The organism is Streptomyces polyasparticus (genome assembly GCF_014493765.1).
Classification (GTDB): Bacteria; Actinomycetota; Actinomycetes; order Streptomycetales; family Streptomycetaceae; genus Streptomyces; species Streptomyces polyasparticus.
The window spans coordinates 169,937-225,850 of record NZ_JACTVJ010000019.1; the positions used below are offsets into that span (position 1 = coordinate 169,937).

Annotated in this window: 54 protein-coding genes and 1 pseudogene (1 of these 55 running past the window's edge); 26 read left to right on the forward strand and 29 right to left on the reverse strand. The window is 71.4% G+C overall.

Features of this window, described 5'->3' with window-relative positions:
- From H9Y04_RS33640 to H9Y04_RS33650, 3 genes are all read right to left on the reverse strand, one after another.
- A protein-coding gene (locus H9Y04_RS33640; protein ID WP_187817925.1) for a Gfo/Idh/MocA family protein crosses the window boundary here: on the reverse strand, positions 1–326 show its 5' portion. The gene continues 1,111 nt to the left of window position 1, outside the view; 326 of the gene's 1,437 nt are visible here — the first part of the coding sequence; the start codon lies at positions 324–326; its stop codon lies beyond the left edge, outside the window.
- Between the two features lie 414 nt (positions 327–740).
- Entirely contained in the window at positions 741–3,674 is a 2,934-nt protein-coding gene (locus H9Y04_RS33645; RefSeq protein WP_187817926.1) for an FAD-binding and (Fe-S)-binding domain-containing protein, read from the reverse strand.
- Positions 3,675–3,694: 20 nt separating this feature from the next.
- On the reverse strand, positions 3,695–4,186 hold the full coding sequence (locus tag H9Y04_RS33650; RefSeq protein WP_187817927.1) for a MarR family winged helix-turn-helix transcriptional regulator: 492 nt from the start codon (positions 4,184–4,186) through the stop codon (positions 3,695–3,697).
- A 129-nt stretch (positions 4,187–4,315) separates the two neighbouring features.
- On the opposite strand from H9Y04_RS33650, the gene H9Y04_RS33655 reads away from it, so the two are divergent.
- Positions 4,316–6,181 (forward strand): ABC transporter ATP-binding protein, encoded by a 1,866-nt coding sequence (locus H9Y04_RS33655; protein WP_187817928.1) that lies wholly within the window; start codon positions 4,316–4,318, stop codon positions 6,179–6,181.
- A gap of 94 nt (positions 6,182–6,275) precedes the next feature.
- Positions 6,276–7,145, forward strand: a complete 870-nt coding sequence (gene mltG / locus H9Y04_RS33660; RefSeq protein ID WP_187817929.1) for an endolytic transglycosylase MltG — start codon at positions 6,276–6,278, stop codon at positions 7,143–7,145.
- Positions 7,146–7,151: 6 nt separating this feature from the next.
- Here the strand turns inward: mltG and H9Y04_RS33665 are convergent, their stop codons facing one another.
- Complete coding sequence (locus tag H9Y04_RS33665) at positions 7,152–8,246, reverse strand: NAD(P)-binding domain-containing protein (protein ID WP_187817930.1); 1,095 nt, start codon at positions 8,244–8,246, stop codon at positions 7,152–7,154.
- Positions 8,247–8,311: 65 nt separating this feature from the next.
- Between H9Y04_RS33665 and H9Y04_RS33670 the strand changes: the two genes are divergently transcribed.
- Both H9Y04_RS33670 and H9Y04_RS33675 read left to right on the forward strand, forming a co-directional pair.
- On the forward strand, positions 8,312–8,734 hold the full coding sequence (locus H9Y04_RS33670) for a secondary thiamine-phosphate synthase enzyme YjbQ (protein ID WP_187817931.1): 423 nt from the start codon (positions 8,312–8,314) through the stop codon (positions 8,732–8,734).
- 236 nt (positions 8,735–8,970) lie between these two features.
- Positions 8,971–9,249, forward strand: a complete 279-nt coding sequence (locus H9Y04_RS33675) for a hypothetical protein (protein ID WP_187817932.1) — start codon at positions 8,971–8,973, stop codon at positions 9,247–9,249.
- Positions 9,250–9,471: 222 nt separating this feature from the next.
- On the opposite strand, the gene H9Y04_RS33680 is transcribed toward H9Y04_RS33675, so the two are convergent.
- Complete coding sequence (locus tag H9Y04_RS33680; RefSeq protein WP_187817933.1) at positions 9,472–10,095, reverse strand: TetR/AcrR family transcriptional regulator; 624 nt, start codon at positions 10,093–10,095, stop codon at positions 9,472–9,474.
- 86 nt (positions 10,096–10,181) lie between these two features.
- Between H9Y04_RS33680 and H9Y04_RS33685 the strand changes: the two genes are divergently transcribed.
- Positions 10,182–10,625 carry a DUF4345 domain-containing protein gene (locus tag H9Y04_RS33685; RefSeq protein WP_187817934.1) on the forward strand — a complete coding sequence of 148 codons (444 nt, stop codon included), beginning with the start codon at positions 10,182–10,184 and terminating at the stop codon, positions 10,623–10,625.
- A complete protein-coding gene (locus H9Y04_RS33690) occupies positions 10,622–12,607 on the forward strand; it encodes an ABC1 kinase family protein (RefSeq protein WP_187817935.1) in 1,986 nt (661 codons plus the stop codon). Before H9Y04_RS33685 ends, H9Y04_RS33690 begins: the two co-directional genes overlap by 4 nt.
- A gap of 57 nt (positions 12,608–12,664) precedes the next feature.
- Here H9Y04_RS33690 and H9Y04_RS33695 read toward each other — a convergent pair whose 3' ends face one another.
- On the reverse strand, positions 12,665–13,555 hold the full coding sequence (locus H9Y04_RS33695) for a LysR family transcriptional regulator (RefSeq protein ID WP_187817936.1): 891 nt from the start codon (positions 13,553–13,555) through the stop codon (positions 12,665–12,667).
- Between the two features lie 106 nt (positions 13,556–13,661).
- Between H9Y04_RS33695 and H9Y04_RS33700 the strand changes: the two genes are divergently transcribed.
- The 4 genes from H9Y04_RS33700 to H9Y04_RS33715 all read left to right on the forward strand — a co-directional run bounded on the left by H9Y04_RS33700 (position 13,662) and on the right by H9Y04_RS33715 (position 18,113).
- On the forward strand, positions 13,662–14,039 hold the full coding sequence (locus tag H9Y04_RS33700) for a YybH family protein (protein ID WP_187817937.1): 378 nt from the start codon (positions 13,662–13,664) through the stop codon (positions 14,037–14,039).
- A 151-nt stretch (positions 14,040–14,190) separates the two neighbouring features.
- Positions 14,191–15,051: an ABC transporter ATP-binding protein gene (locus H9Y04_RS33705; RefSeq protein ID WP_187817938.1), complete on the forward strand. Its 861-nt coding sequence runs from the start codon at positions 14,191–14,193 to the stop codon at positions 15,049–15,051.
- Positions 15,048–16,040 (forward strand): iron-siderophore ABC transporter substrate-binding protein, encoded by a 993-nt coding sequence (locus tag H9Y04_RS33710; RefSeq protein WP_187817939.1) that lies wholly within the window; start codon positions 15,048–15,050, stop codon positions 16,038–16,040. The genes H9Y04_RS33705 and H9Y04_RS33710 overlap by 4 nt, the downstream gene beginning before the upstream one ends.
- Positions 16,041–16,043: 3 nt before the next feature.
- A complete protein-coding gene (locus H9Y04_RS33715; RefSeq protein ID WP_187817940.1) occupies positions 16,044–18,113 on the forward strand; it encodes an iron ABC transporter permease in 2,070 nt (689 codons plus the stop codon).
- Positions 18,114–18,383: 270 nt separating this feature from the next.
- Here H9Y04_RS33715 and H9Y04_RS33720 read toward each other — a convergent pair whose 3' ends face one another.
- On the reverse strand, positions 18,384–19,547 hold the full coding sequence (locus H9Y04_RS33720; RefSeq protein ID WP_187817941.1) for an agmatine deiminase family protein: 1,164 nt from the start codon (positions 19,545–19,547) through the stop codon (positions 18,384–18,386).
- A gap of 123 nt (positions 19,548–19,670) precedes the next feature.
- Here H9Y04_RS33720 and H9Y04_RS33725 point away from each other — a divergent pair.
- Both H9Y04_RS33725 and H9Y04_RS33730 read left to right on the forward strand, forming a co-directional pair.
- Positions 19,671–20,093: pseudogene (locus H9Y04_RS33725) on the forward strand (TetR family transcriptional regulator C-terminal domain-containing protein); the annotation flags it as partial.
- A 137-nt stretch (positions 20,094–20,230) separates the two neighbouring features.
- Positions 20,231–20,674 (forward strand): MmcQ/YjbR family DNA-binding protein, encoded by a 444-nt coding sequence (locus H9Y04_RS33730; protein WP_187817942.1) that lies wholly within the window; start codon positions 20,231–20,233, stop codon positions 20,672–20,674.
- A 9-nt stretch (positions 20,675–20,683) separates the two neighbouring features.
- Here the strand turns inward: H9Y04_RS33730 and H9Y04_RS33735 are convergent, their stop codons facing one another.
- Positions 20,684–21,382: an HAD family hydrolase gene (locus H9Y04_RS33735; RefSeq protein ID WP_187817943.1), complete on the reverse strand. Its 699-nt coding sequence runs from the start codon at positions 21,380–21,382 to the stop codon at positions 20,684–20,686.
- Positions 21,383–21,385: 3 nt separating this feature from the next.
- A complete protein-coding gene (locus H9Y04_RS33740; protein WP_187817944.1) occupies positions 21,386–21,880 on the reverse strand; it encodes an Lrp/AsnC family transcriptional regulator in 495 nt (164 codons plus the stop codon).
- 235 nt (positions 21,881–22,115) lie between these two features.
- Here H9Y04_RS33740 and H9Y04_RS33745 point away from each other — a divergent pair, with 235 nt between their 5' ends.
- Entirely contained in the window at positions 22,116–23,603 is a 1,488-nt protein-coding gene (locus H9Y04_RS33745) for an FUSC family protein (RefSeq protein ID WP_187817945.1), read from the forward strand.
- 48 nt (positions 23,604–23,651) lie between these two features.
- Here the strand turns inward: H9Y04_RS33745 and H9Y04_RS33750 are convergent, their stop codons facing one another.
- Positions 23,652–24,632, reverse strand: a complete 981-nt coding sequence (locus H9Y04_RS33750; RefSeq protein ID WP_187817946.1) for a phosphatase PAP2 family protein — start codon at positions 24,630–24,632, stop codon at positions 23,652–23,654.
- A gap of 477 nt (positions 24,633–25,109) precedes the next feature.
- Here H9Y04_RS33750 and H9Y04_RS33755 point away from each other — a divergent pair, with 477 nt between their 5' ends.
- Together H9Y04_RS33755 and H9Y04_RS33760 are read left to right on the forward strand one after the other, a co-directional pair.
- A complete protein-coding gene (locus tag H9Y04_RS33755) occupies positions 25,110–26,453 on the forward strand; it encodes a nitric oxide synthase oxygenase (protein ID WP_236071800.1) in 1,344 nt (447 codons plus the stop codon).
- Between the two features lie 49 nt (positions 26,454–26,502).
- The gene (locus H9Y04_RS33760) at positions 26,503–27,501 is read left to right on the forward strand and encodes a lactonase family protein (RefSeq protein WP_308801440.1); all 999 of its coding nucleotides are present in this window, start codon (positions 26,503–26,505) and stop codon (positions 27,499–27,501) included.
- Positions 27,502–27,583: 82 nt separating this feature from the next.
- Here the strand turns inward: H9Y04_RS33760 and H9Y04_RS33765 are convergent, their stop codons facing one another.
- The 5 genes from H9Y04_RS33765 to mmuM all read right to left on the reverse strand — a co-directional run bounded on the left by H9Y04_RS33765 (position 27,584) and on the right by mmuM (position 32,598).
- The gene (locus tag H9Y04_RS33765; protein ID WP_187817948.1) at positions 27,584–28,507 is read right to left on the reverse strand and encodes a sirohydrochlorin chelatase; all 924 of its coding nucleotides are present in this window, start codon (positions 28,505–28,507) and stop codon (positions 27,584–27,586) included.
- 140 nt (positions 28,508–28,647) lie between these two features.
- Complete coding sequence (locus H9Y04_RS33770; RefSeq protein ID WP_308801441.1) at positions 28,648–29,643, reverse strand: N-acetylglucosamine kinase; 996 nt, start codon at positions 29,641–29,643, stop codon at positions 28,648–28,650.
- 29 nt (positions 29,644–29,672) lie between these two features.
- Entirely contained in the window at positions 29,673–30,350 is a 678-nt protein-coding gene (locus tag H9Y04_RS33775; RefSeq protein WP_187817950.1) for a uracil-DNA glycosylase, read from the reverse strand.
- A gap of 106 nt (positions 30,351–30,456) precedes the next feature.
- Entirely contained in the window at positions 30,457–31,539 is a 1,083-nt protein-coding gene (locus H9Y04_RS33780) for a WD40/YVTN/BNR-like repeat-containing protein (RefSeq protein WP_187817951.1), read from the reverse strand.
- A 147-nt stretch (positions 31,540–31,686) separates the two neighbouring features.
- Entirely contained in the window at positions 31,687–32,598 is a 912-nt protein-coding gene (mmuM, locus tag H9Y04_RS33785; protein WP_187817952.1) for a homocysteine S-methyltransferase, read from the reverse strand.
- A 50-nt stretch (positions 32,599–32,648) separates the two neighbouring features.
- Between mmuM and aroQ the strand changes: the two genes are divergently transcribed.
- Positions 32,649–33,107: a type II 3-dehydroquinate dehydratase gene (gene aroQ, locus H9Y04_RS33790; RefSeq protein WP_187817953.1), complete on the forward strand. Its 459-nt coding sequence runs from the start codon at positions 32,649–32,651 to the stop codon at positions 33,105–33,107.
- A gap of 97 nt (positions 33,108–33,204) precedes the next feature.
- Complete coding sequence (locus tag H9Y04_RS33795) at positions 33,205–34,284, forward strand: hypothetical protein (protein ID WP_187817954.1); 1,080 nt, start codon at positions 33,205–33,207, stop codon at positions 34,282–34,284.
- 19 nt (positions 34,285–34,303) lie between these two features.
- On the opposite strand, the gene H9Y04_RS33800 is transcribed toward H9Y04_RS33795, so the two are convergent.
- The 5 genes from H9Y04_RS33800 to dhaL all read right to left on the reverse strand — a co-directional run bounded on the left by H9Y04_RS33800 (position 34,304) and on the right by dhaL (position 39,608).
- Positions 34,304–34,723, reverse strand: a complete 420-nt coding sequence (locus tag H9Y04_RS33800; protein WP_187817955.1) for a nuclear transport factor 2 family protein — start codon at positions 34,721–34,723, stop codon at positions 34,304–34,306.
- Positions 34,724–34,870: 147 nt separating this feature from the next.
- Entirely contained in the window at positions 34,871–35,284 is a 414-nt protein-coding gene (locus tag H9Y04_RS33805; protein WP_187817956.1) for a GlcG/HbpS family heme-binding protein, read from the reverse strand.
- 34 nt (positions 35,285–35,318) lie between these two features.
- Positions 35,319–36,266 (reverse strand): enoyl-CoA hydratase/isomerase family protein, encoded by a 948-nt coding sequence (locus H9Y04_RS33810; protein ID WP_187817957.1) that lies wholly within the window; start codon positions 36,264–36,266, stop codon positions 35,319–35,321.
- Positions 36,267–36,365: 99 nt separating this feature from the next.
- Positions 36,366–37,736, reverse strand: coding sequence for a PTS transporter subunit EIIC (locus H9Y04_RS33815; RefSeq protein WP_187817958.1), 1,371 nt, complete (start codon positions 37,734–37,736; stop codon positions 36,366–36,368).
- A 156-nt stretch (positions 37,737–37,892) separates the two neighbouring features.
- Entirely contained in the window at positions 37,893–39,608 is a 1,716-nt protein-coding gene (gene dhaL, locus H9Y04_RS33820; RefSeq protein WP_187817959.1) for a dihydroxyacetone kinase subunit DhaL, read from the reverse strand.
- Between the two features lie 223 nt (positions 39,609–39,831).
- Here dhaL and arsM point away from each other — a divergent pair, with 223 nt between their 5' ends.
- The gene (gene arsM, locus H9Y04_RS33825) at positions 39,832–40,689 is read left to right on the forward strand and encodes an arsenite methyltransferase (RefSeq protein ID WP_187817960.1); all 858 of its coding nucleotides are present in this window, start codon (positions 39,832–39,834) and stop codon (positions 40,687–40,689) included.
- 59 nt (positions 40,690–40,748) lie between these two features.
- On the opposite strand, the gene trxB is transcribed toward arsM, so the two are convergent.
- Positions 40,749–41,723, reverse strand: a complete 975-nt coding sequence (gene trxB, locus H9Y04_RS33830; RefSeq protein WP_187817961.1) for a thioredoxin-disulfide reductase — start codon at positions 41,721–41,723, stop codon at positions 40,749–40,751.
- Complete coding sequence (locus tag H9Y04_RS33835) at positions 41,720–42,133, reverse strand: arsenate reductase ArsC (protein WP_187817962.1); 414 nt, start codon at positions 42,131–42,133, stop codon at positions 41,720–41,722. The genes trxB and H9Y04_RS33835 overlap by 4 nt, the downstream gene beginning before the upstream one ends.
- Before the next feature lie 176 nt (positions 42,134–42,309).
- On the opposite strand from H9Y04_RS33835, the gene H9Y04_RS33840 reads away from it, so the two are divergent.
- From H9Y04_RS33840 to H9Y04_RS33850, 3 genes are read left to right on the forward strand one after another with little or no spacing between them, the layout of a single operon-like run.
- The gene (locus tag H9Y04_RS33840; RefSeq protein ID WP_187817963.1) at positions 42,310–42,618 is read left to right on the forward strand and encodes an ArsR/SmtB family transcription factor; all 309 of its coding nucleotides are present in this window, start codon (positions 42,310–42,312) and stop codon (positions 42,616–42,618) included.
- Positions 42,615–43,703 (forward strand): ACR3 family arsenite efflux transporter, encoded by a 1,089-nt coding sequence (arsB, locus tag H9Y04_RS33845; protein ID WP_187817964.1) that lies wholly within the window; start codon positions 42,615–42,617, stop codon positions 43,701–43,703. The genes H9Y04_RS33840 and arsB overlap by 4 nt, the downstream gene beginning before the upstream one ends.
- A complete protein-coding gene (locus H9Y04_RS33850) occupies positions 43,700–44,752 on the forward strand; it encodes an ArsO family NAD(P)H-dependent flavin-containing monooxygenase (RefSeq protein ID WP_187817965.1) in 1,053 nt (350 codons plus the stop codon). Before arsB ends, H9Y04_RS33850 begins: the two co-directional genes overlap by 4 nt.
- A 131-nt stretch (positions 44,753–44,883) precedes the next feature.
- Here H9Y04_RS33850 and H9Y04_RS33855 read toward each other — a convergent pair whose 3' ends face one another.
- Together H9Y04_RS33855 and H9Y04_RS33860 are read right to left on the reverse strand one after the other, a co-directional pair.
- Complete coding sequence (locus H9Y04_RS33855) at positions 44,884–45,384, reverse strand: GNAT family N-acetyltransferase (protein WP_187817966.1); 501 nt, start codon at positions 45,382–45,384, stop codon at positions 44,884–44,886.
- 86 nt (positions 45,385–45,470) lie between these two features.
- Positions 45,471–46,076 (reverse strand): TetR/AcrR family transcriptional regulator, encoded by a 606-nt coding sequence (locus tag H9Y04_RS33860; RefSeq protein WP_187817967.1) that lies wholly within the window; start codon positions 46,074–46,076, stop codon positions 45,471–45,473.
- Between the two features lie 113 nt (positions 46,077–46,189).
- Between H9Y04_RS33860 and H9Y04_RS33865 the strand changes: the two genes are divergently transcribed.
- On the forward strand, positions 46,190–47,608 hold the full coding sequence (locus H9Y04_RS33865) for an MFS transporter (RefSeq protein WP_187817968.1): 1,419 nt from the start codon (positions 46,190–46,192) through the stop codon (positions 47,606–47,608).
- A 125-nt stretch (positions 47,609–47,733) separates the two neighbouring features.
- The gene (locus tag H9Y04_RS33870; RefSeq protein ID WP_187817969.1) at positions 47,734–48,156 is read left to right on the forward strand and encodes a GNAT family N-acetyltransferase; all 423 of its coding nucleotides are present in this window, start codon (positions 47,734–47,736) and stop codon (positions 48,154–48,156) included.
- 112 nt (positions 48,157–48,268) lie between these two features.
- On the opposite strand, the gene H9Y04_RS33875 is transcribed toward H9Y04_RS33870, so the two are convergent.
- Positions 48,269–48,625, reverse strand: a complete 357-nt coding sequence (locus H9Y04_RS33875; protein WP_187817970.1) for an ArsR/SmtB family transcription factor — start codon at positions 48,623–48,625, stop codon at positions 48,269–48,271.
- Between the two features lie 250 nt (positions 48,626–48,875).
- Here H9Y04_RS33875 and H9Y04_RS33880 point away from each other — a divergent pair, with 250 nt between their 5' ends.
- The 3 genes from H9Y04_RS33880 to H9Y04_RS33890 all read left to right on the forward strand — a co-directional run bounded on the left by H9Y04_RS33880 (position 48,876) and on the right by H9Y04_RS33890 (position 52,392).
- On the forward strand, positions 48,876–50,237 hold the full coding sequence (locus H9Y04_RS33880) for an FAD-dependent oxidoreductase (protein WP_187817971.1): 1,362 nt from the start codon (positions 48,876–48,878) through the stop codon (positions 50,235–50,237).
- A gap of 5 nt (positions 50,238–50,242) precedes the next feature.
- Positions 50,243–51,481: an MFS transporter gene (locus H9Y04_RS33885; protein WP_438818185.1), complete on the forward strand. Its 1,239-nt coding sequence runs from the start codon at positions 50,243–50,245 to the stop codon at positions 51,479–51,481.
- A gap of 98 nt (positions 51,482–51,579) precedes the next feature.
- Positions 51,580–52,392, forward strand: coding sequence for an MBL fold metallo-hydrolase (locus tag H9Y04_RS33890; protein WP_187817972.1), 813 nt, complete (start codon positions 51,580–51,582; stop codon positions 52,390–52,392).
- Positions 52,393–52,499: 107 nt separating this feature from the next.
- Here H9Y04_RS33890 and H9Y04_RS33895 read toward each other — a convergent pair whose 3' ends face one another.
- The 4 genes from H9Y04_RS33895 to H9Y04_RS33910 form a co-directional block, all read right to left on the reverse strand.
- Positions 52,500–52,793, reverse strand: a complete 294-nt coding sequence (locus H9Y04_RS33895; protein ID WP_187817973.1) for an ATP-binding protein — start codon at positions 52,791–52,793, stop codon at positions 52,500–52,502.
- A complete protein-coding gene (locus H9Y04_RS47575; RefSeq protein ID WP_187817974.1) occupies positions 52,696–53,658 on the reverse strand; it encodes a sensor histidine kinase in 963 nt (320 codons plus the stop codon). The genes H9Y04_RS33895 and H9Y04_RS47575 overlap by 98 nt, the downstream gene beginning before the upstream one ends.
- Positions 53,659–53,699: 41 nt before the next feature.
- Positions 53,700–54,353 carry a response regulator gene (locus tag H9Y04_RS33905; RefSeq protein WP_214661883.1) on the reverse strand — a complete coding sequence of 218 codons (654 nt, stop codon included), beginning with the start codon at positions 54,351–54,353 and terminating at the stop codon, positions 53,700–53,702.
- A 433-nt stretch (positions 54,354–54,786) separates the two neighbouring features.
- Entirely contained in the window at positions 54,787–55,875 is a 1,089-nt protein-coding gene (locus H9Y04_RS33910) for an NADH:flavin oxidoreductase/NADH oxidase (protein WP_187817975.1), read from the reverse strand.
- Positions 55,876–55,914: the final 39 nt, after the last annotated feature.

A 55,914-nucleotide genomic window follows, 5' to 3' on the forward strand; every position in this document is an offset into this window, starting at 1 on the left:
CAGATCGCCACGACCTGCACGCCGGGTATCGCGAGGAACAGATCGATCATGCCGCCGCCGCGGTTGCCGAGCCCGATGATGCCGACCCGGACAGTGCTGCGCGCCTCGAAGGGCACATTGACCATGGTCTGGCCCGGCCGGCCCTCCACTCTCGCGGCACCTGCGGCCGCCGGGGTGTCGGCCTGCGCGGTACCGGAGCCCATCGCGCCCAGACCGATCCCCGCGGCGCCCGCGAGACCCGCGGCGCGCAGTGCGGAACGGCGGGAGAAGCCCCCGTCGGCAGCGGTGGACTCGTCAGGGGTGGGGGTGGCGTTCTCGTCGTGCATCGGACCTCCGTCGGTAAGGCGGGGATGGATGGTGCAACGGCGCCAGCCACCCTCGCCCTGGGAACTCCGGGGCGCAAGAGGCCGAAGTGGACAGGGAGTTGGACTTGTCGCGTACCGGCTTGGACTAATCGAGGCCGCAGGCGCGCCACTTCGTCCGTGAGCGGGACAAAGTGTCCGTTCCTGAGATCCGATGAATTCGCCGTCCGAGAAGCCGGATCGCGATGGAATACGCAGGAGAAGCGGGGTGCCCGAGCAGGTGTGAACACGCCGGTGCGCGCAGAGCGCGGAAAACCGGGCGGGGGAGCCCCGGATGGCCCCCGGAAACAGCGCCGCCCGGCCCGCTGGACGCGGACCGGGCTGCTGCGGAAGTGCCTTGGAGAGTCGTTCAGTTGGACGCCTGTCTGCCGTAAGGCATCAGCCGGCCGGCCGGGTGGCGCGCTCCAGCTCCATCAGGACCGAGTAGTACGAGCGTCCCGTGGCGTGGTCCATGCCGACCTCGCACATGCGGTTGGCCGACAGATGCGCGTCGAAATGGCGGGAAGTGACCATGGCCGCCTCGCGGGCGGTGGCCGATTCGGTGAGCTCCTTGTGCAGCATGCCGCGGTCGCCGGCGAAGGCGCAGCACCCTGCGTCGTCGGGCACGACGACCTCGTGCGCACAGGCCTCGGCGACGGTCCTGAGCTGGGCGTCGTCGCCCAAGTGCCGCATGGAGCAGGTGGGATGGACCACCGCGGAGTCCACCTTGCGGTGCACGGTGAGGTGGGGGAGCAGCTCATCGGCGGCCCAGACGAGGGAGTCCACGATGGTCAGCTCGGCGTGCAGCTTCCGGTTGTCGTCGGTGAGATACGGCACCACCTCGTGCGAGATGCCCAGCGTGCACGAGGACGCGTCCACGACCAGCGGCAGCCTGCCGCCGGCCGTCCAGCCCCAGGCTGCCTCGACGATGCGGTTGGCCATCACGGTGTTGCCTTCGTCGTACCCCTTGGAGTGCCAGATCGTGGCGCAGCAGGTTCCGGCCACGTCCGAGGGGATCCACACGGGCTTGCCCGCTCGCGCCGACACCGCGACGACGGACTGGGCGAGCGAAGGTCCGCGGCGGTCCTCGGGGCCGCCGAAGATCCGGTTCACACAGGCCGGGTAGTACACGGCGCTCGCGCCCGTACGGGACGTTCCCGGCAGCTTGCGGGCGGCCGCGCCCGGCACCTCCGGCAGCCACTCCGGCACGAGGTCGGGGCGCACCGCCTTGCGCGCGGCGCGTGTCACCGTGGTGAGCAGCCGGTCGCTGATCTTGTCCGCGGCGGCCACCGCGAGCCGCGCCGAGACCTCCACGGCCTTGAAGTTCTTCGCGGCGAGGGCGGCGATCTTCTCCTCGCGCGGAGTGTGCCGGGCGTGCCGGAAGGACTTCATCATCATGCCGGTGTCGATCCCGACCGGACATGCCAGCTTGCAGGTGGAGTCCCCGGCGCAGGTGTCGACCGCGTCGTACCCGTACGCCTCGACCAGGCCGTCCTCGACGGGGGATCCCGGCGTCTGGCGCATCATCTCCCGGCGCAGGACGATCCGTTGGCGCGGTGTGGTGGTCAAGTCGTGGCTGGGGCAGGTCGGTTCGCAGAAGCCGCACTCGATGCAGGGGTCCGCGATCAGCTCGACCTTCGGGATCGTCTTCAGGCCACGCAGATGCGCCTTCGGATCCCGGTCGAGCACGATGCGCGGCGCGAGCACCCCGTCCGGATCGATGACCTGCTTGATCCGCCACATCAGCTCGGTGGCCTTCTCGCCCCACTCCAGCTCCAGGAACGGCGCGATATTGCGGCCCGTGGCGTGCTCGGCCTTCAGCGAGCCGTCGAAGCGCTCGACGGTCAGCCGGCAGAACTCGTCCATGAACGCCGCGTACCGCTCCACGTCCGAGGGCTTCGCCGCGTCGAAGGCGAGCAGGAAGTGCAGATTGCCGTGCGCCGCGTGCCCGGCCACCGCGGCGTCGAAGCCGTGCCGCGTCTGCAGCTCCAGCAACGCCGAGCAGGCGTCCGCGAGTTGCCCGGGCGGTACCGCGAAGTCCTCGGTGATCAGTGTCGTACCGGAAGGCCTTGAGCCGCCCACGGCCGTCACGAACGCCTTGCGCGCCTTCCAGTACCCCGCGATCGTCTTCGCGTCCCGCGTGAACTCATTGGTCACCGACGCCACCGGCTTGACCAGTTCGAGCTCCGTCATCACCTGCGCCGCGGCCTTCTCGTACGCGGCCTGCCGCTCCTCGTCCGGCGCCCGGAACTCCACGAGCAGCGCCGTGGTCTCCTTCGGCAGCTGCGCCCAGTCCTGCGGCACGCCCTGCACGCTCACCGAGGCCCGCAGCGTATTGCCGTCCATCAGCTCCACGGCCAGGGCGCCCGCCTCGTTGAACCGCGGCACCGCGGCCGCCGCGTCCCTGAGCGTCGGGAAGAACAGCAGCGCCGAGGACACCTGCCGGTCAAGGGGCAGCGTGTCGAAGACGACCTCGGAGATGAACCCGAAGGTGCCCTCCGAACCGACCATTAGGCCGCGCATGATCTCCACCGGCGTGGCCCCGTCGAGGAAGGCGTCGAGCCGGTAGCCGTTGGTGTTCTTGATCTCGTACTTGGCGCGGATCCGCCGCACGAGCTCCGGATCCGCCTCGATCTCCCGCTTGATCGCCAACAGGCCCTCACACAGCGCCGGTTCGGCATGCGCCAGCTGCTCGTCGGCGTCCGCCTCACCGGTGTCCACGACCGTCCCGGACGGCAGTACGAAGGTGAGCGAGGCGAGGGTGCGGTACGAGTTGCGGGTCGTGCCCGCGGTCATCCCGGACGCGTTGTTGGCGACGACACCGCCGAGGGTGCACGCGATGGCGCTGGCCGGGTCGGGGCCGAGCACGCGCCCGTGCCGCGCGAGGGTCGCATTGGCCCGTACGACGGTGGTGCCGGGCTGGATCCGTGCCCGCAGACCGTCGTCGAGCACCTCGATTCCGGCCCAGTGCTTGCGCACGTCCACCAGGATGTCCTCGCCCTGCGCCTGCCCGTTCAGCGAGGTCCCGGCCGCGCGGAACACGACCTGGCGGCCCTTGCCGTGCGCGTACGAGAGCACCGCCGACACATCGTCGATGTCCTCGGCGACCACCACGACCTGCGGCACGAACCGGTAGGGGCTGGCGTCGGAGGCGTAGCGCACCAGGTCGGAGATCTTCCAGAGCACCTTCTCCGAGCCGAGCAGATCGATGAGCTCGCTCCGCAGAGGTTCGGGTGTGCCGTTCGCCTGGCCGTCCTGCACCCGGTCGGGTGAGGGCTCGCCCCGGTCAAGGCGCGGGCGCAGCGCGTCGGGGTTCGGCTCAAGCAAGGGCATCGGGCTCTCCTCGGCGTCGGTCAGTGCCGCCCGGGCTCGTCCACCAGGGCGGAGAGGAGACCGCCGAACACCTCGCGCTGCTCCGCGGTCAATGGAGCCAGGATGTCCTGAGCGGCCGCACGGCGCGCGTCGCGCAGGGTCCGCAGAGCCGCGTGGCCGGTTTCGGTCAGCTCGATCCGGATCACCCGCCGGTTCGCGGGATCGGGCGCGCGCCGCACGCAGCCGCTGCTCTCCAGACCGTCCACGAGCGTGGTGATCGCCCGGGGCACGACCTCCATACGGGCCGCGAGATCGGCCATCCGCGGCGGCTCCTCGTAGTGCGCGAGGGCGCGGAGCAGCCGGGACTGGGCCGGGGTGATCCCGAGCCCGGACTCTTCGAGGGAGCGCTTGTTGATGCGGTGCATCCGGCGCGTGAGCCGGAGCAGCTGCTCCGCGAGCAGGCCGTCGCGGTCGGTGGCGGCACGTGTGCCGGCGCCGGCCTGGTCCGTGGCCTCGCTGGTCCCCTGGGTCATGGGGGGAGCGTAGCAGGACACCGCTCATTGTGAATATAGGTAACAATGAGCTATGCTCCTTGGCGTGAATCTGCCTGCAGACCCTGTGGAGCCGCTAGGAGGCTTCCCTGTGGAGCCTTTAGGAGGCTTATGAAGCCCGCACACGAACACGGCGAGCCCACCTGGACGCCACCGCCCCGCGACCCGGACAAGCCGCGCGAGCTGCGCCGCATCGTCCGGCTCTTCCGGCCCTACCGCGGCCGCCTCGCCGTCGTCGCGCTCCTCGTGGCCGCGTCCTCGGTGGTCTCGGTCGCCACGCCGTTCCTGCTCAAGGAGATCCTCGACACCGCGCTGCCCCAGGGCCGCACCGGGCTGCTCAGCCTGCTCGCGCTCGGCATGATCCTCGCCGCCGTCGTCGGCGGCATCTTCGGCGTCCTGCAGACCCTGATCTCCACCACCGTCGGCCAGCGCGTCATGCACGACCTGCGCACCGCCGTCTACGGACGCCTGCAGCAGATGTCCCTGGCCTTCTTCACGCGTACCCGCACCGGAGAGGTGCAGTCGCGGATCGCCAACGACATCGGCGGCATGCAGGCCACGGTCACCTCCACCGCGACCTCGCTGGTCCAGAACTTCACGAGCGTCGTCGCCACGATCGCGGCCATGCTCGCGCTCGACTGGCGCCTCACACTGGTCTCGCTGCTCCTGCTCCCCGTCTTCGTGCTGATCAGCCGCAAGGTCGGCAACGAGCGCAAGAAAATCACCACCAGGCGCCAGAAGCAGATGGCCGCGATGGCCGCCACCGTCACCGAGTCCCTGTCCGTCAGCGGCATCCTGCTGGGCCGCACGATGGGCCGGTCCGACTCCCTGACCAAGTCCTTCTCGGACGAGTCCGAGAAGCTCATCGACCTCGAAGTGAAGTCCAGCATGGCCGGCCGCTGGCGGATGTCGACCATCGGCATCGTCATGGCCGCACTCCCCGCGCTCCTGTACTGGGCGGCCGGACTCGCCCAGCACATGGGCGGCCCCGCGGTCTCCCTCGGCACGCTCGTCGCCTTCGTCTCGCTGCAGCAGGGCCTGTTCCGGCCGACAGTGAGCCTGCTGTCCACCGGCGTCCAGATCCAGACCTCCCTCGCCCTGTTCCAGCGCATCTTCGAGTACCTCGACCTGCCCATCGACATCCAGGAGCCCGAGCACCCCGTGCGCCTGGAGCAGGTCAAGGGCGAAGTCCGGTTCGAGAACGTCGAGTTCCGCTACGACGCGGACAGCGCGCCCATCCTCGACGCCATCGACATCACCGTCCCCGCGGGCCACAGCCTCGCCGTGGTCGGCCCGACCGGCTCGGGAAAGTCCACGCTCAGCTCGCTCGTACCGCGCCTGTACGACGTCACCGGCGGCCGGGTCACGATCGACGGCGTGGACGTGCGGGACCTCGACTTCGACACCCTCGCGGACACGGTCGGCGTCGTCTCCCAGGAGACGTACCTCTTCCATGCCTCCGTCGCGGACAACCTCCGCTTCGCCAAGCCGGACGCGACCGACGAGGAGCTGCACGCGGCCGCGCAGGCCGCCCAGATCCACGACCACATCGCGTCCCTGCCCGACGGCTACGAGACCGTGGTCGGCGAGCGCGGCCACCGGTTCTCCGGCGGCGAGAAGCAGCGTCTGGCGATCGCCCGCACGATCCTGCGCGATCCGCCGGTCCTGATCCTCGACGAGGCCACCAGCGCCCTCGACACCCGGACCGAACGCGCGGTCCAGGAAGCGATCGACGCCCTGTCCGCCGACCGCACCACGATCACCATCGCGCACCGGCTCTCCACCATCCGCTCGGCCGACGAGATCGTCGTCCTCGACGGCGGCCGCGTCGCCGAACGCGGCACGCACGCCTCGCTCCTGGAGCAGGACGGCCGGTACGCGGCGCTGGTCCGCCGGGATGCGCAGCAGCCCGATACGCAAGGCGGCGAGCAGGAGCCGCAGCCGGTGGACGGGAAGCGGCTGGAGTCCGTGGCGTAGTACCGCGGCCTGCGGAGTCTGCAGCGCCTGCGTACGAGGTACACCGCCACGCCGAATGTCCGATTTATCGGATTGTGCGGGTTACCGTTCCCGCATGCGCAACGACAGTGCCCACCAGGGCAGGATCCGCCTCACCCGCAGAGGCAAGGTCGCTCTCGGCATCACCGGTGCCCTGCTCGCCGGCGCCGCGGCCGGCGTTCCCGTACTCCTCGACCGGCAGCAGCAGCAGCCGTCGCAGGCGAAGACCCTGCTCGTGCCCGAGGGCTGGCGCACCTCGCAGGTGTACGACGCGATCGACAAGGCCCTCGAAGCGGCGCCTGGAACGGCCCGTAAGTCCGCGCACACCATCGGCCTGAAGCTGCCGGGCGAAGCGGCAGGCAACCCCGAGGGCTACCTCTTCCCCGCCACGTATCCGATCGGCGAGGACGCCACCCCGGCCTCGCTCCTCGCGTACATGGTCGACACCGCGAACCGCCGCTTCGGTGGGCAGCAGGTGAAGTCCGCAGCCGAGGACAAGGCGGTCTCCGTCTACCAGGCGGTGACGATCGCGAGCATCGCGCAGGCCGAGGCCGAGACGAAGCAGGACATGGGCAAGGTGGCCCGGGTCGTCTACAACCGCATGAACCTCGGCATGCCGCTCCAGATGGACTCGACCATCAACTACGCGATGAACCGCTCCACGGTGGACACCTCGACGGCCGACACCCGTATCTCCAGCCCGTACAACACGTACGCGCGGATGGGCCTGCCGCCGACGCCCATCGCCAACCCCGGCGACGACGCGCTTGCGGCAGCCCTGAACCCGCCGCAGGGCGACTGGCTCTACTTCGTCACGGTGCGGCCCGGCGACACCCGCTTCACCGCGGACTACGCCGAACACCAGCGCAACGTCGAGGAGTTCAACGCGGCGCGTCAGGCGGAGAAGCAGGCGCAGGCGAAGAACGGTTCCGCGAGCGTCAGTTGAGGGCGGTCAGGTCGTGAGCGCCGGCTGCTTCTCGAGCAGCCGGCGAATCTCTGTCACCGCCGCCCGTCCCGCCCGGTTCGCCCCGATGGTGCTCGCCGAAGGCCCGTAACCGACCATGTGGATACGGGGATCACGCGCCACGCGTGTGCCGTCGAGACGTATGCCGCCGCCCGTCTCGCGCAGCCGGAGCGGCGCCAGGTGGTCGACCACCGGGCGGAAGCCGGTGGCCCACAGGATCACATCGGCCTCGACCACCCGTCCGTCGCTCCATGCCACGCCCTCGGGGGTGATGCGGTCGAACATCGGCTGCCGGTCGAGGACGCCGTTCGCGAGTCCTTCGCGGATGGCGTCGTTGAGGGGGAGTCCGGTCACCGAGACGACACTGCGCGGCGGCAGCCCCTGGCGTACCCGGTCCTCGACGAGCGCCACGGCCGCCCGGCCCTCCTCCTCGCCGAACGGGCCCTCGCGGAACACCGGTTCACGGCGGGTGACCCAGGTGGTCGAGGCCGCGTACGGGGCGATCTCCAGGAGGTGCTGGGTCCCCGAGGCCCCGCCGCCCACGACCACCACACGCTGCCCGGCGAACTCCTCGGGCCCGGGGTACTGCGCGGTGTGCAACTGCCGCCCGCGGAAGGTCTCCTGGCCCGGGTAACGCGGCCAGAACGGCCGGTCCCAGGTGCCCGTCGCACTGATCAGTGCACGGGTCGCGTACGTGCCTTCGGAGCTCTCGACGAGCAGCCGCCCGCCCTCGCCCTCGCGTACTGCGGCGACGTCGACCGGGCGGTGCACGCGCAGGTCGAAGCGCTCCTCGTACGCCGCGAAGTACTCACCGATCACCTCGGACGAGGGCCGTGTGGCGTCGGCGCCGGTCAGCTCCATCCCTGGCAGCGCATGCATCCCGTGGACACGGCCGTACGTGAGCGAGGGCCAGCGGAACTGCCAGGCGCCGCCGGGCCGGGGCGCGTGGTCGAGGACCACGAAATCGCGATCGGGTACGTACCCGACCCTGCGCAGGTGGTAGGCGGCCGACAGGCCCGCCTGTCCCGCGCCGATGACCACGACCTCGACCTGCCGCGCTTCTCGTACCCCGGTTTCGTTCACGCTTCTACTAACCGGGGGAGTGCGCGAGAACTTCCCGCCGCCGGGGAATCCGCGAGGATGGACCCATGTCCGATGCCTTCAGCACCCGCGTCCTGCAGATCGCCACCGGCTCCTCCGAGCGCGTCGTGGACCTCACCAGAGACTGCGAGACCTTCCTGCGCGAGGTCGCAGGCGGCCGGGACGGCCTGCTCAACGTCTTCGTGCCGCACGCCACGGCCGGCATCGCGGTCATCGAAACCGGCGCCGGCAGCGACGAGGACCTGCTCGCGGCGCTGCACACCCTCCTGCCCGCCGACGAGCGCTGGCAGCACGCCCACGGCAGCCTCGGCCACGGCCGCGACCACGTCCTGCCGGCCCTGGTCCCCCCGCACGCCACACTCCCGGTCATCGAGGGCAGCCTGGAACTCGGCACCTGGCAGTCGGTCTGCTTGGTGGACACGAACCGCGACAACACTCAGCGGCGGGTGCGGCTTTCGTTCCTCGGATGAGTTGTCGAGCATTGATGGAGGGCCTCGGGTCGGACGTTCCGTGCACCGCCGAGCCACTTGCAGACTGAACCTCAGCCAGGCCTGGGCCGCCTCGTTTGTGCATCACTCACACGGATGATTCATCCCGGGGCATGAAGGTCGGGATCCCGATCTCCTGCCGCGCAAATACACCGGCGGATACTGCCCGTAGCGCGTGGCCGGCCAGGTCCGGCAAGCCCCGGGGAAAGAGTGGATCCATGGAGTACTTTTCGGGGCCGTCCATGTCGTCGGCCGTCGCGGCGGTCATTGTCGTACTGCGATACCGCAAGCGATACGCGGGCAGTCCGCTGCTCGCCGGGAGCGGCTGGGCCGGGTGGGGTGCGGCCGTGGCAGCGTTCGCCGTGGGCACTGTCTGGGCGTGGACTCAAGGGCCATCGCTCATCAACGCCGTGGTTCTGGGGCTCAGTCTGGCGCTCCTCGCGGGCTCGGCCGCCGAGTTCATCGCGCGGCGTTGCCGGGCCCAGGGTGGGCGGTAGCAGCCAAGCGAGACAGGCTCCGCCGACAGGCCGAGCGTCGGCCACGCAGGCAGGGGGTGCGGCCTCCGTCGTGCGCCGTTACGTGCTCGTGCTGCTATCGCGGGTGAGCCCACGTCGTCAGCGATACCCGCGGTGACGAGCGCGCAGGAGCCCGTTCCTCAGCTGACGGGTGAGGGGCTCCGGGGGTGGGGCGTTCGGTCGCGAAGGGCTGTACGCCCGAGGTCACGCCCCAGCACCGTCCACCGCCGGCCAGTCAGCTGCCGGATCCTCCGGCAGCAGTGGACGCAAGGCCCCCACCGCGGCCCCGATGCAGGTGTCGCGGAGCTCTGCTCGAGTGCAGGTCTCGCGTGCGAGCCAGTCCACGACCAGGACTTGGACGAACACCAGCCACGCCTTGAGTGCCGCGGAGACGGCGTCGTGCATGCGGTCGTCGGCGAGCGGGAGTACGCCGAGCAGGCGTGAGCGCAGGGAGTCGAGCTCGTCCGTCATGATCGTCTGGATGACGGGGTCGCCCGCGAGCACGCGGTTGGCGGCCAGTACGGCCTGGCGGTTCGCGATGAAGTAGTCGAAGTGGGCGTCGAGGCCCTGGGTGAGCTGTTCGACGAGCGTGGCATCCGGATCGAACCGGGTCGCCGCAAGGAGCCGGTCGCTCGCCTCCTGGTACACCGCCGCGAAGAGGGCGTGCTTGCTGGGGAAGTGCCGGTAGAGCAGCGCGCGGGACACCCCGGCCTCCTGCGCGACGTCTTCCATCAGCACCTCGTCGTACGGGGTCGCGGCGAAGAGGCGGGCGCCGACGGCGAGCAGCTGGGCGCGGCGGTCGGCGGGAGTCAGGCGTCGGCGAGTCACCCGCGCAGCTTAGTTGACATTCATCTACTAGTGGCACCTAGACTCGTTCTTAGTAGACGTGTGTCAACTAAGAACGAGGGGGAGTCATGGCCAGAGCTCTGCGGATGTCCGCGTGGGTGATGGGTGTCGCCTGCGTGGCGATCGGCCTGTTCCATGTGGCCGGCGGCAATGCCGCCATTCCCGGCGAGGCCGACGCCGGGGCGACCCTCGACAGCCTGGGCCGGTTCTTCGGCGCGATCTTCGCCGGATACGGGCTGGTCTGGATCTGGGCGGTCCGGCAGGAAACCGTCCCGGCCCGCGTCGTGCGGTGGCTCGCCGCGGTGTTCCTGCTCGGCGGCATCGGGAGGCTGCTCTCCTTGGCCGTGCACGGGTGGCCGCACTCGTTCCAAGTGGCCCTGACCGTACTCGAGTTGGCCCTTCCATCGGTCTGGTTCTGGCTGGCCGACGCCGATGAGCGTGCCTCCCGCGAACGCGCCCAGCACGTGCAGGCCGCCGGGGGAGCCGTACCGTCGCGCTCGACCGCTCGATGAGGGTCGTCCTGCTGGCCGCGTCCGGCGAGTTCGGCCCGCCGGAGACCGACTTCCTTGTCCCGTCGTTCGTCCTGGGATTCCTCTTCACCTTCGTTCCCGCGCTGCTCGCCCGGCGCCTGCTGAATCTGCGCTCGGGGGTGCCCCGGATTGCGTTCTGCACCCTCGTCGCGATCACGATCAGTGGCTCCACCGTGGGCCGTGACATGCGGCAGGGCAGCGAGTGGTCCCTGGTGACGGTGTTCTGGGGCGTCACGCTCGCTCTCACGATGCTGATGCTCCTCCTCATCGAGGCGTGTGTCCCCAGCGGTGCCGGGCCGGTCGGGCTGATCAAGGAGCTCCATCGCCGCATCCTCCGCGCCCGGCGGTACGCCCAGGTCAGTGCCATCTCCACACGCTCAGGGCTGCCCCGCTTCGCCGCCGACCGGCCGAGCCGCAACGCGCCCGAGCGCAACGCCGCGTACGCCGTCGCCCTGCGCCGCACCCTGGACGACAGCGGCGTCACCTTCGTCAAACTCGGCCAACTGCTCTCCACCCGCCGGGACATGCTGCCGCCGGAGTTCATCGACGAACTGAGCAAGCTGCGGAACGAGGTCCCGCCCGCCTCCTGGGAGCAGATGCGCGAGCAACTGACAGACGAACTCGGCGCACCTCCCGAGGAGTTCTTCAAGGACTTCGACCCCACCCCGCTCGCCGCGGCCTCCATCGCCCAGGTCCACCGGGCGACGCTGTCGGACGGCCGCCCGGTGGTGGTGAAGGTGCAGCGCCCCGGCATCGTCCGCGTCGTCGACCGCGATCTCGACATCGTGCGGCGGACGGCCCGCACCCTGCAGCGCCGTTTCGCCTGGGCCCGCGGCATCGGCGCGGTCGACCTGGCCGAAGGCTTCGCCGACTCGCTCCGCGAAGAGCTCGACTTCCGTATCGAGGCCCGCAACCTCGCCACGGTCGCCGCCGCCGGCGCAGGGCGTTCTCCCGTACGACTCCCGCAGGTGCACCAGGAGTTGACGACGGCCCGCGTCCTCGTCATGGAGGCTCTCGACGGCATCAGTCTGGGCAGCGCGGCCGCGACCCTGGCGGCACGCGGCACGGACCGCGGCGCGCCGGCCCGCACGCTTCTCGACGTCCTGCTCCGTCAGATCATGGTCGATGGTGTCTTCCACGCCGACCCGCACCCCGGCAACATCCTCCTGCTCCCCGACGACTCCCTCGCCCTGATCGACTTCGGCTCGGTCGGCCGCCTGGACACCCGGCTCCAAGGCTCGCTGCAGCGCCTCCTGGTCGGCATCGACCAGCGCGACCCGGCGGGTGTCCGGGACGCCTTCGTCGCGATCATGGACCGCTCGGAAGCGGTGGACGGAGAGTCCCTGGAGCGCTCGCTCGGCCGCTTCATGGCCCGCCATCTGGGCCCTGGCCTGACGCCCGACGTGGAGATGTTCACCGACCTCTTCCGTATCGTCTCCGCCCACGGAGTTGCCGTACCGGCAGAGGTGGCAGCGGTCTCCCGCGCCCTCGCCGCCCTTGAGGGCACGCTCGCCCATCTCGCCCCCGGCTTCGACATCGTCAGCGAGACGCGTGCCTTCGCCGAACGCGAGATCACCGCGCAGTTGCACCCCGAGTCGCTGCGCCAGGCGGCGCGGGACGAACTGGTGTCGCTGATCCCGCTGTTGCGCCGCATCCCGCGCCAGGTGGAGCGGATCACGGCGGATCTGGAGCGCGGGGTGTTCACGGTCAACACGCGGATGTTTGCCGACCCCGCGGACCAGCGCGTCCTGGCCGGCCTGCTCCAGCAGGCCCTGGTCGCGGTTCTGGCAGCGACCACCGGCCTCATGTCCGTGGTTCTGCTGGCCGCCGGCGGCGGCCCACGGGTCTCGGACCGACTGCGCCTCCACGAGGTCTTCGGCTACAACCTGCTCGTGCCCAGCGTGATCATGATGCTGAGGGTGCTGGTCGGCGGATTCCGCAGACGTGAGAGCCGCAGCGGGTGAGGGGCGGCCCGCGGCTCGCTGATCGCGCAGCCGCGTGACGCCTTTCCGGTACGACCGCTACGCGGATGCCGGCCCGCCGAACGCCCGCCGGCTGTGAGCGAGCATCTGGCGCACCGCCGGGCTGTGCGTGCTCTTCCAGACGAGCGCGAGCAGGGCCGGAATCCCGACGTCGACGATGGCATGGACGGTGAGCCGGTCGCGATGGTCCGCGGTCATCGATTCGCTGAGGACGGCGACCCCGAGACCGCGGGCCGCGAGGTCCGCGATGGCGTCCGCGGCACTCGCCTGCAGGGCGATCGAGGGTTCGAGGCTCTGGGCGGCGCAGGCGCGGTCGAACACCGTGCGCAGTCCTGTGCCGGGCGGCATGCAGACGATCGGGTGGTCGACCAGGTCGCGCAGAGTGATCCGCCGCTTCTTCGTCAAGGGGTGATCCGGCGGGACGGCCACGACAAGTCGCTCGCTGATGATCGTCAGCGCTTCGAGGTCTTCGGGCGCGGAGTGCGCGACGCCGATGAGCGCCAGGTCGACGGAGCCTTCCCGTACTCCTTCCGTGAGCCGGTCGGAGTTGTCCTCCACCAGCGAGATCTCCACGCCGGGGTGAGCCCGGTGAAAGGCGGCGAGAGCGTCGAACAGGGGCGTGATGGTGCAGCCGATGACCATCCCGACCGTGAGCCGCCCACGGACGAGGTCGCTGACCTCGTCCACCGCTTCGCCGACTGCCTTTGCGGCGGCCAGCGTTGCCCGCGCGTGTTCGAGGGCCGCCTTGCCCGCGACCGTGAGCGTGACGGCGCGCGCCGAACGGTCGAAGAGTTCGGCACCCAGCTCGCGTTCCAGCTGGCGGATCTGTGCGCTGACACCGGACTGGCTGATGTGCACGCGCTCGGCGGCGCGCGTGAAGTTCCGCTCCTCGGCGACCGCGACGAAGTACTCGAGCTGCCTCAGGTCCATGACTGGAAATTCTAGCTTCCATGAAAACCATCTGTTGGACTTCTGGTAAGGGCGAAGCCAGGCTTGATTGCAGCGAAGCCGACGCAGGGAGATCGAGGAGAGAGTCATGACGGAGTACGAGAAGGCCATGCGGCCCGAGGACATCACCCGCCTGTTCGTCGAACGCTCGAATGCCGGTGACGCGGCGGGAGTTGCCGCCCTGTACGAGGAGGACGCGGTGCTCGCGTACCCGCCCGGCAGCAGGACGGTGGGTCGCGAAGCGATCCGTGAGCTGTGGGCGAAGGTGCTGGCCAACCGTCCGCACTTCGAGCCGGAGCGGCCGCTGCCGACCTTGATCAGCGGCGATATCGCCCTCACCTCGACGCCCCCGAAGGACGGGACGGGCGCCCGGGCGCAGGTGGTCAGGCGGCAGCCCGACGGCAGTTGGCTGCGCCTGCTCGATCAGCCGGAATTCGTGCCGCCCGCGGCGGCCGACGGCAACTGACCTCTTCCCGCATGCCGCGAGGTCGCCGCCCCGCGCCGGCGACCTCGCGGCGTCGACCTGCGTACGGGAGTCGCGAGACCCGGGCAAAGGCGAAGATCCGCTGGTGGACCCCCTGATGGCGTAAGCCTAAGGTTAGGCTAACCTTCGGGGCGTGCGAGTTGTTGAAGAGAGCTCCGAGGCAAGGCGTCCCCGCGGGCATGAGCTGTCCGCCACGGACGTCACCGTGGCGTACGACGGCGTCGATGTCGTCCATGACGCCTCGATGACGCTGCGCCCCGGCGAGGTCACGGTCCTCGTCGGGCCCAACGGCAGCGGCAAGTCCACGCTGCTGCGCACGCTCGCCAGACTGCAGCGCCCGCGCACCGCGACCATCACGCTGGACGCCGACACCGACGGACTCGCCCTGAGCCCGCGGGAGTTCGCCCGCAGCGTCGCGCTGCTCACCCAGGGGCGGCCCACGCCGAGCGGTCTGACCGTGCGCGACGTCGTCGAGTTCGGCCGCTATCCGTACCGCAGCCGCTGGGGCAAGACCGATCCGGGCGGCACCGCCGCCGTGGACCGCGCACTCGCCATGACGGACATGGCCTCGCTCGCCGAACGCGGAGTCGAGCACCTCTCCGGCGGTCAGCTGCAGCGCGTCTGGCTCGCAGGCTGCCTCGCCCAGGAGACGGGCGTCCTCCTCCTCGACGAGCCCACCAACCATCTTGATCTGCGCTACCAGGTCGAACTCCTCGACCTCATGCGCGATCTCGCGGACGGCCACGGCATCGCCGTCGGCGCCGTCCTGCACGACCTCGACCAGGCCGCGGCCGTGGCCGACCGGATCGTCCTGCTCAGGGACGGCCGGGTCATCGGCGACGGCGACCCCGAGGACGTGCTCACCGCCGAGCGGCTCACCGAGACGTACGGCATCCGCATCGAGGTCGACACCGATCCCCTCACCGGTCATCTGCGCACCCGCGCGATAGGCCGTCACCACTCGCGAAGCGAAAGGCTCTCCACCCAGTCATGAGGCGCACTCTGCTCGCCGCGGCCGTCACCACGGCAGCGGCTCTCACCCTGTCGGCCTGCGGAACCACCGAGCCCGCCGCGGACAAGAAGGACGACAAGAAGGCGCCCGGCTCGGCGGACATCAAACTCACCGACGGCACCGGCGCCCAGGTCAAGCTCGACGGGCCGGCCAAGAAGGTCATCGCCACCGAGTGGAACGTCGTCGAGCACCTCGTCGAGCTCGGCGTGAACCCGGCGGGCGTCTCCGACGTCAAGGGCTACAAGCAGTGGGACCAGGCTGTCCCGCTGACCGGTGACCCCAAGGACATCGGCACCCGCGGCGAGCCCAGCATGGACTCCATCGCGGCGCTGCAGCCCGACCTGATCGTGGCGACCACGGACCTGCCCGAGGCTGCCATCAAGCAGCTCAAGGAGGTCGGCACGGTCATCACGATCAAGCCGGCCGACGCCAAGGACCCGGTCGGCCAGATGACGAAGAACCTGGACCTCCTGGCCCAGGCCACCGGCACCACCGACAAGGCCGACCAGCTCAAGAAGGACCTCGACGCCAAGATCGAGGCGGGCAAGAAGGCGCTCGCCGACGCCGATCTCGCGGGCGCGAACGTCGCGTTCGCCGACGGCTACGTCCAGGGCAACACGACCTCGATCCGCCCCTTCACCAGCGGTTCGCTGATCGGCGGCATCAACGAGAAGCTCGGTCTGAAGAACCCCTGGACCGTGAAGGGCGACCCGGCGTACGGCCTCGGCGCCACCGATGTCGAGGGCCTCACCAAGCTGCCCGAGGACGTCCACTTCGCCTACATCGGCAACAAGGACGACAAGTCCAGCACCCCGTTCACCGGCGTCCTCGCCAAGGACAAGGTGTGGACCTCGCTGCCGTTCGTGAAGAAGGGCAACGTGCACCGTCTCGACGACGGCATCTGGATGTTCGGCGGCACCGGCTCGATGAGCGCGTACGTCGACAACCTCGTGAAGGCGCTGACGAAGTAACCGATGGCCGTCACCGCAACCACCCCCGCCACCCGTCCGCAGACGGCCGCACCGTCCCGTTCGGGCGCGGCCGCGGTGACGGCCCTCCTGGTTCTCGTCGTGGCCGTATTCGCGGTCATCGACATCACCCAGGGCACTGCCGCGGTGGGCGCCTCCGAAGTCTGGAAGGCGCTCACCGGGCAGGCCGACGCGGGCGACTCCTCCGTAGTGATCGCCTCGCGGCTGCCGCGCATGGTCGCGGGCCTGCTCATCGGTGCCGTCCTGGGCATGGCCGGTCACACCCTGCAGGCCGTCAGCCGCAATGTGATCGCCTCGCCCGACACCCTTGCCGTCAACGCCGGTTCGTACTTCGCCCTCGGCATCGCCGCGGCCTCGGGTCTCTCGCTGCCCTTCCTCGCCTCCTCGGGTATCGCCTTCCTCGGCGGCCTCGCCGCCGGTGCGGTCGTGCTCGTGCTGTCCGGCCTGGGCGCCGGCACCGTACGCCTGGTCCTCGCGGGCACCGCCCTCACCCTGGGCCTGACGTCCATCACCGAAGGCCTTTTGCTGCTCTTCCCGTTGGAGACCCAGGGCCTGCACCAGTGGAACCAGGGCAGCATCGCGCAGAACGGTTTCGACGGCGTCCTGCAGATGCTCCCGATCGCCGTCCTCGCACTGATCGGCCTGATGCTGCTCGCGCGCCGCGTCGACGCCCTGGCGCTCGGCGACGACGCCGCCCGCGGCGTGGGTGTGCCGGTGCGCTCCACACGCGTCACGGCCGTGACCCTCGCCGCGCTCCTGTCGACCGCCGCCGTGACTCTCGCGGGTCCCGTCGGCTTCGTCGGCCTGTGTGCGCCCGCGCTCGTACGGTTCCTCGCGCGGCGCCTGCGTACTTTCAACAAGTCTCGGGCGAGCCTGCCGTTCACGGCGCTCGCCGGAGCGGCCCTCGTGCTCGGTTCCGACGTGGTGCTGCGGGCGCTCGTCCCCGCCGACACCGCCGTCGCCGTGCCCACCGGTGTGGTCACCAGCCTCGTCGGCGCGGTGTTCCTGGTCGTGCTCGCGGCCCGGGTCAAGGACGCGGGCGGTTCGGTCGCGGCCGACCGTCTGAAGATCCGCAGCCGTACCGTGTTCCTCGCCACCGGCGCCGTTCTCGTCGTCACCCTCGTCGGCGTGATGATCGCGTCCGTACTCCTCGGCGACGCCAAGCTGCTGCTCGGCGACGTACTCAACTGGGTGCAGGGCAAGGCGGGCCAGAGCGTCTCCTTCGTCCTCGACACCCGGATGCCGCGCGTCACGGCGGCGCTGCTCGCGGGCGGCGCGCTCGCCCTGGCGGGCACGCTCATCCAGGCCGTGACCCGCAATCCGCTCGCCGAACCCGGCACGCTGGGCGTCTCGAACGGCGCTGCGGTAGGCGCCGTACTCCTGGTCACCACCGTGCCGCTGGCCAGCGCATGGGCCGTGGCCGGCGCGGCGCTCGCCGGTGCGGCCGTCACCGCGGTGGTCGTCTTCGGGCTCTCGGCCAGGGGCGGGTTCCAGCAGAACCGAGTGGTGCTCGTCGGCTTCGGCATGGCGACGGCCGGTTACGCGCTGACCAGCCTGATGATCATCCTCACCGACCCGTTCAACGCGACCAAGGCCCTGACCTGGCTGTCCGGTTCGACGTACGGGCGGACCTTCGTCGACACGCTGCCGCTCGCCGCGGTGCTCGTGGTCGGCCTGGCCGTCGCGGTCGCCCGCCGCGCGGAACTGGACCTCGTCTCGCTCGACGAGGACACCCCGCGGCTGCTCGGCCTCAACCTCGGCAAGGGCCGCCTGGGCTTCCTCGTCCTCGCCGTCCTGCTCACCGCGACCGCCGTCGCCGCCGCGGGCACCATCGCCTTCGTCGGCCTCGTCGCCCCGCACGCGGCCCGCGCCCTGGTCGGCCGTCAGCATGCCCGGGTCGTCCCGGTCGCGGTGCTGCTCGGCGCGATCCTGGTGTGCACGGCCGACGTGGTGGGCCGCACGGTCATCGCACCGGCTCAGCTCGGCGCGGGCCTGATGACCGCGGTGATCGGCACGCCGTACTTCCTCTTCCTGTTGATACGGAGCAGGCGCTAACTCCATCCGATACGGAGAGTTCTGCCGATACGGAGCCGACGCCGGCAACTCGCTTCACGCATGGCCCCGGGCGCTCAGGCGCCCGGGGCCACTGGCGGTCGAGAAGTCAGGCGATGTAGGGGAACGCCCCGGATGCGGTCGCTGTGGAGGTGGGTCCCGGTGTCCTGGCCGTCTGTGGTCGTTCTTGCAGTACGTCGTTCATCCGCGGGCCCGCATGACGAGGGAAGCCAGGTGGAGTGCGGCCTGGAAAGCGGGTCGAGGCGGCACCTTTTAGTCCACCGGCGGGCCGGGCTCGTCGTGGGTGGCGCAGTGGATGCCGCCTCCGCCGGTGGCGATGGTGTCGATGTTCAGCCGCACGATGTCCCGCTTCGGGAAGTGCTCCCGCAAGATGCCCCGAGCCCGGTCGTCGGCCTTCCTGTCGCCGAACTTGGGCATGTACACCGCGTCGTTGCCGACGTAGAAGTTGGCGTAGGTCGACAGGAAGTCGTCGGTGTAGCCCGTGATCAGGTCCGGGTCGGGCTGCGGCAGGTCGATGATCTCGAAGCCACGGCCGTGGGCGTCGGTCGCTTCGCCGAGCACGGACCTGGCCTGGTCCGAGGACCGCGACCAGGAGTCGGCGGGCAGGCCCGGGAAGGCCCGGTCCAGGAGGATCACACCGGGAGCGGTGAACCGTACGAGACTGTCGACGTGGGCGTCGGTGATGTCCTCGCCGCGTACGCCCTCCAGCCAGATCACCTTCTCCATGCCCAGGAGCTTCTTGAGTTCGGCCTCGATCCGAGCGCGGGACTTTCCGCGGTTGCGGTTGTCGTTGACGATCGAGCTCTCGGTGATCAGGAGCGTCCCCTCGCCGTCCGTCTCGAACGAACCCCCTTCGGCCACGAGGGGTGCCTGGATGCGGGGGATCTTGTACTCGGCCAGCAGGGTCCGGCCGACCTGGGCATCGTCGGTGTGGACCTGCTTGTTGCCCCAGCCGTTGAAGTTGACGTCGACTCCGACGACCTGCCTGTCGTCCTCGACGAACACCGGGACCGTGTCACGCGCCCACAGATCGTCGACGGCCAGGGGGATCACCTCGACCGCGGAGCCGCATGCCCTCTGAGCCGCGGCCTGTTGGTCCGGCCGCGCCATCATCACGACGTACGCGTACTCCGCGACGGCTCGTGCGACCCGGGCGATGTCCTGTCGAACGTAGGGGAGATCGTCCTCCCACACGGACTCCAGGGCCGGCCACGACATGAAGGTGCGGGCGTGGCTCTCCCACTCCGCGGGCATCCGCAGGCCGTCGCCCGGCTTCTTCGCGGCCTGTCCGGTGGTGGCGTTGCCGGTGCCCTCGCGGGCGCCGCCGGGGCCGCATGCCGAGGCGCCGAAAGCGAACGTGCCGACGCCGGCGACCATGCGCAGAGCTGAGCGGCGGGACGGGCGAAGGTCGGGCATGGGGTCTCCGGTCGTGAGCTGACGGGATCAGGATGTGCTGATGCCTCTCGTGTCGCCACCCGCCAGCTCCTCCACGCGCAGGCCACGGCCCCCGCGCCGGGCGATCACCCGAGCAGTCCTGCGAAGACGCTGGAGTTCATCAGCGACCGCGCGGAGCGCTACACGACGCAGCATGACCGGGACGGCAAGCCCCTCGGTCCGCGCGAGGAGCTCGAGCAGACCCTTCTGCTCGAACTGCAGGACACGACCGAGGTCAGGGAGAACAGCAGCGCTTGGGGCGAGTTGAGGGCGTGCGCCGTTTTCGACGAAGTCCTGCGTGAAGAGCTGGCGCGCGTCACCCTGGTCTGGGTCCAGGAGGTGGCGGGCCTGCTGGGCCGGGTCCAGCCGACGGCCCCGCCTGCCGCCCTGGCGGCAGCCGCCGAGCGGCTCACCGCCCTCCTCGAAGGACTGAGCATGCGCTGGCTCAGCGGCACGCTCCGGATCGGCCACGCCCGGGCCCTGATGGGCGACGCCATCGACGCCGAGATCGAAACGCTGGGCCGTTAGCAGCCGGCTCCCTCCCGAGCGGGGCCGGGCTGCTGTTGCCCGGACAGGAGTGTCCACGCCAGGACCCTCGGCATGGAGTCCGGTGTGGCCTACCGTGGACGAGGGCAGCGATAGCGTCGAGATTGGCCTGTGGTCACATGCCTCATCCCGTCATGTTCGAGGACGACGACCCGTACCTGGTACGGCTGCGCCGCTTGGCGCTGATGTTCCCGGACGCTCAGGAGCAGATCTCACACGGACGCCCGGGCTTCCGCGCCGGCAAGTTCTTCGCTTGGTACGGCGGTTCGACCAAGGTCTCCGCCGATACCCGCGTCCCCTACGACCGAGGTCTGATCGTCCTGCCGGACGAGTCCGATCGCGCGGCTCTCGCCGAGGACGAGCGCTTCTTCGCACCCGCCTACCTCGCCCCGTCCGGGTGGATCGGCATCGACCTCGCCGCCCGCGGCACCACGGCGCCTGAGGACGTGGACTGGGCGGAGGTGGCCGAACTCCTCGACGCGTCCTATCGCCGGGTCGCGGGCGTCCGGCGGGTGGCCCGCCTGGACAAGGAAGGCGGCCCGCCGCGCGACACAAACCCTTGACCGCCGTGCCTAGTGCGCGCTCAGCCAGTCGTACGCGGCCTGCGCCGTGAACTCCCGCTGACCGCCCTTGAACAGCAGATCCGCCGTCGCGAACTCCGCGTCGTCCGCCGCCGCAGCCACGTACGGAATCGCGATGCAGCGCATCCCGGCCTTGTGTGCGGCGACGGCGCCGGGCGCCGCGTCCTCCATGACCACGCAGTCCGCCGGGTCCACACCGAGCCGGCGGGCCGCCTCCAGGAAGACATCGGGCTCCGGCTTGCCGGACGGCACCTCGTCCGCCGAGACGGCCTTCGTCAGATACGCGTCGAGCCCGGTGCCCTCGAGAATCGCGTGGATCGCGGCGAGCGAGGAGCCCGAGGCCACGATCATCGGCACGCCGTCCCCGTGCAGCCGCCGCACGAACTTCACCATCTCGGGATACGCCTGCGTGGAGCGGCGGGCGAGGCGCAGATAGGTGGCGTTCTTCTCGTCGAGCAGCTCCTCCAGCGGGTCGGTGATGCCGTACTCGTCCTGCCACATCTGGATCGTCTCGGCGGTGGACACTCCGATGGTCCGCTCGTGCTCCTGCCAGGTGTGCGTCACGCCGTACCGGGCGAGGAGTTCACGGCCGGCCTCGAAGTAGTTGGGCTCGCTGTCGACGAGCGTCCCGTCGAGGTCGAAGACGATGGCCGTGCGGCCGAGAGGGCTCGTGCTGTTCGAAGTGCGCATTCCTCAAGCATGCCGTGGCCGCGCGGACTCGGCGGCCCGGCCCACCTTCTCCACCAGGGGGAGCACCCGGTGCGGCACCCGCTCGCGCAACGCCACCTCGGTGCGGGTGCGGACGACTCCGGGCAGCGAGATCAGCTGCTGGATGACGTCCTCCAGATGCGCGTTGTCGCGGGCGGCGACGCGGGTCAGGAGATCCCCGCCGCCGGTGATCGAGAACGCCTCGATGATCTCCGGCACCTGCGCGAGGGCGTCGCCGACGTCGTCGAGATGCCCCTGGGTGACCTCCACGTGCACGAAGGCGAGGACGGGATGGCCCAGTGCGCCGGGCGAGAGCATCGGCCCCGATCCGGTGATCACCCCGTCCCGCTCCAGGCGGTCGAGCCGCGCCTGCAGGGTGCCGCGCGCGATGCCCAGGATCCGCGCGTACTCCCGCACGCTCGTACGGGGTTGCTCGATCAGCAGACGCAGAATCCGTGCATCCAGCGCATCGACTGCCATTGGCCCTCCGGTGGCCGTAAGAATCAGACCTTGACTGTACCAATGGCCCAGGGCTTTCGGCCCGAGTTGAGCCAGTAGCGACGTGAATGCTTTCCTTATGCAGTCGATGGCGCTGCGGGACCTTCCGCGGCGCCTTTTCCATGTCCGTTCACGGCCGAGCCGGGCGGACCGCACAGCGAGGGCGTACGCGGGGATCGCGCGCGCCAGGCGGGGGTGAGTGAGCGCGGTGAAGAGGATGTTCGTCGCACCGGATCCGGGACGGCTGCGCCTGAGGGTCTCCCTGCGCGCAGTGCTCGGCATCGGCCTGGCCGTCACGGCCGCCGAACTCGCCGGGTTCTCCCTGACGGCCTCCATCACCGGCGGGCTCGCCGCCCTGCTCGCGCTCTTCACCGTCGCCGACGCCACCGTGCGCAGGCAGGCCGTGACCACCGCGCTGCTCCCCGCGGCCGGTTTCCCCGTCCTCGCGCTCGCCGCCTCGCTGCATGCGGTGCCGCTCGCCCGGGACGCGGCGTTCGTGGCCGTGGTGTTCGCCGGGGTGTACGCGCGGCGCTGGGGGGCGCGCGGGCATGCGCTCGGGATCTTCGCGTTCATGATGTTCTTCGTCACGCAGTTCCTGCACGCGCTGCCCGCCCAACTTCCGGAGCTGTACGCCGCGGTGGCGATCGCCCTGGCCGCGTCCTCGACGGTCCGCTTCGGCCTGTGGTGCATCGAGCGCCGCACCCCGCCCGCGGTGCCGCCGGCCCTGCCACAGGGCCACGGCCTCGCCCGGGCGACCACGCGGCAGGCCTTCCAGGCGGCCGCGGCCTGCACGTTCGCCGTCGCGCTCGGCCAGTTGGTCTCCGGCGAGCGCTGGTACTGGGCCGTCGGCACCGCCTGGTGGATCTTCGTCAACACCGCCTCGCGCGGCGAGACGCTCGTCCGCGGATTCCGGCGCGTGCTCGGCACGGTCATCGGGATCGCGGCCGGCCTTTTGATCGCCGTACCGCTGCACGGGGAGCCCGCGCCGACCGCCGCCCTGGTGGCCGTCTGCGTGTTCGGGATCTTCTACACGGCGGCCGTGTCGTACACCTGGATGATGCTGGCGGTCACGGTGATGGCGGGCCTGCTCTACGGCCTGCTCGGGGTGCTCAGCCCGGGGCTCCTTGCCCTGCGCGTGGTGGAGACCGGAGTGGGAGCGCTCGGTGCGTTCCTGGCGGTTCTTCTGGTGCTGCCGGTGACCACGCACGCGACCACCGACGGGTGGATCCAGCGCGCGCTGCACTGCGTGCACGCCTGCACCTCGGAGGCGGCCGCCCGGCTTGCCGGCCGCCCGGACGCCGACCCGGCCCGCTATGTCACGGAGCTGGAGTCGCTGCTCGGCAAGGTGCGGCTGTCGCTGGCTCCGCTGGTGCACCCGCTCAGCCCGCTGAGGGCCCGCAAGGCCCGCGCGCGCCAGGTGCTCGAACTCCTCGACCGGTGCGCCCACGAGGTGCGCGGCCTGGCGTCGGTCGCCGCGGATCCCGACGCCTCGCACGACGCGCGGCTGGCTGCCGCCTGCTGGCGCGTGGAGGCGGCGGTTCAGGCACTCACCGCACCCGCGACCCCCGTCAGCAGGACCGAAGAGCAGCCAGTCGCCGCACCGCACTCCACCGGCGGAGAACCGGCCCTGGCGCATCTGCACGGTCTGGAACAGGCCCTCAAGGCACTCGCCGCGCCCCTGGGCAGCCCCGCCGCCTCCGCCTGAGCGCCTTCGCTCGGCGTCCTCGAAGGACGCGATCGGCGACCGTATCGGTCAGCGTCGCGCGGCCGGAGTCTCGGCCGCGGGCATGGGCAGCCACGGGCGCGGCTGGTCCGGAGCGGAGGGATCCCAGCGGCGTACGAGGGAGAGCATGGCCAGGGCGGTCAGCGCGCCGAAGGCCGAGGCGAGGGACTGGCCGGCCAGATAGGCCTCCCAGTCGGCGTCGGCCGGCAGCGCGGGGGTCGTGCGGTCACGTGCGTACATCCACAGGAAGAGACCGGCCAGGACGGTGCCGACGCATGCCGTGCCGGCCAGGGCGAAGGTCGGCAGGCGGAGCAGCAACCGCGGGCCGGTGACGGCGGGTGCCCCGCGGCCGAGTGCCGCGAGGGCGGCCAGAGCGAGGGCGCCGACGGCGAAGGCGATCAGGTTGCCGCCGAAGGTGTCGGCGGGCCGGTGCCAGTGCGCGGTCACGGTGCTCGCGCCGATGCCGACGGTCCACAGCGCACCGAACGCGGCGGCAAGCCCGCGCCATCGCGGTGCCGCGACGATGATCAGGGCGAACAGCAGAGATGTGGCGATGGCCGTGTGACCGCTGGGAAAACTGTTGTGCACGGGGACCGGCGGATCGGTCTGCCCGTACAAGGCGGGCCGCGTCACCACGTACCGCTTGAGGACCTCGGCCACCCCCATCGCCCCCACGATCGTGCACACACCGGCGACGCCCGCGAGCCGGCGGTGACGGATCGCGGCGATCAGCAGCACACCGACGCAGCCCGCGCCGATGGTGGCGAGGGAGATGGCCCGCAACCGGCCCTCCGCCGCGCCGCGTTCGGCCCGGTCCCGGTACTCCAGGGCGCCCGCGAGCACCGCGTCCTCGAAGCGCTGGCCCGTCTGGGTGCGCACCATCAGCCAGTACACGAGTCCGAACAGCAGCAGCGCGACCAGGGCGGAGACGGTGGCCCGCTTCCGGAACCGTGCGCGGACCACGCCGGGCATGCCGCGCACGGCTTGGATGTGCGCACCTCGCGAATCCATACAACTCCCTCGTACGGGACGCCGGGTGGCGGCGCCGGTCGGAACGGGTGGCCGGTCGGCCGGTCGCCCGACACCTTCCAATCTCCCGGCGCACCAGGCGCTTTGCGCGCTGTACGCAGCCAGACGCGTGAGGAGGCCCCGCGCCGCCATCGCCGTGCCCTCACGACCACCTCCGGCGGCACCTGTGCACTGAAGCGGTGAACCTGCACTCGGACACCTCCACGCGCCGGAGCAGGCGCTCGTCCCGCTTGTCGCGCCCCTGCGCACCGCTCCGCGCTCCCTGTCGGCCGGAGCCCGGCGGCACCGCCCCCCCCGTCTCACCTGCGGCATGTACAACCAGCCCTTGAATGAGGCACGTTCACGGGGCACATACAGGGTGGATCAGCACGGGCCGGGGGTAAGCCCCGCGTCACATATGGGAGAGCGCACGGGTCGTGCGGGAGCGGCCCGTGCTCCCAGGACGCGGGAGTACACACGATGCGGAACTTCCTGCGCCGTGACCAGGCCACGCTCGCCGGTCCCGGCTATGCGCCCGAAAACTCCGACCGACTCGAAGGCATCGAACGACTCGATGGCATGCAGAGCCTCGACGGCGCGATCGCCTCGCCCCTGCTTTCCGACGCCCTGCCGCAGCACGACGGCCGCTCGCCCGGCGGCCGCGACAGGGCCCGCGGGCATGACGAGCAGCGGTCCCTGTGGCGGCAGGCTGCCGAGTTCGTCGCCCAGTACCACCGCGAGCAGCTGGAGGGCGCGGATCCGACCCGCAGGCTCGCCGAGGTCCGCACCGAGCTCGACGCCACGGGCACCTACCGGCACACCGACGAGGAACTGGTCTTCGGCGCGCGGGTCGCCTGGCGCAACGCCAACCGCTGCATCGGCCGCCTCTATTGGCGCTCGCTGCGCATCCGCGACCGGCGTCACCTCTCGCGCGGCGAGGACATCGCGGCCGAGTGCGTCTCGCATCTGTACGAGGCCGGGAACGCCGGCCGTATCCGCCCCCTCATCACCGTCTTCGCCCCCGACGCACCCGGCCGCCCCGCGCCGCGGATCTGGAACGAGCAGCTCATCCGGTACGCCGGCTACACCGCCGAGGACGGCACGGTCACCGGCGACCCGCGCAACGCGGGCCTGACGGCGCTCGCCCGCGACCTCGGCTGGCCCGGCGGACCCGGCACCCACTTCGACGTACTGCCGCTGGTGATCCAGGAAGCGGGGCGCTGCCCGCAGTGGTACCCGCTGCCGCCCGAAGCCGTGCTCGAAGTGCCGATCGAGCACCCCGAGTTCGGCTGGTTCCAGCTGCTCGGGCTGCGCTGGCACGCCGTGCCCGCGCTCGCGAACATGTGCCTGGAGATCGGCGGCATCTGCTACCCGAGCGCCCCGTTCAACGGCTGGTACATGGGCACGGAGATCGGCGCGCGCAACTTCGCCGACACCGACCGCTACGACCTGCTGCCGGTGATCGCCGCCCGGCTCGGCCTCGACCTGCGCGACGAGCGTTCGCTGTGGCGCGACCGGGCACTCGTCGAACTCAACCGGGCCGTCCTGCACTCCTTCGATCGCGCGCGGGTCACGGTCACCGACCACCACACCGAATCCCGCCGCTTCCTCACCCATATCGGCCGCGAGGAGCGCAACGGGCGGCAGGTGGGCGCCGACTGGTCGTGGATCGTCCCGCCGATCTCGGGCTCGGCCACGCCGGTCTTCCATCGCACGTACGACGCCACGGAGCGCTATCCCGCCTACGTGCACCATCCCGACGCCCGCGCACGGGCGGCCGGGCTCGGCTCCTTCGATGCCTCGGACGGGTGCCCTTTGGTCTAGACCGGCTGCTACTGTCGCCCCGGACTCACGGCGGACGGAAGGCGGCACAGTGGCGGGCGCACGGGCGTACATCGGTTCCTTCACCTCGGCGGGCGGAGACGGGGTCACGGTGGCGGCCGTCGATCCCGCCACCGGGGCGCTGAGCGTGCTCACCACGACGGACGCGCTGGCCGATCCCTCGTATCTGGCCCTGGCGGACGGCCAGTTGTACGCCGTGTCCGAGACGCCCGAGGCGGGTGCCGTGGGCGTCTTCGACGTCACCGAGGACGTGCCGCGCCTGCTTGGGGCCCGGCCCGTGGAGGGCTCGGGGCCGACGCATCTGACGGTGACGGCCGGGCATGTGCTGACCGCGAACTACGGTTCGGGCAGCGTGTCCGCGCTGCCGCTGGGGGAGGGGGCCGCGAGCGTGCTGTCGCACGCGGGTTCGGGGCCGGTCGCGGGGCGCCAGGAAGGCCCGCATGCCCACCAGGTGGTGGCCGACCCGAGCGGGCGCTGGATGCTCAGCGTGGACCTCGGGACGGACTCGGTGCGGATCTGCACCCTCGACGGCGGCGCACTCACGGTCCGGCGCGAAGCGGCCCTGCGCGCGGGCAGCGGACCGCGGCATCTCGCGTTCCATCCGTCCGGCGGGTTCGTCTACGTGCTCAACGAGCTGGACCCGACGCTCACCGTCTGCTCCTGGGACGCCGACGCCGGAGTGCTCACCCCGCTGCGCGAGGTGCCCGTGCTCGCCGAGGAGCCGAAGGGAGACGCCTACCCCTCCGCGATCGTGGCCTCACCTGACGGGCGCTTCCTGTGGACGGCGACCCGCGGCGAGGACGTGATCTCCACGTTCGCCCTCGACGGCGGTGAGCCGGTCCTGGTGGCCGTCACCGACTGCGGCGGGCACTGGCCGCGCGACCTCGCCGTACACCCGTCGGGACAGTTCCTGTACGCGGCGAACGAGCGCTCGGGAGACGTCACCTGGTTCCGTGTACGGGCCGCGGACGGAACGCCGGAGCGCGGGGGCTCCGTGGCGGCGCCGGCTGCCTCGTGCGTGGTGTTCTGAGCCGCACCCGCATCTGGGGCCGCGCAGACGAAAGGGCCCACCCTGATCGACCGGGTGGGCCCTTTCGTGCGAGCGGGCAGCGTCAGCGCACCGGCGCGCCCATCTGCTGCTGCGGGGCGATGCCCAGCGCGTTCATGTAGTTCGACAGGGTCAGCTTGCCGATCGCCGGGTACGCGCCCAGCGGCTCGGCGACGGCGCAGCCGGCCTCCTTGGCGGCGGCGTCGAGCAGGCCGTCGGCCGCCTCCGGACCGATGACATACGGCGCCAGCGCCAGCTGGGCGGAGCCCGAGCCGCGCAGCTGCTCGGCGATCGCGGCGACGGAGCCCGGCTCGTCGAGCGCGGCGGCGAGCACCGGCACGGCGAGACGCGCGGCCAGGAGCATGCCGGTGATGCCCGCGGCCTGCACCGCCTCCTCGCCGCCCGAGGTGGCGAGGATGATGCCGTCGGCAGCCGTGGCCACCGTGAACAGCCTGGCCCTGTCGGCGCGGGACAGGCCGGCCTCGGAGAGCCGTACGTGCAGGGCCTCGGCGAGCAGCGGGTGCGGGCCGAGCACATCGGTGACCTCGGCGGGCGCGCTGCTGTCCACCACGGCCTGGCGGATCCGGCGCATCAGCGCGTTGTCCGGTCCGGCCAGGAGCGGCACGACCACGGCGACCGGGCCCTGCGGCTCGGTGGCCTCGACGCCGGCGGCCAGCGCCTGCTGGTAGCGGGCGGTGCGCTGCTCGGCGGCCTGCGCGAGGACGGTCTGGAGGTTCGGGTACTCGGCGCCTTCGCCGTCCACGTAACCGATGCGGGCGTCGAGACCCGGCAGCTCGGAACGGGCGATCGAGGTGACCTCTTCGGCGAGGGCGCGCGCTTCGGCGCTGGGCGTTCCCGGCACGGCGAGAACGAGCGCGGGTGCTCCCTCGGGAGCCACCGCGGGTTCCGGACGGCGGTGCCGACCGGGCTGGCGGGGTCGCGGCATTCGTACAGGCAGGCCGGATGCGGGCCCAGTGGGGGAGCTCATGGCGCCGCATGCTACTGGCTAGTGGTGGTCTGCTGTTCGGGGAGGGGGCAGGTGCGAGTTATACGTCCGTATTTTTCCGTTGAGTGACAATTGTCGTCACTGTCGGGAACGTTGAGCGTCCGGAGCTCGGCCGCTTTCCGTCAGTCGCTTCCCTCCGGAACATGCAGCAGGCGTCCGTCGCGCGGCAGCGCCAACGCGTCGAGCGCGAGCGCCGTCGCGAGCACCACCGCCCCGTCGAGCGGATTCCCCTCCGCCGACACGGCCCGTGCGCGCGGCAGTTGGACCGACAGCTCTTCCTTCAGGGGTACGAGGAGTGCATCGCCGATCCCGAACAGGCCGCCGGTCAGGGCGACTTCACACTCCGTCTCCGGCGGGCACACCGCGGCCGCGGCCTCGGCGATGTGCAGCGCCGCGGCCTGCAGGATGCCGGCCGCGACCGGGTCATCGGCGGCGCAGCGGGCCACCTCGGGGACGAAGGAGGCGAGCACGGCCGGGCGGTCCGTGCGCGGGTACAGCTTGCCGGGAAGCTCCGTGACCGGCCCGTCGAAGAACTCCTCCGCGCGGGCCCGCAGCAGCGCCGAGCCGCCGCGCCGGCCGTCGAGGTCGCGCAGGGCGGCGTCCAGGCCGGCCCGGCCGATCCAGGCGCCGCCGCCGCAGTCGCCGAGCAGATGGCCCCAGCCGTCGGCCCGGCGCCACTTCCTGCCCTCGGTGCCGAGCGCGATCATCCCGGTGCCCGCGGCGACCACCGCGCCGGGCCGCTGGCCCAGGGCGCCCGCGTACGCGGTCACCGCGTCGGCGGCAAGGGCGAGCCTGCGCACTCCGAAGGCTTCCGCGAGAGCGCCGGGCAGGTGCTCGCGCAGGTCGTCGCCGAGGGTGGCCATGCCGGCCGCTCCGACGGCCACGGCCCGGATGTCCTTGCCGTCGCCGCCGGCCTCGCCGAGCAGGGCGTTGGCCATGGGGACGAGCTGTTCCATCAGGTGCCCGGCGTCGATGCCGCCCGGTCCCGTACGTACGGGCTGCCGGGAGACCGCCGTGTCGGCGCGGTCGGCGCCGGCGGCCGGGGCCGCATCACCGGCGGACGGAACGGGCGCGAGTGCGACGCGCAGGCCCGAGCCGCCGGAGTCCACGGCGAGCACCCAACCAGGCTGGTGTGTCGAGGAGTTGGTCACGGCAGCCGCCAGTCCACGGGCTGGGCACCCTGCTCGGCGAGCAGAGTGTTGACGCGGCTGAACGGCCGCGAGCCGAAGAAGCCGCGGTCGGCCGACATCGGGGACGGGTGTGCGGACTCCACGGCCGGCAGCTGCCCGAGCAGCGGCCGCAGATTGCGGGCGTCGCGGCCCCACAGGACCGACACGAGCGGACGCCCGCGCGCGGCCAGCGCACGGATCGCCTGCTCGGTGACCTCTTCCCAGCCCTTGCCGCGGTGGGCGGCGGGCCTGCGGGGCGCGGTGGTCAGCGCCCTGTTCAGGAGCAGCACGCCCTGCCGGGTCCACGGCGTCAGATCGCCGTTGGACGGCTGCGCGAGCCCTAGGTCCGAGTGCATCTCGCGGTAGATGTTGATCAGGCTGCCGGGCAGCGGCCTCACCTCGGGCGCCACCGAGAAGCTCAGCCCCACGGCATGCCCGGGCGTCGGATAGGGATCCTGTCCGACGATCAGCACCTTCACCTCGTCGAAGGGCTGCTGGAATGCGCGCAGCACATTCGGGCCCGCCGGCAGATAGGTACGTCCCGCGCCGATCTCCGCGCGCAGGAAGTCGCCCATCGCGGCGATCCGTTCGGCCACGGGCTCAAGTGCCTTGGCCCAGCCGGGTTCGACGATCTCGTTCAATGGTCGTGCAGCCACGGGGTCACCTTAGTGGCGTAACGCACGCGCCGATCAACCGCGGTCGAAAGCGCGGCCCCCGGGCGGATGCGGCGCGCGTGCGCCGGATCCGCCCCGCGGCCGGCGCTCAGCCGATCGCCGCCGCCCGCACGCACAGGACGTCCGGCAGATGGGAGGCGAGCAGCTGCCAGGAGTCGCCGTCGTCCGCACTCGCGAACACCTCGCCGTTGCGATTCCCGAAGTACACCCCCGCCGGGTCCAGATCGTCGGTGCACAGGGCGTCCCGAAGGACCGTCCCGTAGTGATCGCCTTCGGGAAGGCCGGCCGTCAGCGGCTCCCACGAAGCGCCCGCGTCGGTGGTCCGGTACACGCGGCAGCGGCGTCCTGCCGGGACCCGGTCCGCGTCGGCGTTGATCGGGAACACATAGGCCGTATCGCCGCGATGCGGATGCGCCGCCGCCGCGAAACCGAAGTCGGACGGCAGGCCGGAACCGATGTCGACCCACTTCGCCCCCGCGTCGTCGCTGCGGAACACCCCCCAGTGGTTCTGCAGATAGAGCCGGTCGGGGTCGACCGCGTCCCGCGTCACCTTGTGCACGCACTGGCCGAACTCGGGATTCGGGTCGGGCAGGAACACCGCGGACACCCCGGAGTTGGCGGGCGCCCAGCTCTGCCCGCCGTCCTGCGTGCGGAAGACCCCGGCCGTGGACACGGCCACCGTGATCGACTGTGGATCGCGCGCGTCCGTCAGGATCGTGTGCAGCCCCTCACCGCCGCCGCCCGGCACCCACTTGGAGCGGGTCGGGTGCTCCCACAACGGGCGTACGAGCTCGAAACTCTCGCCGCGGTCCTCCGAGCGGTACAGCGCGGCCGGCTCGGTGCCCGCCCAGACGACGTCCTCCTCGGCCGCCGACGGGTGCAGCTGCCAGACCCGCTCCAGGGAGGCCTCGGTGTCCTGGGGGAACTTCACCGCCGGCTTCGCGGGCTCGGTCCAGGACGCGCCGAGGTCGTCGGAGTGGAAGACGCTCGGACCCCAGTGGGCGCTGTCCCCGCCGACGAGGAGCCGGGGAGTGCCGCGCCGGGTGTCGATCGCGATCGAGTAGATCGCCTGTGCGTTGAAATGCGGGCCGTCGAACTCCCAGACGCCGGCGCGGCGACGTCCGATGAAGAGTCCTTTGCGGGTGCCCACGGTCAGAAGTACCTCGGCCATCTCCGGCCACCTCCGTCAGGTCGGTCGACTTCGTTGTCCACGACGTGCGCTCAGTTTGCACCCGGGCACTGACAACAGCGCCCGAAACGGGCTTGACCTGCTCGTTTCGCAGTATTCCGGGTGCTGTGCCGACGGCGGCCGTTCCCGCTAATCCCGTACCTGCGAGGCCAGCTCGGCGATACCCTCCGGGCCCACGCGGCAGCAGCCGCCGACCAGACGCGCCCCGTCCCGCACCCAGCCGGCCGCCCGGCCCTCGGCGGTGAACGTCGCGGGACCGCGCCAGGAGCGCCGTACGGCATCCCACCGCTCGCCGCTGTTGGGGTACACCACGACCGGCTTGCCCGTGATCCGTGCGGCGAGCGGCACCGCGGCGTCGGCGTCCTGCGGTGCGCAGCAGTTGACCCCCACCGCGATCACCTCGTCCGCGTCGGCGGCCAGGGCGAACGCCTCCTCCAGCGGCTGTCCGGCGCGGGTCAGCCCGCCCGCCACGCTGAACGACAGCCACGCCGGCACCCCGAGCCCGCGCACGGCCCGTACAAGGGCCCGCGCCTCTTCCGCGTCCGGCACGGTCTCCAGGGCCAGGACGTCCGGCTCCGCGGCGGCGAGCACTTCGAGCCGCGGCCGGTGGAAGCGCTCGAGCTCCGCCACGCTCAGCCCGTAGCGACCCCGGTACTCGGAACCGTCCGCGAGCAGCGCCCCGTAGGGCCCGGCGGAAGCGGCCACCCACAGCGGACGGCTCACACCTTCCATACGAGCCAGGTCGGCGGCCTCGCGCGCCAACCGCACGCTCAGAGCGAGGAGTTCGGTGGTGCGGCCTGCGTCGATCCCCTGCGCCGCGAAGCCCTCGTACGTCGCCTGGTACGAGGCCGTGGTCGCCACACTCGCGTCCGCGCGGAAGTACGCGAGATGCGCCGCGCGCACCGCGTCGGGACGGTCGGCGAGCAGCCGCGCCGACCACAGCGCGTCGCTCAGATCGTGGCCGTCGGCCTCCAGCTGGTTCGACAGACCGCCGTCGAGCACCACCGGCCTCGCCGCAAGAGCCTGCGCAAAGGTGACCATGCTTCGACGCTAGCCCCTGTCCGGCCGCGGGACCGCCGTAGTCTGTGACCATGGCTTCCGTACTGGTCCTCAACGGCCCCAATCTGAACCTCCTCGGCACCCGCGAGCCGGGCATCTACGGCGCGCAGACCCTCAAGGACGTCGAGGCGCTCTGCCAGGAGACCGCCGAGGCGCTCGGGCACGTCGCCGACTGCCGGCAGTCCAACCACGAGGGCCAGTTGATCGACTGGATCCATGAGGCGGGGGACCGCCAGAAGTCCGGCGGTCTGATCGGCGCGGTGTTCAACGCCGGCGCGTACACCCACACCTCCGTCGCCCTGCACGACGCGATCAAGGGCACCGGACTGCGGGTCATCGAGGTGCACATCTCGAACGTGCACGCCCGTGAGTCCTTCCGCCACCACTCCTACCTCTCGCCCGCCGCCGCCGGCATCGTCGTCGGCTTCGGAACGGACGGCTACCGGCTCGCGATCGAAGGACTGCACCGGCTGCACACCGCGTCCGCATAGCCGCCCGCCCGCCCGAACCGGAGGCCGGATCGCGGAACCGCCGAGCGTGCGGAGTGCGTTGTCCAGACAGCGGCATCACCGATGCGAGGGGGAGAACATGGCGGCTTCCGGAGCGGTACGGATCGACGGCGACAGGCTGCGGCTGCCGGGCGGCGTCAGCGTGCAGTTCATGCGGACGCTGAGGCTGCCCGAGACGGGCACGCATGCGCTGCCTCCCGGCCTCGGCGCCTTCCCGCTGCGGCGTGTGGAGGACTTCCCCGATACGGCCCCCGAGGAATGGCTGCGGCGCGGCGGCGTGCTGCTGCCGGTGTACATGCGCGAGGCCATGTGGCTGAGTTTCTCGGGGAGTTCGGAGCCCGCCGCCCTTCAGGTGGGCGTCGGCAAGGTGTGCGCCGTCTCCGGAAAGCCCTGGCGCGACAAGCTGAAGCGCCATCCGCAGAACTATGTGGTGCTGCCCCGCCAGCCCTGGCTGGACGGGATCAACTCCGGCAAGGGCACGGTCCGCCAGTTCGTCGCCGTGCCGCTCGGCCTGGGCGCGACCGTCGAGGGCCAGGTGACCGGCGAGGAGCACTGGGGCGGCGTACAGCTGCAGTCGTTCCCGCTCGACGACCAGGTCCTCGAGCAGTGGCGCGCGGAGCAGCGCAGGCTCGCCGCCGAGCGGTCCGCGCGGATGCGCTCGGGCGGATACGGCGCGATGCCGGCCGCACCCGGCGCGATGCCCGCACCTGCCGCGGCACCGCCTTCGATGGCGGCCGCGCCCCTGATGGCCCGGGCTCCGGGCCCGCGTCCCGCAGCCCCCGCGATGGGTCTCGGTGTCGGCGGCTCCATGCGCCAGGAGGTCTACAAGGACGACCGCCCCGCATCCGACTGGTCCCGGACGCCCGCGGCCCGGGTGTTCGTCCATCTGGTCACGCCGCCCGAGTGGCGTCGTATCACCGGGGAGGCACCCCCGCCCTCGCCGGTGGACCGGGCGGCGTACACCCGCGCGGGTCTGCCCTGGTTCGACTACTACGACGAGGACGGCACGGACGTGGCACCCACCGACACCCTCGGCGGCGTGAAGCCGGTGGGGGAGTGGCTTGGCGATGACCACGAGCCGTGGCAGCAGCCGCACCCCGGCCAGATCAAGCCGCTGGGGGACGCTCCGGGCAAGCCCGTGTCCGACGGCGACTGGTGAACTGCCGCGCCGGGCGCCTTCACACGGTCGGTTCCACCTCGCCCACCCGGGTGGCAAGCACCTGCCACCCGGCCGGCTCCTCGTGCACCCAGGTCCGGGTGCACAACACCCGTGCCTCGAAGGGCACTCCGTCGCAGTGACCGCGGGCCGAGAGCACGGTCCGCGTCACGCCTGTGGCACCCGCGACGGTGGCCACGGTCTCCTCGGGGTCGATCGCGTCCACGACCAGGGCTCCCGTACGAAAGGCCTCGGCCTCCTGTTCCCCGGCGTGGCAGCGGCCGTCGGGGCGCACCGACACCAGCTGCGGATGGAACAGGCCGCGTAACCCGGTCAGATCGCCTGCCCTCACGGCATGCCTCAACCGGCGCTCCGCCGCCAGGAGTTCCGCTGCGGGGAACTCGTCCGCCCGCTGCTGCTGTACACACCCGCTCGGTTCCACAGGCCACCTCTCGTCTCGGGTGGCGCACTGTATCCGTACCGCCGTCCCGGGCCGAAGTCGCCCACAGGGGCGCGCAGATGCACGGGGGCGCCTCGGCCCAGGGCTGCGTCCGGCGGGTGCCTGACCGGGCGTTGGCGAAGGACCTGATCAGGCGTACGCCTTGACCATGGCCTGAGCGACCATGACGTCCTCCTCCACCGTGCCGCCGGACACGCCGACAGCGCCGATGATCCGGCCGTCCGCGTCCTTCAGCGGCAGACCGCCGCCGAACGAGACCAGACCGCCGTTGCTGCGGTCGATGCCGTACGCGGTGTCGCCGGGCTTGGTGATGTCGCCAAGATCGGCGCTCGGTATGCGGAACATGACCGAGGTGCGGGCCTTCTTGAGGGCGAGGTCGATCGAGCCCAGCCAGGCGTCGTCCATCCGCGAGAACTGCAGCAGATGCGCGCCGCCGTCGAGGATCGCGAGGTTCATGTCGACGCCGAGCTGCGCGGCGGACGCGCGGCCGGCCTCGATCATGCGGTTCGCGGTGTCGAGGGTGAGGGTGTTGGTGCTGGTCATGGTGTGCCTTTCTCGGTGGGGGAGTGGAACTGGTTCAGGGAGCGAAGTGGCGGGCCACCGTCGCCTCGTCCACGTCTTCGAGGCGGGCCGGGGACCAGCGCGGGCTGCGGTCCTTGTCGACGACCAGGGCCCGTACGCCCTCGGGGAGATCGGGGCCGCCGAGGGTGGCGCACGCGATGTGCAGCTCCTGGTCGAGCGCGGCCTCCAGGGAGGGCAGGCGGCGGGCCCGGCGCAGGGCGCGCAGGGTGACCTTGAGCGAGGTGGGGGAGTGGCCGAGGATGCGCGTCGCCGCCTCCTTCGCCGCGGGGACGCCCGAGTCGGTCAGGCGCTGCACGATCTCCTCGACGGTGTCGGCCGCGTAGCACGTGTCGATCCAGTCGCGGTGTGCGAGCAGCTCGCTGTCGCGTGCGGGCCGCGTGAAGTCCCGTACGGCATCGGTGAGTTCACGGGTGGCGAGCGCGGCGAGGAAGCCGGGCAGCTGCGCCTGCGGCACGCAGTGGTCGGCGAAGCCGAGCGCGATGGCGTCGGCGCCGGTCATCGCGTCCGCGGTGAGCGCGAGATGGGTGCCGAGCTCGCCCGGGGCGCGGCTGAGCAGCCAGGTGCCGCCGACGTCGGGGACGAACCCGATGGCGACCTCGGGCATCGCGATCCGGGAGCGCTCGGTGACGACGCGCACCGAGCCGTGCGCCGAGAGGCCGACGCCGCCGCCCATCACGATGCCGTCCATGAGGGCCACGTACGGCTTCGGGTAGTGCGCGATACGGGAGTTGAGCGCGTACTCCTGGGTCCAGAAGAGGCGGGACGGCGTGGGGTCGCCGAGCGCCGACTCACGGAAGACCCGGATGTCGCCGCCCGCGCACAGGCCCCGCTCGCCCGCGCCGTCGAGGACGATCGCGGTGACGTCGGTGTCGTCCGCTCGGCATCTTCGGCGGAGCGCTGGCCGGCGGGATCTACCTGCTCGCCTTCGCCTGACCGGCTCCACGCGGAGTACGAGCCGACGCCACCCGGTACTTCAAGTGGGCCGGTACCCCGTGCTGTTGCACAGGTACCGGCCCACTTCGTGTACTCGGGAACGTACGGCCTACGCGGCCGACTCCGGGCCGGGCTCCTCGAAGCCGGCGACCCAGGTCAGCGCGAACGACAGGGCGACGGCGACCCCGATGCCGGTCAACTGCATCGTGAAGCTGCCGACATCGACGAACGCGGGCAGCGCGAGCAACCCGGGCATGATGAACGCCGTCGAGGCCGAACCGCCCGCCGAGGCGATTCCGCCGCCCACCGCCGCGGCCATGCACGCGCAGACGAACGGCCGCTTCAGCGGCATCGTGACGCCGTACACCGCGGGTTCGGTGACTCCGGCCAGGAATCCGCTCAGCGCGGCCGGACCCGCCAGCCGCATCAGCCGCCGGTCGCGGGTCTTGAGCAGCACGGCCACCACGGCCGCGGCCTGCGCCGAGGTCGCGGCGATCATCGGGCCGTACAGAAGCGAATGACCCTGCTGCGCAAGGTCGTTGGCGATGACCGGGAACAGCCCCCAGTGCAGCCCGAAGAAGATCAGTACATGCGAGAAGCCGCCGAGCAGCGCACCCGCGAGCGCCGGGCTCAGGCCGAACAGCCACGTCGTGGCGTCGGCCGCCCCCTTGCTCACCGCGTCGGCGAGCGGGCCGATGGCGAGCAGTGTCACCGGGACCATGACCACGAGGGTGAGCAGCGGGGTGAGGAAGGAGCGCACGCTCGCGTGCAGGACCCGCCGCAGCCCGCGCTCCAGACGGCTCTGGGCCCAGACCGCGAGGATCAACGGAAGCACGGAACCCGCGTACGACATCGTGACCAGAGGAATGCCGAACAGGCTGACCGGCTTGCCCGACTCGGCGAGCGCGGTGATCGCGGGAGAGAGCAGCGCACCGGCGAGAGCGAGCGCGGTGTACTCGTTCGCCCCGAAGCGCCTGGCCGTGGTCAGCGCGAGCAGGGCCGGCAGGAAGGTGAACACGGCGTCGCCCGCCGCGTTGAGGACCGTGTACTCGGGCGATGCCGGGTCCAGCCGGTGCAGGGTGACGGCCAGCGCCACCAGGGCCTTGAGCAGTCCGGCGCCGGCGAGCGTCCAGACGAACGGCGCGAAGATTCCGGTGACGGCATCGAGGACACGGGACAGCGGACCGCCGCTCCCCGCCGCCGGTGACACCGGCTCGGACCCGCAGGCCGCCTCGACCGCCGCGTACACCTCGGTCACCTCATCCCCGACGACCACCTGGAACTGCCCGCCGCTCTCGACGACCGCGAGCACACCGGGCGTCCGCTCGATCCCGGCACGGTCCGCCAGGGCGGGGTCGCCGAGGACGAACCGCAGCCTGGTCGCGCAGTGCACCAGGGACACCACGTTCGCTGCGCCGCCGACCCCTTCGAGGACGGCTGACGCGGTGACGTCGGCATGTGGCCCGGCGTCGGTACTCATCATGTTCTCCGTTGCGTTCCGGGCCTTTCGGCCTTCCCCCCGGCCAGTCATGCCTTTTGGCCTTCTCCCGGCAGTCATGGCTGAGCCCTTGTCCCGTACGGAATTCGAGACCGTACGGGACAAGGGCCCACTGTTCGCCGCCTGTGGCGCGCCGAGTCAGCGCGCGTCGGCGAGGTGCTCCGCCAAGGCCGCCAGCCACAGTGCCACGGCCACCGCGCCCGGGTCCGGGTGGCCGAGCGCCCGCTCGCCCAGGTAGCTGGAGCGGCCGCGGCGCGCGGTGACCTCGGCGGTGGCGGCCGCGCCCTTGTCGGCGGCCTCCACCGCGCGGGCCAGCGCCGTCTCGCCGTCGAGGCCTTCGGACAGTGCCGTACGGAAGGCCGCTGCGGCCGGAAGGAGGGCGTCGAGCATGGTCCGGTCGCCCTGCTTCGCGCCTCCCAGGCGGGCGAGTTGCTCCGTGCCCGCGGCGAGCGCGTCGGCCCACGCGTCGGCCCACGCGTCGGCCGACGGGTGCTGCTCGCCTTCGAGCGCCGCGGCGGCCTTCACCAGGAGCACCGCGTACAGCGGACCCGACGTACCGCCGATGGCGCGTCGCACGGACGCAGCCATGCCGCGCAGCACGGCGGCCGGGCTGTCCCCGTACGTGTCGTAGTCGCGCAGGATCGCCTCCGAGCCGCGCAGCAGGCTGATGCCGAGATCGCCGTCGCCGACCTCGCGGTCGAGCGCGGTGAGATGTGCCTCCGCTTCGGTCAGTGCGGCGCAGACGCCGGCGACCGGACCGCGCAGCGCCGCACGGCCACCGGTCACACCGCGGTCGTCGTCCCCGGCGCGCTCGGGTGCGACCGCCTTCGCCACCGTGGTCACCTCGCGCGCGGGACGTCCGAGGTGCGCTGCCGGCCAGGCCGGAGTCTCGGCGGGTGCGTCGAGGCGCGCGAGCATCGCATCGTCCACCGGCAGGACGGAGAGGGAGACGCCGGGCATCTCCAGAGCGGTCAGGAAGTCGCCCGTCCACACGCGCTCCAGGACCAGGCCGCGATCGGCCAGCCAGGCGGCGCAGTCCCGCGTGACGATGGAGAGTTCCATCGGGGGCGTACCGCCGAGACCGTTCACCAGGAGCGCCACCCGGTCGCCCGCCTTGAGGCCGCGGTCCGCGGTGATCTGCTCCAGGAGGGTGGCGACGAGCGTCGCCGCAGGCGCGGCCGGCACCCGGCGCACCCCGGCCTCGCCGTGGATGCCGAGCCCCAACTCGAGCTCGCCGTCACTCAGTTCGAAGCCGGGACGGCCCGCCGCGGGGACCGTGCACGAGCCGAGCGCGACACCCATGGTGCCCACGGCGGCGGCCGCCGCCTCGGCCTCACGGGCCACCTCGTCCAGGCTCGCGCCCGCCGCGGCCGCGGCGCCGGCGATCTTGTGGACCAGGACGGTGCCGGCCAGGCCGCGACGCCCCGCCGACTCGCCGTCGGCGGCGAGCGCGACATCGTCGCCGACCGTGACGGTCCGCACGGCGATGCCCTCGGCGCGGGCCAGTTCCGCCGCCAGGCCGAAGTTCAGACGGTCGCCGGTGTAGCTCTTGACGATCAGCAGGACGCCGGACGGACCGGCCACGGTGCGGATCGTGTCGAGGATGGTGTCGACCGAGGGGGAGGCGAACACATCGCCGCAGACCGCGGCGGTCAGCATGCCCTCGCCGACGTATCCGGCGTGCGCGGGCTCATGGCCCGAGCCGCCGCCGGAGACGATGGCCACGGTGTCCGTGCGGTGGGCGCGCACCGCGACGGTCTCACCTTCCAGGAGCGCGATCTCCGGATGGGCCCAGGCGAGGCCTTCCAGGGTGTCCCGTACGACCTGCTGGGCATCGTTGATCAGCTTCTTCATAGGGTGCTGCGACCTCTCACGTGCATCTCGGGTGTGCGTTGCCGTGGGCAAGAACCTATGGGGTGAGATCGCGCGGGCGCCCTGCCATTGGTCCCGACGGGGAAGGCGGTAAGACCCCTCTCGGGCCGGCTTCCTTGATTCCAAGGCCATCTATGTTGACGAACGTCGATTCAGGGAGGAGGGTGAGCTGTATCCACATCCATCGAAACAGCGAGGAGTCGCCATGACTTCGATCGGGCAGAAGGCGGACCGGGCCGCCGACCTCCGGGAGACGGTGCGCGCGGGCTATGCCGCGGCGGCGCTCAAGGTCGTCGAGGGCGGGGTCGCGTGTTGCGGGTCCGGGGCGGTCGAGATCGATGAGAACTTCGGGTCCGGTCTCTACGGGGCCGAGGAGCGCGAGTCGCTGCCGGCCGAGGCGGTCGCCGCCTCCCTGGGCTGCGGCAACCCGCTCGTCGTCGCCGAACTGCACGAAGGCGAAAGGGTGCTGGACCTCGGCTCGGGCGGCGGCATCGATGTGCTTCTGTCCGCCCGCCGCGTCGGAGCGAGCGGCAAGGCGTACGGGCTCGACATGACCGAGGAGATGCTCGCGCTCGCCCTGGCCAACAAGGAGAAGGCCGGGGCGGACAACGTCGAGTTCCTCAAGGGCACCATCGAGGCCATCCCGCTGCCTGCGAACACCATCGACGTCGTTATCTCCAACTGCGTGATCAATCTGTCCGTCGACAAGCCCGCCGTGTTCGCGGAGATGTTCCGCGTCCTGACGCCCGGAGGCCGTGTCGGCATCTCGGACGTCGTCGCCGAGGACAACCTCACCCCCGAGCAGCGCGCCGAGCGCGGCGACTATGTCGGCTGCATCGCGGGCGCACTGTCGCTCACCGAGTACCGCGAGGGCCTGGCGGCGGCCGGCTTCACCGCCATCGAGATCACCCCGACCCACTCGGTCGCCGACGGGATGCACTCGGCTGTCGTACGGGCGGTGAAGCCGACGACTGCGGTGCGGCTTCCCTTCGCGGAAGGGGCCTCCGAGGCGCGCCTCGAAGGGAGTTCGGAGCAGGGCCGGGGGACTTCCTGCTGCGGTTGATCCGCTGAGTCCGGCCGGGCGGGGTCACCGGCCCCGCCCGGCGGGCGTACGTACGCGGATCAGGCGGTGGCCGTGACGACCTCGCGGTGCACCGGCGTCGCGCGCGCGGACAGGTAGCGCTCGGCGTCCAGCGCCGCCGCGCATCCGCTGGCGGCGGCCGTGACGGCCTGGCGGTACGTGTGGTCGACGACGTCTCCCGCGCCGAACACGCCGGGAAGGTTCGTCCGCGTGGAGGGGGAGTCGACCTTGAGGTAGCCCTCGTGGTCCAACTCCAGCTGGCCGCCGAACAGTTCGGTACGCGGGTCGTGTCCGATCGCGATGAACAGGCCCGTCGCATCGATCCTGCGGGTGTCGCCGGTGACCGTGTCGCGCACGGTGAGGCCGGCCAGCATGCCGCCCTCGTCGTGCAGTTCGGCGATCTCGGTGTCGAAGGCGAAGGAGATCTTGGCGTCGGCGAAGGCGCGCTGCCGCATCACCTGGGAGGCGCGCAGCTCCGAGCGCCGGTGCACGACGGTGACGGACCTGGCGAAGCGGGTCAGGAAGGTGGCCTCCTCCATTGCCGTGTCACCGCCGCCCACGACCACGATGTCGCGGTCACGGAAGAAGAAGCCGTCGCAGGTCGCGCACCAGGAGACGCCCCGTCCGGACAGCTCGTCCTCCTTGGGCAGGCCCAGCTTGCGGTAGCCGGAGCCGGTGGCGACGATCACGGTCCTCGCGCGGTGCACGGTGCCGGCGGAGTCGGTGACCTCCTTGATCTCGCCGGCCAGGTCCACCGCGACGATGTCGTCGTCGATCATCTCGGCGCCGAACTTCTCGGCCTGCGCCCGCATGTCGTCCATGAGCTGCGGACCCTGGACGCCGTCCGGGAAGCCGGGGAAGTTCTCGACCTCGGTGGTGGTGGTCAGCGAACCGCCCACGAAGATCGCCCCGCCGAAGACGAGAGGCCTGAGCTGGGCGCGTGCCGCGTACAGCGCCGCGGTGTATCCGGCGGGGCCGGAGCCGATGACGACGACCTCGCGTATCCCGGCGCTCATGGTGTCTTCTCCGGGGCGATCTCGGCGATCAGGCCCTCGACGAGCACCTTGATCTCGTCGCGGATCGGACGGACCGCCTCGACGCCCTGACCGGCCGGGTCCTCGAGCGTCCAGTCGAGGTAGCGCTTGCCGGGGAAGACGGGGCAGGTGTCCCCGCAGCCCATCGTGATGCAGACATCGGACTCCTTGACCGCGTCCACGGTGAGCATCTTCGGCACCTCGGCCGAGATGTCGATACCGACCTCGCGCATGGCCTCGACGGCGGCCGGGTTGACGTGCTCGCCCGGGGCGGACCCGGCCGAGCGGACCTCGACGCGGTCCCCGGCCAGGTGGGTCAGCCAGGCGGCGGCCATCTGGGAGCGGCCGGCGTTGTGAACGCAGACGAACAGGACGGAGGGCTTCTCGGCCATCGGAGGGTCTCTCTTGTCTCGCGGGGGCGCTTGGTCGCGGGTTCGCGGAGGTGCGGATGTGTGGAGGTGCGGATGTGTGGAGGTGCGAAGTCGTGCCGGCGTCTCGCGACGGATGCGGGCGGGTTCACATCAGCACCCGGTGGTGTCAGCCACCACTGGTGTGACAGTATCAGTCCATGATGACGTCAGTCGACACTGATCTGATCCGCATCCTGGGTGACCCCCTCCGGCTGCAGATCGTGACCCTGCTCGCCCGCGAGACGCTGTGCACCACCCACCTCGTGGAGGAGACCGGTGCCAAGCAGACCAATCTCTCCAACCATCTGAGAGTGCTGCGCGAAGCCGGGGTCGTGGAGACGGAGCCGTGCGGCCGCTTCACCTACTACAAGCTCAAGCCGGACGTCATCGCCACGCTCGCCGGCCAGTTCGCCGAACTGGCCGAGTCCGCCCGCACCGCCGCCGACAACAAGAGGGCCTGCCCGTGACCCGCACCGAACCACCCGCGACGATCAGCGCCGAGGACTCATCGGTCGTCGCGAAGCTGTCGACACTCGACCGCTTCCTCGCTGTCTGGATCCTGCTCGCCATGGGCCTCGGCCTCGGGCTCGGCCGGCTGATCCCCGGTCTGAACGACGCCCTGGCGAAGGTCGAGATCGGCGGCATCTCGCTGCCCATCGCCGTCGGCCTGCTGATCATGATGTACCCGGTGCTCGCGAAGGTCCGCTACGACAAGCTCGACGCGGTCACCGGCGACAAGAAGCTGATGGTCTCCTCGCTGGTCATCAACTGGATCGCGGGACCGGCCCTCATGTTCGCGCTGGCCTGGATATTCCTGGCCGACCTGCCCGAGTACCGCACCGGCCTGATCATCGTCGGGCTCGCCCGCTGCATCGCCATGGTGATCATCTGGAACGACCTGGCCTGCGGCGACCGCGAGGCCGCCGCCGTGCTCGTGGCGCTCAACTCCGTGTTCCAGGTCCTCGCGTTCGGCCTGCTCGGCTGGTTCTACCTGGATCTGCTGCCCGGGTGGCTGGGCCTCGGTGACGGCGAATCGCTCGACATCTCGATGTGGAAGATCGCGCTCAACGTCGTCATCTTCCTCGGCGTCCCGCTGCTCGCCGGCTTCCTCACGCGGCGCATCGGCGAGCAGAAGCTGGGCCGCGAGGCGTACGAGTCCAACTTCCTTCCGAAGATCGGCCCTTGGGCCCTCTACGGCCTGCTGTTCACGATCGTCATCCTCTTCGCCCTGCAGGGCAGGACGATCACCTCGCAGCCCCTGGACGTGGCCCGGATCGCACTGCCGCTGCTCGTCTACTTCGCGCTGATGTGGTTCGGCACCTTCGCCCTGGGCAAGGCCATCGGCATCGGTTATGAGCGCACCGCGACGCTCGCGTTCACCGCGGCGGGCAACAACTTCGAGCTCGCGATCGCGGTGGCCATCGCGACCTTCGGGGTGACCAGCGGCCAGGCCCTGTCCGGCGTCGTCGGCCCGCTGATCGAGGTCCCGGTCCTGGTGGCGCTGGTGTACGTCTCGCTCGCCTGGCGCAAGAAGTTCGCGGCCGCCCAGTGACGTCGTCCGTGGATGTGGTGGTGATCGGCGGCGGCCAGGCGGGGCTGGCCGCCGGTTACCACCTGCGCCGCCTCGGCCTGGACTTCGTCGTCCTCGACGCCCAGGCCGCGGCGGGCGGCGCCTGGCAGCACACCTGGGACTCGCTCCACCTGTTCTCACCGGCCGCCTACTCCTCACTGCCCGGGTGGCTGATGCCCGCCCAGGCCGGTGAGCTGTATCCCGACGCGGACCATGTCGTCACGTATCTCCGGGAGTACGAGAAGCGGTACGAGCTCCCCGTTCAGCGGCCGGTCCGGGTCTCGGGCGTGCACGGCGACGGAACGCACCTGCGGGCCGTGACCGACAGCGGCGACTACCGGGCGCGCGCCGTCATCAGCGCCACCGGCACGTGGTGGCGGCCCTTCCTGCCCGCAGTCCCCGGGGAGTTCGGGGGCCGGCAACTCCACACGGTCGACTACCGGAGCCCGCGCGACTTCACAGGACAGCGAGTGATCGTCGTCGGCGGAGGCAACTCCGGTGCGCAGATCGCCGCCGACCTCGCGTACGACTCCGACCTGACCTGGGTCACCCAGCGCCCACCGCGCTATCTCGCCGACGACATCGACGGTCGCGCCCTGTTCGATGCGGCCACCGCGCGACGCCGCGCCCTGGACGAAGGGCGCACGGACGGCGGCGGAGTGGCCTCCCTGGGCGACATCGTCGCCGTACCTCCCGTACGAGCCGCGCGGGACGCCGGGCTCCTGAAAGCGTCACCGATGTTCGCGCGCCTCACCGACAGCGGGGTTGCGTGGGCGGACGGCACCCGCGCCGAGGCCGACGCGATCATCTGGTGCACCGGCTTCCGCCCGGCGCTTGCCCACCTCGCGCCGCTGCGCCTGCGTGGATCGCGCGGCCGCATCCGCACCCACGGCACACACTCGGCGGACGAGCCCCGCCTGCACCTGCTCGGCTACGGCGACTGGACGGGCCCCGCCTCCGCCACCCTCATCGGCGCGGGCCGCCCGGCTCGTGAGGCGGCCCGGGAGATCGGGGAGTTGCTCGGACGCTAGGGCGTCTCTTCGGTACGAGGTGCCGGCCGCGGGGTGCTCGGCCCTTCACTCTCCCCTGCGCCGCGGAGAGGCCCGCTGCGCCTGCGCGAAGGCCGCCATCTTCGCGGCCGTCGACGCATGGCAGTGACCAGTCAGGCAGCGCGCTGCATGCAGACCAGTCGGTCCCGCTCGTCCCAGGAATCGGTGACGGCGAAGCCGAGACGCTCGTACAGGGAGATGGCCCCGGTCCGCCATTTCCACACCGAGAGCCGGACGGCGTCCACACCGTTCTCCGCGGCATCGGCGAGAGCGGCACCGATCAAGGCGGACGCAATGCCCCGGCCCCGGAACGCGGGGTCGGTCCAGAGCCTCTTGATCTCGGACGCCCCATGGACCGGGGAGGTCACCACCACGCAGCCCACGGCCTCGTCCCCCACGAGGGCCACGAGCACGACCTCACCGGTGAACGCGGTCCGGGTATCGGTGATCTCCGCCCGGTAGCGATCCGGCAACTCGTCAACCGAGCCGACGGGTTCCCCCTTCTCGGCCTCGGTCCGCAGGTGATAGGCCGCCAGCAGAGCGGCCAGGCCACCCTCGAGCTGAGCCGTCGCGCCTGGCCAGCGGACGATGGCAACCTCGGGATGATCAGTCATGGCCTCAGGATCACACAACGGATTGGACGTCTCGCGGGTGACCCTGGAGCAGCAATTCCGGCTCCAGATCCGACGGACTCTTCGCGTCAGGGTGCCGGCTCAGGGACCGGTGTGCCGGGAGTGGTGAAGGCCGCGAGGACCGTGGCGCTGATGTGGTGGGCCGCGTGGTCGGACGTGAGGCGGCCCGCGCGGATCTCCTCCGTCGCGCTGTGCATCACCGAGTGCAGGACGTTGACCATCCAGCTGATCGGCAGATCCGTACGGAAATGCCCCTCGGCCCGGCCGCGGGCGACCAGCGCCTCGACCCTGGCAGCGGGCCCGGCGTGCAGTTCGAGGATGCGCGCGGGGGAGAGCTCCCGTTGCGCGGCGACGATCAACGCCCTTGTTCCGTCCACGAGATGCCAGCCGGCCTCGATGTAACGGTGCAGCGCGAGCCGTGGGTCACCGGTCAGGTCGACCGTGTCCAGCACCTCGTTGCCCCGGTCCAGCGCACGGCTCATCGCCGCGTCGACCACCTCGGCCCGTGAGCTGAAGTGCGCGTACAGCGTCACCCGGCCCACGCCCGCGGCCCGGGCGATCTCGCTCAGGCTGGCGTCCGGATTCCGGCCGAGACATTCGGCCGCGGCCTGCACGATCGCGTCGATACTGCGCCGGGCGTCGGCGCGCTTCGTGGTGGTGTCCTTGCTCCCCATGTGCCCACGGTACCGCACTGACCGTGCTAACTCGTACAGCACTGTTTGGTTTATAGCTCTGGGGCGTATAACCTGAACAAGACTGTACGACTTAGCGACGAGGGGTGAGCGTCATGAGTGATACGGAAACCACCGGCACGAACGCGGCGAATGCTGCGTATCCCCTGCGCTGGCGGGTGCTCGGGCTGCTGGGCCTCGCCCAGTTGATGTTGATCCTCGACATCACCGTGGTGGCCATCGCGCTGCCCGACATGGGCGGCGAACTGGGCCTGGACCGCGCGGCGTTGACCTGGGTGGTCAGCGGATACGCGCTCACGTTCGGAAGCCTGATGCTGCTCGGCGGCCGGGCCGCGGACCTCTTCGGGCCGAAACGGGTGGTCCTTGCCGGGCTCGCCGTGTTCACCGCCGCGTCCCTGGCCGCAGGACTCGCCACGGCCGCCGCGGTGCTGCTCGTCGCGCGTGTGGCCCAGGGCGTCGGCGCCGCCCTGGTCTCACCCGCGGCGCTGTCCGTGGTGGTGCGGCTGTTCGACGGCGAGGAGCGCAATCGCGCCCTCGGTGTGTGGTCGGCGCTGGGCGGCGGGGGAGCGGCCCTCGGTGTCCTGCTCGGCGGGCTGATCACGGCGGGACCTGGCTGGGCCTGGGTGTTCTTCGTCAACGTCCCCGTCGGTCTGGTCGTCCTCGTCTCGCTCGCACGGATCCTGCCCCGGCTGCCCGGCGCGGCGACCGGCACACTCGACGTGCCCGGCGCCGTCCTGGTCGCCGGCGCGACCGGGTCCCTGATCTACGCCCTGATCCGCGCGGGAGACCACGGCTGGCTGGACGTCGTGACCCTCGTGCTGGTCGCGGTGTCGGCAGTCGTCTACACGGCATTCGCGTTCTGGCAGCGCCGGGCGGCGGCACCGCTGATGGATCTGCGTCTGCTGTCCCGGCGTCCGGTGGTGGCGGGCATCTTCGTCATCGCTGTCACCACGGCGCTGATGGTGGGTGTCTTCTTCCTCGGCTCCTTCTATTTCCAGAACCACCAGGGCCACGGTCCCCTGATGACCGGCGTGCTGTTCCTGCCGGTGGCGCTGCTGACCATGGCCGCCGCCGCAGGAGCCGGCCGCATCATCGGCCGGCTGGGAGCACGGCTGCTGGCGCTGGTCGCGCTCACGGTCGCGGCTGCCGGATTCCTCGTACCCGTGCTGTGGTCGGGCACTGCCACGATGGTCGTCGGCGTCAGTGTCGCCGCCGCGGGGATGGGCGCCCTGTTCGTCGTCGCCTCGGCCACCGCGCTTGCCACCGTCGCTCCGCACGAGGCCGGTGTGACCTCGGGCATCGTGAGCACCTTCCACGAGTTCGGCGCCTCGGCCGGCGCCGCCATCGTCTCCAGCGCGGCGGCCACGAGCATCGCTGCCCGGGCCGGCACGACGACCGCCTCCGGTTTCGACGACGCGTTCCTCGTCGCCACGGGAATCGCCGCGGTCTCCGCCGTCATCGCGCTGTGGCTGATACCCGCGAAGCCGCAAGCGAGCCAGGGGCACCCTGCGTGATGGGGTGCGCCGCAGCTCGGCGATCATGGGGCACGTGAAGTCCGGCCGCTGATCGCCGTGTTGCGCACCTGATCGCCGAGCCGGACACGGGCAGGCGCAGCGCCGCAGACATCGGAGGAACGCAAGTGGACAGCTCGAACGACCCGTATCAGTTGAGCGTGGGCGTGCCCTCCGTCGAGGTCTTCCGGGGTCTGCGCGCCAGTGCGGGTCTCTCGGACAAGGATCCCGAGGCGGTGGCGATCGCGCTGCCCAACACCTGGCACGGTGTGATCCTTCACCACGAGGGAGAGCCCATCGGCATGGGGCGCATCATCGGTGACGGCGGCACCGCGTTCCAGATCGTCGACATCTGCGTGCATCCCGCCCACCAGGGGCGCGGCCTGGGCAAGCGCATCATGGCCGCGCTCACCGACGAGCTCGACCAGCGGGCGCCCGCCACCGCCTATGTCTCACTGATCGCGGACGGCCCCGCGCGTCATCTCTACGAGAAGTTCGGCTTCGCCGACGTAGCCGCGCACGATTCGGTCGGTATGTACCGCGCCACGTGAGCGAGCGGTAGGTACCGCGCCACGTGCGCGAGCAGTAGGTACCGCGCCACGTGCGCAAGCGGTACGTGATGACAGCCCGGGCCGACGGAGTGGGCCCGGGCCGTGCACAGGGCTAGGAACCGGGTGCGAACGCGGTGGCCATCGCCGCCAGGACCGACGGGGCGACCCGGTAGTAGACCCAGGTGCCGCGACGCTCGGAGGTGAGAAGGCCGGCCTCGCGCAGCTTCTTGAGGTGGTGGCTGACCGTGGGCTGGGAGACGCCCACGTCGGAGATGTCGCACACGCACGCCTCTCCGCCCTCATGGGAGGCGACAGCGGAGAAAAGGCGCAGGCGCACGGGATCGCCCAGTGCCTTGAACATCGCGGCGGTCCGCTCCGCCTCCTCGGCGGTCAGCCGGCGCTCCGACAGGGGCGGGCAGCAGGGGGCGACCTCGGGTTCGAGCAGGGGCAGCGCCTTCGTAGTGGACATGCGCCCATCGTAACTCCGAACTTCGATGAATGTCTATGTTGACGGATGTCGATGCAGCGTGGCACTCTTCGCTGCATCGAAGGGCGTCGAAGTAGGGCGGAGCGCCTCGCGTCGCCTGCTCCTTCGTGGCAAATGAGTGGCCGCTTCGACCGGTCCCGCACATACTCCGGTCGGCCCCGCATGCGCACCGCAGCTTTCCCGCGTTCGTACAGCAGTTGACATCCGTACAGCAGTTGAGGAGACAGCAGTCATGAACGAGCAGCAGCTTCCCGTCGTGGTCATCGGTGCCGGACCGGCCGGGCTCGCCGCCGCGTCCCAGCTCGTCGAGCGTGGTCTCGAGCCGCTGGTCCTCGAGGCTGGCCCGTCCGCGGGAACATCGGTGCGCGAGTGGGCGCACGTACGGCTGTTCTCCCCCTGGTCCGAGCTTGTCGACCAGGCCGCCGAGAAGCTCCTCGCCCCCACCGGCTGGGAGCGGCCGGACGGCGACACCTACCCCAGCGGCGGTGACTGGGCCGCCGCGTACCTGCAGCCGCTGGCCGAAGTCCTGGGTGAGCGCGTGCAGTTCGGGGTGCGTGTCACCGGCGTCTCCCGCGCCGGACGTGACCGGGTGGTCGACGCCGACCGCGAGCAGCAGCCGTTCACCGTCCACACTCTTGCCGCCGACGGCACCGAGTCCCGTCTGAAGGCCCGCGCGGTCATCGACGCCTCCGGCACCTGGTCGAAGCCGAGCCCGCTCGGCGGCGACGGTCTGCCCGCGCTGGGCGAGCGCGCGAACGCCGACCGCATCTCCTACCGGGTCCCGGACCTCAAGGACCCCGCCGTACGGGCCCGTTACGCCGGCAAGCGCGTGGCAGTCGTCGGATCGGGCGCCTCCGCGTTCACGGCGCTCGCCTACCTCGCCGACCTGGCGAAGGAAGCCCCCGGCACCCACGCCGTATGGATTCTGCGCCGCGGTATCGGCGCGAACACCTTCGGCGGCGGCGAGGCGGACCAGCTGCCGGCCCGCGGCGCCCTGGGTCTGGCCGCCAAGGCGGCCGTTGAGGCGGGCCACGCGAGTGCGGTCACCGGATTCCGTACGGACGAAATCGCGCGCGACGGCGAGCAGTTGGTGCTCGTCGGCGAGGACGGACGCCGCCTGGAGCCGGTGGACGAGATCATCGGCCTGACCGGGTTCCGCCCCGACACCTCGCTCCTCGCGGAGCTGCGCCTGAACCTGGACGAGCGCCTCGAAGCCCCGGTCGAACTGGCCCCGCTGATCGACCCCAACGTGCACTCCTGCGGCACCGTCTACCCGCACGGCGCCAAGGAGCTCGCCCACCCCGAGCAGGACGTCTACGTCGTCGGCATGAAGAGCTACGGCCGCGCCCCGACCTTCCTGGCGCTGACCGGTTACGAGCAGGTCCGCTCGGTCGCCGCCGCCCTCGCGGGTGACCACGAGGCCGCCGCCCGCGTGGAGTTGAACCTCGCCGAGACCGGCGTGTGCGGTGGCGCGGGCCTGTTCGACGACCCGGCGCAGACCGAGCAGCAGGCCGAGCAGGCGAGCGGCGGAGGGTGCTGCGGAGCCCCCGCCACCGTCCAGATCGGAGCGCCCGCCGCGTCGGGCGGCTGCTGACCCCGGTGGCCGGACTCGACTCGGAGGTGGCCGCGGCCGGTTCACAGAACCGGTCGCGGCCGCGCGCCGTCCTGCCCGCTCTGTGCGTCACGCAGATCACCAGCTGGGGGATCGTCTTCTACGCGTTCCCCGTGCTGTTGCCGCGTCTGACGGCGGACACCGGCTGGTCCACCGGCACGGCCTCCGCCGCCTTCTCCGCCGCGCTCCTGCTCTCGGCGCTGGCCGGGATACCCGTCGGCCGCATCCTGGACCGCCGTGGACCGCGTGCTGTCATGACCACCGGGTCGCTGCTCGCGGTCGTCGCCGTCCTGACCGTAGCGGCCGCCCCGAACCTCCTCGTCTACTTCGCCGGCTGGCTGCTCGCCGGGGCGGCGATGTCCGCCACGTTCTACCAGCCCGCGTTCGCCGCGGTCACCCGCTGGTGGGGCCCTGACCGCATTCGCGCCCTGACGCTGGTCACCCTCGCCGGAGGCCTGGCCTCCACAGTCTTCGCGCCGCTGACGGCCCTCCTCGCCGAGCATTTGTCCTGGCGCGCGACCTACGCCGTACTGGCCCTGATCCTGGCCGCGATTACCATCCCCGCCCACGCCGTCGCACTCCGTGCGCCCTGGCCGCCCGCGCCCGCCGCCGAGGTGCGCCAACTGCCCACCGGCAAAGGGTCGATCGCCCGCAGCCGCCCGTTCGTCCTCCTTGCGGCGGCCTTCACGCTGTCCGGCTTCGCGGTGTACGCCGTGGTGATCGGCATCGTCCCGCTGATGCTCGAACGGGGCGCGGGACCCACCGCCGCCGCATGGGCCCTGGGCCTAGGCGGAGCCGGCCAGACTCTCGGCCGGACGCTGTACGCCGCACTCGCCCGGCGCACCGGCGCCACTTCCCGTACGGTCCTCCTGATCGCAGCCGGCGGAGCCACCACCGCGGCACTGGGCCTCGTGCCCGGCCCTACCGCGCTCCTCGTCGTCCTGTCGGTGGCGGCGGGCATGGTGCGCGGCAACATCACGCTGCTCCAGGCCACCGCGGTGACCGATCGCTGGGGTACGGCCGACTATGGAAGGCTCTCCGCGCTGCTTGCCGCCCCGGTGACCATCGCCGCGGCGCTCGCGCCGTGGGTCGGTACCAGTCTGGCGGGCCTCCTCGGCGGGTACGCGCCGCTGTTCGCCGTTCTTTCGTGTCTCTCCGCGGCATCGCTGGTGCTCGCCTTCGCGGCCGGCAGGACTCGGCGGGTGGTGGCGGCGCAGGGCGTTTGACATCGAGCGATACGGGGGCGTCGCGGGGTGTTGTCAGTGCCGGGCACTACCGTCTGGCCATCGGTGGAATCGCCCCCCAACAGACAGATGGAGAGCCCATGTTGAAAGCGGTCGCGGAGGGTGTGCAGATCCATGTGAGCGAGTTGCTTCTGAACAACACCGTTGTCGTGCAAGGCCAGGACGGTGTGCTGCTGGTCGACCCCGGGATCAGTACCTCCGAATTGCGCTGCCTGGCGGACGACCTTCGCTCGTCCGGCCGGCCCGTGGTGGCCGGTTTCTCCACGCATCCGGACTGGGACCACGTGCTGTGGCATGCCGACCTCGGTGAGGCGCCCCGTTACGGTACGGCTCGTGGCGCCGCGTACATGCGTGAGCTGCTCTCGGACCCGGGCTGGAGGACGTGCGTCGCAGAGGGGCTGCCGCCGGAGCTCGAAGGCGAGGTGCCGCTGGACCTGTTCGGCCGGATCACCGCCCTGCCCGCCGGTACGGCAGAACTGCCTTGGAAAGGCCCGGAGATCAGGATCGTCGAGCATCCGGCCCATGCCCAGGGGCACGCGGCACTCCTGATCGAGGAATCCGGCGTCCTCGTGGCCGGCGACATGCTGTCCGATGTCCTGGTCCCGATGTTCGACGACTCCGCCGATCCGCTCGAGGAGTACCTCGTCGGGCTGGAGCGGCTGGAAGAGGTGGCGGACGAGGTCGAGGTCCTCGTCCCCGGCCACGGGACGGCCTGCGGAGCGGATGAGCTGCGCACGCGGATCGACTTGGACCGCGCGTACGTACACGCTTTGCGCGAAGGCCGCGAACCGGACGACCCCCGTATCGGCCCCTCGGCCAGGCCCGGTTGGGAGTGGGTGAGCGACCTGCACGCCGGACAGGCCCAGCGGCTCGGCGGCAAGGGCGGGCACTAGAGGACGCCCGGTCGGCGGCACGTCGTACCGACTCTGGCGTACCGCCCGCCCCAGGGCCGCGGTGGGCTCGTGCTGCGGAATCACTCCCGTGGGCACGTGCTGCGGAATCACTCCGCAGTGGACGTGTGATGCGGGATCGTCGCGGACACCGTGTACCCGTCGCCGTCCGCGCCGGCCGTGAACGTGCCGCCCAGCAGCGCCATGCGCTCGCGGAGACCGATGAGACCGTTGCCGCCGCCGGGCAGATCGAAGGCGGGGGAGCGGGTGGGCGCCGTATTGGAAACGGTGATGGCGACGCTGTCCCTACGGCACTCGACGCCGACCCGTACGAGGGCGCCGGGCGCATGCTTCGCGGCGTTGGTCAGCGCCTCCTGAGCGATCCGGTACAGGGCGCGCTGCACGGGCGCGGGCAAGTTCTCGGGATGCCCTTCGACGTGCAGCTCGACCTGCTGGCCGACCCACCGTGCGCGTTCCACCAGGCCGGTGAGGTCGCCTGCGCCCGGCCCCTGCCCCCACGCGGGCCGGCTCGCCCGCGCGGCCGGGCAGCAGCACACCCAGGATCTCGCGCAGCTCCTCCAGGGCCTGGCGACCTTCGTGGCGGATCTGCTCGGCCTTGTCGGCGACCTGCGCGTCGGCCGCGCCCGCGCCGAGGCGCAACGATCCCGCCCACAGGACGATATGGCCCGCGCGGTGCGCCACGACGTCGTGCATCTCGCGGGCGATACGGGCGCGCTCACCCGCACGCGCCCGCTCGGCCCGCAGATCCTGTTCGCGTTCCAGGGCGGCCAGTTCGGTCCGTACGGCGGCGGTGCGTTCACGGCGCACGGCCACCGCATAGCCGACGACCAGCGGGCCGATGGCCAGCGCGACGGAGTAGCCGACCTCGCGCAGGTCCAGATCGTGGCCCGCCCACAGCGCCCCCAGGTCCGCCAGACAGGCGGCCACCCCCACCCACACGAGGGTTGGCAGCGCGCGGAAGTAGGCCATGCCGACCGTGAACAGGGCCACCGCCAGGGCGATCGGCGTGAAGGCCAGCACATGACAGCAGATGATCACCAGCGCGACGGCGAGCGGCCAGGAACGCCGCCACCACAGGAACAGTGCGATCAGGCCGGAGACCGCGGCGACCGTGGCGGTGGGCTGTCCGCTGAGGAGCCCGTTCGAGGGCTTCACCCACGCGTTGGCGAAGCCGAGGACACAGCACGCGGCGACGACGAGTGCGTCCACGCGCCGCGCCGGCCACTGCGCCGGGGCCCCGTCCGTCACCTCTGCCCCCGCCCGTCCGTGCCGGTCCGCGCCCGCGGTGGCTAGCGGTCCAGGCCGGCGCGGTAGGCCAGCCGGGGCGCCTGCACCCGGTTTTCCGCACCGATCTTCGCGAGCAGGCGGCTCACCTGGCCTTTGACGGTTCCCTCCGTCACATGCAGTGCCTCGCCGATCGCCGCGTTGGACAGGCCTCGCGCGATCAGCCGGAGCAGTGCGGTCTCACGCTCGTTGAGAGTGGCCAGCACCTGCTCCTCACCAGTAGTGAGCCTGCTGCCGTGCTCGGCGAGCTGCGCCAGGATCCGCGGGGTGACGGCGGGATCGAGGGTCGCCTGTCCCTGGGCGATCCGGCGTACGGCGGAAATCAGTTCCTCGGGGGACGCGTCCTTGAGCAGGAAGCCGCTGGCGCCGGCGCGCACGGCCTCGTCGACGAACTGGTCCTCGCCGAACATGGTCAGCACCAGTACTCGTGGCGGCACGGGCAGCGCGCGCACCTCACGGGCGGCGACGAGGCCGTCCATGCCGGGCATACGGATATCGACCAGCGCCACGTCCGGGCTGAACTGGCGCGCCGCCTCCAGCGCGCTGTGACCGTCCCAGGCCTGGGCGACGACGTGGATGTCGTCGGCGGAGGCGAACACGTCGTACAGGCCGCGGCGCACGATCTCGCTGTCGTCCGCGACGAGAACGCTGATCACCATGCGCTCAGGCTGCCACACGCCCCGAGGCCGCGCCCGGCGTCACTTTGGTCATGACTTGGTGCATACCTTCGGCCCGTCGTACGGCCCGGGCACCCGCCGAGACTTGATGGCGGAGAGCACGCGCCTGCCGCAGATGCCCCGCGGCGGCGCTCGGCACATTCCCCCGTATCCGTGCCGACCGTACTCTCCACGCCGCTGCACCGGCCGCCTGCCGACCGGTGCGGCGGCACCCCGCATCGGCCGTACCCCGATGCGGCCCATGGGCCGGGCCCTGGGGCACGCCGTCCGGATCACACGGCAGGGCTCGGCTTCGGCCTGCGCGCTTCACGGCGAGATCTTGACTTCGACCCCTTCGCCGGCCGCCACCCGCACCTCGCCAGAGGAGGGCGCCCCGGACACAGGGGACGCCCTCCATCGCGTGCGGGTGGCTCCGTCAGACGGAGCGGTGATACTGCGCCGGTACGTGCACTTCGCCGCCCAGTTCGCGCGCCGCCAGCCGGGCGAAGGACGGATTGCGCAGCAGCTCGCGGCCGAGCAGTACCGCGTCCGCTTCGCCGTTGGCGACGATCTTGTCGGCCTGTTCGACTTCGGTGATCAGGCCCACCGCCGCGACCGGGAGGCCGGCCTCTTCCTTCACGCGGGTCGCGAACGGGACCTGATAGGAGGGCCCGACCGGGATGGTCACCTTGGGTGCGATACCGCCGGTGGAGACGTCGAGCAGATCGACGCCGTGCTCCTTGAGCAGTGCGGCGAGGCGCACGGTGTCGTCCGCGGTCCAGCCGGGCTCGCCCGCCTCGTCGAGCCAGTCGGTGGCCGAGATGCGGAAGAACAGCGGCTTGTCCGCGGGCCAGACCTCGCGTACGGCGTCGACGACTTCGAGGGCGAAACGGGTGCGGTTCTCGAAGGAGCCGCCGTATTCGTCCGTGCGCTTGTTGGCGTGCGGGGAGAGGAACTCACCGATCAAGTAGCCGTGCGCGCCGTGTACTTCGACGACCTCGAAGCCCGCGGCCAGGGCACGTTCCGCGGCGGCCCGGAACTGGCCCACGATCTCCTTGATCTGCGCCAGGTCGAGTTCGATCGGTGTGCGGTCGTCCTCCGCGAAGGGGACCGGGCTCGGGGCGACGGGCTGCCAGCCGTGCGCCGACTCGTCGACCTGCTTGCCGCCGTTCCACGGCTGCGCGGTGGAGGCCTTGCGTCCCGCGTGGGCGATCTGAATGCCCGGCACCGTGTTCTGCGACTTGAGGAAGTCCACGATTCGGCGCAGCGACGCGACCTGGGTCTCGTTCCAGATGCCCAGGTCGTACGGGCTGATGCGGCCCTCGGGGCTGACCGCGGTGGCCTCCAGGAGGATCAGGCCCGTGCCGCCGGCCGCGCGGGCGCCGTAGTGCTGGAAGTGCCAGTCGTGGGCGACGCCCGCGTTCGGGCCGAAGGCCTCTGCCGAGTACTGGCACATCGGCGCCATCCACACGCGGTTGGGGATGGTCAGCGACCGCAGGGTGTAGGACTCGAACAGTGCGCTCACGGCGTGCTCCTTCGATGGCGACGGTGGAGGCGGACAGGC

Coding starts and splice junctions, on each gene's coding strand:
- H9Y04_RS33645 (WP_187817926.1), bottom strand. CDS start 3,674: ATGCCCTTGCTTGAGCCGAACCCCGACGCGCTGCGCCCGCGCCTTGAC.
- H9Y04_RS33650 (WP_187817927.1), bottom strand. CDS start 4,186: ATGACCCAGGGGACCAGCGAGGCCACGGACCAGGCCGGCGCCGGCACA.
- H9Y04_RS33655 (WP_187817928.1), top strand. CDS start 4,316: ATGAAGCCCGCACACGAACACGGCGAGCCCACCTGGACGCCACCGCCC.
- mltG (WP_187817929.1), top strand. CDS start 6,276: ATGCGCAACGACAGTGCCCACCAGGGCAGGATCCGCCTCACCCGCAGA.
- H9Y04_RS33670 (WP_187817931.1), top strand. CDS start 8,312: ATGTCCGATGCCTTCAGCACCCGCGTCCTGCAGATCGCCACCGGCTCC.
- H9Y04_RS33675 (WP_187817932.1), top strand. CDS start 8,971: ATGGAGTACTTTTCGGGGCCGTCCATGTCGTCGGCCGTCGCGGCGGTC.
- H9Y04_RS33685 (WP_187817934.1), top strand. CDS start 10,182: ATGGCCAGAGCTCTGCGGATGTCCGCGTGGGTGATGGGTGTCGCCTGC.
- H9Y04_RS33690 (WP_187817935.1), top strand. CDS start 10,622: ATGAGGGTCGTCCTGCTGGCCGCGTCCGGCGAGTTCGGCCCGCCGGAG.
- H9Y04_RS33695 (WP_187817936.1), bottom strand. CDS start 13,555: ATGGACCTGAGGCAGCTCGAGTACTTCGTCGCGGTCGCCGAGGAGCGG.
- H9Y04_RS33700 (WP_187817937.1), top strand. CDS start 13,662: ATGACGGAGTACGAGAAGGCCATGCGGCCCGAGGACATCACCCGCCTG.
- H9Y04_RS33710 (WP_187817939.1), top strand. CDS start 15,048: ATGAGGCGCACTCTGCTCGCCGCGGCCGTCACCACGGCAGCGGCTCTC.
- H9Y04_RS33715 (WP_187817940.1), top strand. CDS start 16,044: ATGGCCGTCACCGCAACCACCCCCGCCACCCGTCCGCAGACGGCCGCA.
- H9Y04_RS33720 (WP_187817941.1), bottom strand. CDS start 19,547: ATGCCCGACCTTCGCCCGTCCCGCCGCTCAGCTCTGCGCATGGTCGCC.
- H9Y04_RS33730 (WP_187817942.1), top strand. CDS start 20,231: ATGCCTCATCCCGTCATGTTCGAGGACGACGACCCGTACCTGGTACGG.
- H9Y04_RS33735 (WP_187817943.1), bottom strand. CDS start 21,382: ATGCGCACTTCGAACAGCACGAGCCCTCTCGGCCGCACGGCCATCGTC.
- H9Y04_RS33740 (WP_187817944.1), bottom strand. CDS start 21,880: ATGGCAGTCGATGCGCTGGATGCACGGATTCTGCGTCTGCTGATCGAG.
- H9Y04_RS33745 (WP_187817945.1), top strand. CDS start 22,116: ATGTTCGTCGCACCGGATCCGGGACGGCTGCGCCTGAGGGTCTCCCTG.
- H9Y04_RS33750 (WP_187817946.1), bottom strand. CDS start 24,632: ATGGATTCGCGAGGTGCGCACATCCAAGCCGTGCGCGGCATGCCCGGC.
- H9Y04_RS33755 (WP_236071800.1), top strand. CDS start 25,110: ATGCGGAACTTCCTGCGCCGTGACCAGGCCACGCTCGCCGGTCCCGGC.
- H9Y04_RS33765 (WP_187817948.1), bottom strand. CDS start 28,507: ATGAGCTCCCCCACTGGGCCCGCATCCGGCCTGCCTGTACGAATGCCG.
- H9Y04_RS33780 (WP_187817951.1), bottom strand. CDS start 31,539: ATGGCCGAGGTACTTCTGACCGTGGGCACCCGCAAAGGACTCTTCATC.
- mmuM (WP_187817952.1), bottom strand. CDS start 32,598: ATGGTCACCTTTGCGCAGGCTCTTGCGGCGAGGCCGGTGGTGCTCGAC.
- aroQ (WP_187817953.1), top strand. CDS start 32,649: ATGGCTTCCGTACTGGTCCTCAACGGCCCCAATCTGAACCTCCTCGGC.
- H9Y04_RS33795 (WP_187817954.1), top strand. CDS start 33,205: ATGGCGGCTTCCGGAGCGGTACGGATCGACGGCGACAGGCTGCGGCTG.
- H9Y04_RS33805 (WP_187817956.1), bottom strand. CDS start 35,284: ATGACCAGCACCAACACCCTCACCCTCGACACCGCGAACCGCATGATC.
- H9Y04_RS33815 (WP_187817958.1), bottom strand. CDS start 37,736: ATGAGTACCGACGCCGGGCCACATGCCGACGTCACCGCGTCAGCCGTC.
- dhaL (WP_187817959.1), bottom strand. CDS start 39,608: ATGAAGAAGCTGATCAACGATGCCCAGCAGGTCGTACGGGACACCCTG.
- arsM (WP_187817960.1), top strand. CDS start 39,832: ATGACTTCGATCGGGCAGAAGGCGGACCGGGCCGCCGACCTCCGGGAG.
- trxB (WP_187817961.1), bottom strand. CDS start 41,723: ATGAGCGCCGGGATACGCGAGGTCGTCGTCATCGGCTCCGGCCCCGCC.
- H9Y04_RS33835 (WP_187817962.1), bottom strand. CDS start 42,133: ATGGCCGAGAAGCCCTCCGTCCTGTTCGTCTGCGTTCACAACGCCGGC.
- H9Y04_RS33840 (WP_187817963.1), top strand. CDS start 42,310: ATGATGACGTCAGTCGACACTGATCTGATCCGCATCCTGGGTGACCCC.
- H9Y04_RS33855 (WP_187817966.1), bottom strand. CDS start 45,384: ATGACTGATCATCCCGAGGTTGCCATCGTCCGCTGGCCAGGCGCGACG.
- H9Y04_RS33860 (WP_187817967.1), bottom strand. CDS start 46,076: ATGGGGAGCAAGGACACCACCACGAAGCGCGCCGACGCCCGGCGCAGT.
- H9Y04_RS33865 (WP_187817968.1), top strand. CDS start 46,190: ATGAGTGATACGGAAACCACCGGCACGAACGCGGCGAATGCTGCGTAT.
- H9Y04_RS33875 (WP_187817970.1), bottom strand. CDS start 48,625: ATGTCCACTACGAAGGCGCTGCCCCTGCTCGAACCCGAGGTCGCCCCC.
- H9Y04_RS33880 (WP_187817971.1), top strand. CDS start 48,876: ATGAACGAGCAGCAGCTTCCCGTCGTGGTCATCGGTGCCGGACCGGCC.
- H9Y04_RS33890 (WP_187817972.1), top strand. CDS start 51,580: ATGTTGAAAGCGGTCGCGGAGGGTGTGCAGATCCATGTGAGCGAGTTG.
- H9Y04_RS33905 (WP_214661883.1), bottom strand. CDS start 54,353: ATGGTGATCAGCGTTCTCGTCGCGGACGACAGCGAGATCGTGCGCCGC.